This window comes from Enterobacter cloacae complex sp. IR5401, assembly GCF_049238425.1.
GTDB lineage: Bacteria > Pseudomonadota > Gammaproteobacteria > Enterobacterales > Enterobacteriaceae > Enterobacter > Enterobacter hormaechei_C.
Window position 1 is genome coordinate 1 of sequence record NZ_JBMKHN010000005.1, and the last position, 57671, is coordinate 57671.

The 57671-nt window shown below is 55.0% G+C and carries 51 protein-coding genes (1 of these 51 running past the window's edge); 16 read left to right on the forward strand and 35 right to left on the reverse strand.

The window, feature by feature from the left end:
* Window positions 1–237: 237 nt before the first annotated feature.
* Entirely contained in the window at window positions 238–804 is a 567-nt protein-coding gene (gmhB, locus tag ACOTX1_RS09075; protein ID WP_017383733.1) for a D-glycero-beta-D-manno-heptose 1,7-bisphosphate 7-phosphatase, read from the reverse strand.
* A 188-nt stretch (window positions 805–992) separates the two neighbouring features.
* On the opposite strand from gmhB, the gene metN reads away from it, so the two are divergent.
* The 6 genes from metN to proS all read left to right on the forward strand — a co-directional run bounded on the left by metN (window position 993) and on the right by proS (window position 6571).
* Window positions 993–2024 carry a methionine ABC transporter ATP-binding protein MetN gene (gene metN / locus ACOTX1_RS09080; RefSeq protein ID WP_003856124.1) on the forward strand — a complete coding sequence of 344 codons (1032 nt, stop codon included), beginning with the start codon at window positions 993–995 and terminating at the stop codon, window positions 2022–2024.
* Window positions 2017–2670 (forward strand): methionine ABC transporter permease MetI, encoded by a 654-nt coding sequence (locus ACOTX1_RS09085; protein WP_003856130.1) that lies wholly within the window; start codon window positions 2017–2019, stop codon window positions 2668–2670. The genes metN and ACOTX1_RS09085 overlap by 8 nt, the downstream gene beginning before the upstream one ends.
* Window positions 2671–2710: 40 nt before the next feature.
* Window positions 2711–3526 (forward strand): methionine ABC transporter substrate-binding lipoprotein MetQ, encoded by an 816-nt coding sequence (gene metQ, locus ACOTX1_RS09090; protein WP_003856132.1) that lies wholly within the window; start codon window positions 2711–2713, stop codon window positions 3524–3526.
* A gap of 106 nt (window positions 3527–3632) precedes the next feature.
* Window positions 3633–4037, forward strand: a complete 405-nt coding sequence (rcsF, locus tag ACOTX1_RS09095) for an Rcs stress response system protein RcsF (RefSeq protein ID WP_003856133.1) — start codon at window positions 3633–3635, stop codon at window positions 4035–4037.
* The gene (gene tsaA, locus ACOTX1_RS09100; protein WP_003856135.1) at window positions 4034–4741 is read left to right on the forward strand and encodes a tRNA (N6-threonylcarbamoyladenosine(37)-N6)-methyltransferase TrmO; all 708 of its coding nucleotides are present in this window, start codon (window positions 4034–4036) and stop codon (window positions 4739–4741) included. The genes rcsF and tsaA overlap by 4 nt, the downstream gene beginning before the upstream one ends.
* A 111-nt stretch (window positions 4742–4852) precedes the next feature.
* Complete coding sequence (gene proS / locus ACOTX1_RS09105) at window positions 4853–6571, forward strand: proline--tRNA ligase (protein ID WP_003856138.1); 1719 nt, start codon at window positions 4853–4855, stop codon at window positions 6569–6571.
* Window positions 6572–6616: 45 nt separating this feature from the next.
* Here proS and nlpE read toward each other — a convergent pair whose 3' ends face one another.
* Genes nlpE through ACOTX1_RS09120 form a run of 3 tightly spaced genes read right to left on the reverse strand, consistent with a single transcriptional unit; the run spans window position 6617 to window position 8313 of the window.
* Window positions 6617–7315 carry an envelope stress response activation lipoprotein NlpE gene (gene nlpE / locus ACOTX1_RS09110; RefSeq protein ID WP_023315435.1) on the reverse strand — a complete coding sequence of 233 codons (699 nt, stop codon included), beginning with the start codon at window positions 7313–7315 and terminating at the stop codon, window positions 6617–6619.
* Window positions 7316–7354: 39 nt separating this feature from the next.
* Window positions 7355–7771, reverse strand: coding sequence for an alternative ribosome rescue aminoacyl-tRNA hydrolase ArfB (gene arfB / locus ACOTX1_RS09115; protein WP_003856142.1), 417 nt, complete (start codon window positions 7769–7771; stop codon window positions 7355–7357).
* On the reverse strand, window positions 7768–8313 hold the full coding sequence (locus ACOTX1_RS09120) for a YaeQ family protein (protein ID WP_003856144.1): 546 nt from the start codon (window positions 8311–8313) through the stop codon (window positions 7768–7770). The genes arfB and ACOTX1_RS09120 overlap by 4 nt, the downstream gene beginning before the upstream one ends.
* 195 nt (window positions 8314–8508) lie before the next feature.
* Between ACOTX1_RS09120 and ACOTX1_RS09125 the strand changes: the two genes are divergently transcribed.
* Together ACOTX1_RS09125 and rof are read left to right on the forward strand one after the other, a co-directional pair.
* Entirely contained in the window at window positions 8509–8709 is a 201-nt protein-coding gene (locus tag ACOTX1_RS09125) for a YaeP family protein (RefSeq protein WP_003856146.1), read from the forward strand.
* Window positions 8696–8956 carry a Rho-binding antiterminator gene (rof, locus tag ACOTX1_RS09130; RefSeq protein ID WP_003856148.1) on the forward strand — a complete coding sequence of 87 codons (261 nt, stop codon included), beginning with the start codon at window positions 8696–8698 and terminating at the stop codon, window positions 8954–8956. Before ACOTX1_RS09125 ends, rof begins: the two co-directional genes overlap by 14 nt.
* A 26-nt stretch (window positions 8957–8982) precedes the next feature.
* Here the strand turns inward: rof and tilS are convergent, their stop codons facing one another.
* The 20 genes from tilS to rpsB all read right to left on the reverse strand — a co-directional run bounded on the left by tilS (window position 8983) and on the right by rpsB (window position 32463).
* A complete protein-coding gene (gene tilS, locus ACOTX1_RS09135) occupies window positions 8983–10269 on the reverse strand; it encodes a tRNA lysidine(34) synthetase TilS (protein ID WP_023315434.1) in 1287 nt (428 codons plus the stop codon).
* A 58-nt stretch (window positions 10270–10327) separates the two neighbouring features.
* The gene (locus ACOTX1_RS09140; protein ID WP_003856151.1) at window positions 10328–10717 is read right to left on the reverse strand and encodes a VOC family protein; all 390 of its coding nucleotides are present in this window, start codon (window positions 10715–10717) and stop codon (window positions 10328–10330) included.
* Between the two features lie 66 nt (window positions 10718–10783).
* On the reverse strand, window positions 10784–12916 hold the full coding sequence (locus tag ACOTX1_RS09145) for a lysine decarboxylase LdcC (RefSeq protein ID WP_263522097.1): 2133 nt from the start codon (window positions 12914–12916) through the stop codon (window positions 10784–10786).
* Window positions 12917–13016: 100 nt separating this feature from the next.
* Entirely contained in the window at window positions 13017–13976 is a 960-nt protein-coding gene (accA, locus tag ACOTX1_RS09150; protein ID WP_003856154.1) for an acetyl-CoA carboxylase carboxyl transferase subunit alpha, read from the reverse strand.
* A 12-nt stretch (window positions 13977–13988) separates the two neighbouring features.
* Window positions 13989–17471, reverse strand: a complete 3483-nt coding sequence (dnaE, locus tag ACOTX1_RS09155) for a DNA polymerase III subunit alpha (protein WP_003856156.1) — start codon at window positions 17469–17471, stop codon at window positions 13989–13991.
* Between the two features lie 38 nt (window positions 17472–17509).
* Complete coding sequence (gene rnhB / locus ACOTX1_RS09160) at window positions 17510–18106, reverse strand: ribonuclease HII (protein WP_003856158.1); 597 nt, start codon at window positions 18104–18106, stop codon at window positions 17510–17512.
* Window positions 18103–19251: a lipid-A-disaccharide synthase gene (gene lpxB / locus ACOTX1_RS09165; RefSeq protein WP_003856161.1), complete on the reverse strand. Its 1149-nt coding sequence runs from the start codon at window positions 19249–19251 to the stop codon at window positions 18103–18105. Before lpxB ends, rnhB begins: the two co-directional genes overlap by 4 nt.
* Window positions 19251–20039, reverse strand: a complete 789-nt coding sequence (gene lpxA / locus ACOTX1_RS09170) for an acyl-ACP--UDP-N-acetylglucosamine O-acyltransferase (protein WP_003856164.1) — start codon at window positions 20037–20039, stop codon at window positions 19251–19253. Before lpxA ends, lpxB begins: the two co-directional genes overlap by 1 nt.
* Before the next feature lie 3 nt (window positions 20040–20042).
* A complete protein-coding gene (fabZ, locus tag ACOTX1_RS09175; RefSeq protein WP_003856165.1) occupies window positions 20043–20498 on the reverse strand; it encodes a 3-hydroxyacyl-ACP dehydratase FabZ in 456 nt (151 codons plus the stop codon).
* A gap of 104 nt (window positions 20499–20602) precedes the next feature.
* Window positions 20603–21628 (reverse strand): UDP-3-O-(3-hydroxymyristoyl)glucosamine N-acyltransferase, encoded by a 1026-nt coding sequence (gene lpxD, locus ACOTX1_RS09180; protein WP_003856168.1) that lies wholly within the window; start codon window positions 21626–21628, stop codon window positions 20603–20605.
* Window positions 21629–21631: 3 nt separating this feature from the next.
* The gene (gene skp, locus ACOTX1_RS09185; RefSeq protein WP_003856169.1) at window positions 21632–22126 is read right to left on the reverse strand and encodes a molecular chaperone Skp; all 495 of its coding nucleotides are present in this window, start codon (window positions 22124–22126) and stop codon (window positions 21632–21634) included.
* Window positions 22127–22249: 123 nt separating this feature from the next.
* Complete coding sequence (gene bamA / locus ACOTX1_RS09190; protein WP_003856172.1) at window positions 22250–24667, reverse strand: outer membrane protein assembly factor BamA; 2418 nt, start codon at window positions 24665–24667, stop codon at window positions 22250–22252.
* A gap of 31 nt (window positions 24668–24698) precedes the next feature.
* The gene (gene rseP / locus ACOTX1_RS09195; RefSeq protein ID WP_003856174.1) at window positions 24699–26051 is read right to left on the reverse strand and encodes a sigma E protease regulator RseP; all 1353 of its coding nucleotides are present in this window, start codon (window positions 26049–26051) and stop codon (window positions 24699–24701) included.
* Window positions 26052–26062: 11 nt separating this feature from the next.
* Window positions 26063–26920, reverse strand: a complete 858-nt coding sequence (gene cdsA / locus ACOTX1_RS09200) for a phosphatidate cytidylyltransferase (protein ID WP_003856175.1) — start codon at window positions 26918–26920, stop codon at window positions 26063–26065.
* Between the two features lie 12 nt (window positions 26921–26932).
* Window positions 26933–27691 carry a (2E,6E)-farnesyl-diphosphate-specific ditrans,polycis-undecaprenyl-diphosphate synthase gene (ispU, locus tag ACOTX1_RS09205; RefSeq protein ID WP_003856176.1) on the reverse strand — a complete coding sequence of 253 codons (759 nt, stop codon included), beginning with the start codon at window positions 27689–27691 and terminating at the stop codon, window positions 26933–26935.
* A 185-nt stretch (window positions 27692–27876) separates the two neighbouring features.
* Window positions 27877–29076, reverse strand: a complete 1200-nt coding sequence (gene ispC, locus ACOTX1_RS09210) for a 1-deoxy-D-xylulose-5-phosphate reductoisomerase (protein WP_023315432.1) — start codon at window positions 29074–29076, stop codon at window positions 27877–27879.
* Between the two features lie 92 nt (window positions 29077–29168).
* The gene (frr, locus tag ACOTX1_RS09215; RefSeq protein ID WP_003856180.1) at window positions 29169–29726 is read right to left on the reverse strand and encodes a ribosome recycling factor; all 558 of its coding nucleotides are present in this window, start codon (window positions 29724–29726) and stop codon (window positions 29169–29171) included.
* A 167-nt stretch (window positions 29727–29893) separates the two neighbouring features.
* Complete coding sequence (pyrH, locus tag ACOTX1_RS09220; protein ID WP_003856194.1) at window positions 29894–30619, reverse strand: UMP kinase; 726 nt, start codon at window positions 30617–30619, stop codon at window positions 29894–29896.
* 149 nt (window positions 30620–30768) lie between these two features.
* Window positions 30769–31620, reverse strand: coding sequence for a translation elongation factor Ts (gene tsf / locus ACOTX1_RS09225; protein ID WP_003856196.1), 852 nt, complete (start codon window positions 31618–31620; stop codon window positions 30769–30771).
* Window positions 31621–31737: 117 nt separating this feature from the next.
* Entirely contained in the window at window positions 31738–32463 is a 726-nt protein-coding gene (rpsB, locus tag ACOTX1_RS09230) for a 30S ribosomal protein S2 (RefSeq protein ID WP_003856207.1), read from the reverse strand.
* Window positions 32464–32784: 321 nt separating this feature from the next.
* Here rpsB and map point away from each other — a divergent pair, with 321 nt between their 5' ends.
* From map to ACOTX1_RS09250, 4 genes are all read left to right on the forward strand, one after another.
* Window positions 32785–33579, forward strand: coding sequence for a type I methionyl aminopeptidase (gene map / locus ACOTX1_RS09235; protein ID WP_003856208.1), 795 nt, complete (start codon window positions 32785–32787; stop codon window positions 33577–33579).
* A gap of 62 nt (window positions 33580–33641) precedes the next feature.
* A complete protein-coding gene (gene glnD, locus ACOTX1_RS09240) occupies window positions 33642–36317 on the forward strand; it encodes a bifunctional uridylyltransferase/uridylyl-removing protein GlnD (protein ID WP_003856210.1) in 2676 nt (891 codons plus the stop codon).
* A gap of 32 nt (window positions 36318–36349) precedes the next feature.
* Window positions 36350–37174, forward strand: a complete 825-nt coding sequence (gene dapD, locus ACOTX1_RS09245; protein WP_003856214.1) for a 2,3,4,5-tetrahydropyridine-2,6-dicarboxylate N-succinyltransferase — start codon at window positions 36350–36352, stop codon at window positions 37172–37174.
* A 111-nt stretch (window positions 37175–37285) separates the two neighbouring features.
* A complete protein-coding gene (locus tag ACOTX1_RS09250) occupies window positions 37286–37672 on the forward strand; it encodes a DUF3461 family protein (RefSeq protein ID WP_003856216.1) in 387 nt (128 codons plus the stop codon).
* A gap of 92 nt (window positions 37673–37764) precedes the next feature.
* Here the strand turns inward: ACOTX1_RS09250 and ACOTX1_RS09255 are convergent, their stop codons facing one another.
* From ACOTX1_RS09255 to dgt, 3 genes are all read right to left on the reverse strand, one after another.
* Window positions 37765–38922 carry a CdaR family transcriptional regulator gene (locus ACOTX1_RS09255; RefSeq protein ID WP_003856217.1) on the reverse strand — a complete coding sequence of 386 codons (1158 nt, stop codon included), beginning with the start codon at window positions 38920–38922 and terminating at the stop codon, window positions 37765–37767.
* Window positions 38923–39068: 146 nt separating this feature from the next.
* Window positions 39069–40502, reverse strand: coding sequence for a serine endoprotease DegP (gene degP, locus ACOTX1_RS09260; RefSeq protein ID WP_003856219.1), 1434 nt, complete (start codon window positions 40500–40502; stop codon window positions 39069–39071).
* A 132-nt stretch (window positions 40503–40634) separates the two neighbouring features.
* Complete coding sequence (gene dgt / locus ACOTX1_RS09265) at window positions 40635–42149, reverse strand: dGTPase (protein ID WP_023315431.1); 1515 nt, start codon at window positions 42147–42149, stop codon at window positions 40635–40637.
* Between the two features lie 82 nt (window positions 42150–42231).
* Here dgt and mtnN point away from each other — a divergent pair, with 82 nt between their 5' ends.
* From mtnN to ACOTX1_RS09280, 3 genes are read left to right on the forward strand one after another with little or no spacing between them, the layout of a single operon-like run.
* The gene (mtnN, locus tag ACOTX1_RS09270) at window positions 42232–42930 is read left to right on the forward strand and encodes a 5'-methylthioadenosine/S-adenosylhomocysteine nucleosidase (RefSeq protein ID WP_003856223.1); all 699 of its coding nucleotides are present in this window, start codon (window positions 42232–42234) and stop codon (window positions 42928–42930) included.
* Window positions 42923–43732 (forward strand): vitamin B12 ABC transporter substrate-binding protein BtuF, encoded by an 810-nt coding sequence (gene btuF / locus ACOTX1_RS09275; RefSeq protein ID WP_023315430.1) that lies wholly within the window; start codon window positions 42923–42925, stop codon window positions 43730–43732. The genes mtnN and btuF overlap by 8 nt, the downstream gene beginning before the upstream one ends.
* Before the next feature lie 23 nt (window positions 43733–43755).
* On the forward strand, window positions 43756–44379 hold the full coding sequence (locus tag ACOTX1_RS09280; RefSeq protein WP_003856227.1) for a TRIC cation channel family protein: 624 nt from the start codon (window positions 43756–43758) through the stop codon (window positions 44377–44379).
* Between the two features lie 58 nt (window positions 44380–44437).
* On the opposite strand, the gene erpA is transcribed toward ACOTX1_RS09280, so the two are convergent.
* Together erpA and clcA are read right to left on the reverse strand one after the other, a co-directional pair.
* Window positions 44438–44782, reverse strand: a complete 345-nt coding sequence (gene erpA / locus ACOTX1_RS09285; protein ID WP_003856230.1) for an iron-sulfur cluster insertion protein ErpA — start codon at window positions 44780–44782, stop codon at window positions 44438–44440.
* 85 nt (window positions 44783–44867) lie between these two features.
* The gene (gene clcA, locus ACOTX1_RS09290) at window positions 44868–46268 is read right to left on the reverse strand and encodes a H(+)/Cl(-) exchange transporter ClcA (protein WP_126497742.1); all 1401 of its coding nucleotides are present in this window, start codon (window positions 46266–46268) and stop codon (window positions 44868–44870) included.
* A gap of 177 nt (window positions 46269–46445) precedes the next feature.
* Here clcA and hemL point away from each other — a divergent pair, with 177 nt between their 5' ends.
* Window positions 46446–47726 (forward strand): glutamate-1-semialdehyde 2,1-aminomutase, encoded by a 1281-nt coding sequence (hemL, locus tag ACOTX1_RS09295; protein ID WP_003856235.1) that lies wholly within the window; start codon window positions 46446–46448, stop codon window positions 47724–47726.
* Window positions 47727–47819: 93 nt separating this feature from the next.
* Here hemL and fhuB read toward each other — a convergent pair whose 3' ends face one another.
* The 6 genes from fhuB to hrpB all read right to left on the reverse strand — a co-directional run.
* Window positions 47820–49802: a Fe(3+)-hydroxamate ABC transporter permease FhuB gene (gene fhuB / locus ACOTX1_RS09300; RefSeq protein ID WP_023315428.1), complete on the reverse strand. Its 1983-nt coding sequence runs from the start codon at window positions 49800–49802 to the stop codon at window positions 47820–47822.
* Window positions 49799–50689, reverse strand: coding sequence for a Fe(3+)-hydroxamate ABC transporter substrate-binding protein FhuD (fhuD, locus tag ACOTX1_RS09305; protein WP_003856240.1), 891 nt, complete (start codon window positions 50687–50689; stop codon window positions 49799–49801). The genes fhuB and fhuD overlap by 4 nt, the downstream gene beginning before the upstream one ends.
* The gene (gene fhuC, locus ACOTX1_RS09310; protein WP_003856242.1) at window positions 50689–51486 is read right to left on the reverse strand and encodes a Fe3+-hydroxamate ABC transporter ATP-binding protein FhuC; all 798 of its coding nucleotides are present in this window, start codon (window positions 51484–51486) and stop codon (window positions 50689–50691) included. Before fhuC ends, fhuD begins: the two co-directional genes overlap by 1 nt.
* 50 nt (window positions 51487–51536) lie before the next feature.
* Window positions 51537–53747 (reverse strand): ferrichrome porin FhuA, encoded by a 2211-nt coding sequence (fhuA, locus tag ACOTX1_RS09315; protein ID WP_023299357.1) that lies wholly within the window; start codon window positions 53745–53747, stop codon window positions 51537–51539.
* 237 nt (window positions 53748–53984) lie between these two features.
* Window positions 53985–56510 (reverse strand): bifunctional glycosyl transferase/transpeptidase, encoded by a 2526-nt coding sequence (gene mrcB / locus ACOTX1_RS09320; RefSeq protein ID WP_003856245.1) that lies wholly within the window; start codon window positions 56508–56510, stop codon window positions 53985–53987.
* A gap of 144 nt (window positions 56511–56654) precedes the next feature.
* Window positions 56655–57671: the 3' end of an ATP-dependent helicase HrpB gene (hrpB, locus tag ACOTX1_RS09325; RefSeq protein ID WP_023315427.1), read on the reverse strand. Its footprint extends 1413 nt past the window's final position; the window shows 1017 of its 2430 coding nt (coding positions 1414–2430); the start codon falls outside the window, past its right edge; it ends in the stop codon at window positions 56655–56657.

Consider the following 57671-nt stretch of genomic DNA (forward strand, 5'->3'; position numbering starts at 1 on the left):
TTGTTAAAGAGCAGTTGCGACGCGCTTCAGCGCTCTGTCGCGAGGTGGCGTATATTACGCTTTCCTCTTTCAGAGTCAACCCTGATTTTCAGGATTTTTTCTCTTCAGCCGACCGGGTGGTTTGTGAAGTGATTCACATCCGCCGTGTCGATGGAGGCGCATTATAGGGAGCCGCCGAGGAATGACAAGCGGAAAAATGCATTTTTATTTCAACCGCTCACCTTTTCGCCAAAACGCCTATTTTTGGTGCTTTTTAATCTCTTTTGGCAGTTCTGCCAGACTAGTTATCACCCAGTCGGCTGCATTTTCTGCTTCTGGGGTGACCGGTTTACCGGTACGCACTAATACTTTGGTACCTACACCTGCCGCTGCTGCTGCCTGCATATCTTCCAGTTTATCGCCCACCATATAAGATGCGGCCATATCAATGTGCAGGAATTCCTGTGCAGAGATAAACATGCCCGGGTGTGGCTTACGGCAATCGCAGGTCTGACGATACGCCTCTACACTTCCCTGCGGGTGATGCGGACAATAATAGATGCCATCAAGATCGACGCCGCGATCGGCCAGAGACCAGTCCATCCATTCCGTCAGCGTCTCGAACTGCGCTTCGGTAAATTTACCCCGGGCGATACCGGACTGGTTAGTTACCACCACCAGCGCATAGCCCATCTCTTTCAACTGGCGCATGGCATCTATTACGCCCTCGATAAATTCGAACTCATCAATCTCATGGACGTAACCGTGATCCACATTAATAGTGCCGTCACGATCGAGAAAAATTGCGGGTACAGATTTTGCCACCGGTTTGCTCCTGAAAAAGGCTTGTTCAGCTAGTATCTCATGAATCGCAGCGCAATAAAGTGCTCATCGCAAAGAGGTGGATTGATTTAGACGTCTGGATGCCTTAACATCCATTTTGTTTACGGTCATTCCCCGTATCTGGCAGAAGAAAATGCCACGGCTAACTTACTTACGATAAAAATAATCTAATGATTAAACTTTCCAATATCACCAAAGTGTTCCAGCAGGGGAACCGAACCATTCAGGCGCTGAACAACGTCAGCCTGCATGTGCCTGCTGGTCAGATTTATGGCGTCATTGGCGCATCGGGTGCAGGTAAAAGTACGCTGATCCGTTGTGTTAACCTGCTTGAGCGCCCAACCCAGGGCAGCGTAGAAGTTGGCGGCCAGGAGCTTACCGCTCTCTCAGAAAAAGAACTCACCAAAGCGCGTCGCCAGATTGGCATGATTTTCCAGCACTTTAACCTGCTGGCCTCACGCACCGTTTTCGGTAACGTTGCGTTACCCCTGGAGCTGGATAACACACCAAAAGAAGAAATTACGCGTCGCGTCACCGAACTGCTCGATCTGGTTGGTCTGGGTGATAAACATGACAGCTACCCGGCAAATTTGTCCGGCGGGCAAAAACAGCGAGTAGCAATCGCTCGCGCGCTGGCAAGCAACCCAAAAGTGCTGCTGTGCGATGAAGCCACCAGCGCATTAGATCCGGCTACCACGCGCTCTATTCTGGAACTGTTAAAAGACATTAACCGTCGTCTGGGCCTGACTATCCTCCTTATTACGCATGAAATGGATGTAGTGAAACGTATCTGCGACTGTGTAGCAGTCATCAGCAACGGTGAGCTGATTGAGCAGGACACGGTGAGCGAAGTCTTCTCGCACCCGAAAACGCCGCTGGCTCAGCAGTTCATTCAGTCCACACTGCATCTTGATATTCCGGAAGATTATCTGGAACGACTGAAAACAGAAGCCGTTGCAGACAGCGTTCCAATGCTGCGCATGGAGTTTACGGGTCAGTCCGTTGACGCACCGCTGCTTTCCGAAACCGCGCGTCGCTTTAACGTTAATAACAACATTATTAGCGCGCAGATGGATTACGCCGGTGGCGTGAAGTTCGGCATTATGCTGACGGAAATGCACGGCACACAGGAAGAAACCCAGGCGGCAATTGCCTGGCTGCAAGAACATCACGTAAAAGTAGAGGTACTGGGTTATGTCTGAGCCGATGATGTGGCTACTGGTTCGCGGCGTTTGGGAAACGCTGGCAATGACCTTCGTATCGGGCTTCTTTGGTTTTGTGATTGGGCTGCCGGTCGGCGTGTTGCTGTACGTCACGCGCCCGGGTCAAATTATTGAAAACGCGAAGCTGTATCGCACGCTCTCTGCGCTGGTGAACATTTTCCGGTCTATTCCGTTCATTATTCTGCTGGTGTGGATGATTCCGTTTACTCGCGTGATCGTCGGGACGTCGATTGGTTTGCAGGCGGCAATTGTCCCGCTGACAGTAGGCGCGGCACCGTTTATCGCCCGTATGGTGGAAAACGCCCTGCTGGAAATCCCAACAGGCCTGATTGAAGCTTCCCGCGCGATGGGTGCAACACCAATGCAGATCGTTCGCAAAGTTCTGCTGCCAGAGGCGCTGCCTGGGCTGGTGAACGCAGCAACCATCACGCTTATCACGCTGGTCGGTTATTCCGCAATGGGCGGCGCCGTAGGTGCTGGCGGTTTAGGCCAGATTGGATATCAGTACGGCTATATTGGCTATAACGCTACCGTAATGAATACCGTTCTGGTATTGCTGGTTGTGCTGGTTTACTTAATTCAATTCTCTGGCGATCGTATCGTCCGGGCTGTTACGCATAAATAACGTTACAAACAACACAAACTCGACGAGTTAAGGATATAACATGGCGTTTAAATTTAAGACCTTCGCAGCAGTAGGCGCACTGATTGGCTCGCTGGCACTGGTGGGTTGCGGTCAGGACGAAAAAGATCCAAACCACATCAAAGTAGGCGTTATCGTCGGTGCAGAACAGCAGGTTGCTGAGGCCGCGCAGAAAATCGCTAAAGAGAAATATGGCCTGGACGTTGAACTGGTGACCTTCAACGATTACGTTCTGCCGAACGAAGCGCTGAGCAAAGGCGACATTGACGCTAACGCCTTCCAGCATAAACCGTACCTGGATCAGCAGATCAAAGATCGCGGCTACAAACTGGTTGCTGTCGGTAACACCTTCGTTTACCCGATTGCCGGCTACTCCAAGAAAATTAAATCTCTGGATGAACTCCAGCCGGGTTCACAGGTTGCCGTCCCTAACGACCCAACCAACCTTGGCCGTTCCCTGCTTCTGCTACAGAAAGTGGGCCTGATTAAACTGAAAGAAGGCGTTGGCCTGTTACCGACCGTTCTGGACGTAACCGAAAACCCGAAAAATCTGAAAATTGTTGAGCTGGAAGCACCACAGCTGCCACGTTCTCTGGACGATGCGCAGATCGCCCTGGCCGTGATCAACACCACTTACGCCAGCCAGATCGGCCTGACCCCAGCGAAAGATGGCATCTTCGTTGAAGATAAAGATTCCCCGTACGTCAACCTGATCGTGACTCGCGAAGACAACAAAGACGCGGAGAATGTGAAGAAATTCATACAGGCATATCAGTCTGAAGAAGTGTACCAGGAAGCCAATAAGGTGTTTAACGGCGGCGCGGTTAAAGGCTGGTAATCTCCCGGCAGTGTAATATCATCAAGACGGGCATTTGCCCGTCTTGTCATTTGTGCGGTCAACTGCTTCAATATCTGACGTTTTGATTATCCACTGAGGAATTATTATGCGTGCTTTACCGATCTGTCTTTTAGCACTGATGCTGAGCGGCTGTTCTATGCTAAGCAGATCTCCTGTTGAACCTGTTCAAAGCACTGCAACCCCGCCAAAAGCGGAGCCAGCAAAACCGAAAGCGCCTCGCGCTGCGCCGGTACGTATTATTACCAAAGCCGACGAGCTGGTCGGTAAGCCATTCCGTGAACTGGGCGAAGTGAGCGGCGAATCCTGCCAGGCAACGAATCAGGACTCTCCACCCAATATTCCGACAGCCCGCAAGCGTATGCAAATCAACGCGTCGAAAATGAAAGCCAACGCGGTGTTGCTGCACAGCTGTGAAGTCACCAGCGGCACACCAGGTTGCTATCGTCAGGCGGTATGTATCGGTTCTGCGCTTAACATTACGGCGAAATGAGTTCATTTCAGTTCGAGCAGATAGGCGTTATCCGCTCCCCTTATAAAGAAAAGTTCGCCGTGCCGCGTCAGCCGGGTCTGGTTATTCACGGCGGCGGCGAGCTTCATCTTGTCGCGCCGTATAACCAGGCCGATGCAGTGCGCGGGCTTGAGGCGTTCAGCCATTTATGGGTGGTCTTTGTGTTTCACCAGACCATGGAAGGCGGCTGGCGTCCCACTGTGCGTCCTCCTCGTCTGGGCGGAAATGCCAGAATGGGGGTCTTTGCCACCCGCTCAACCTTTCGTCCCAACCCCATCGGAATGTCGCTGGTCGAGCTGAAAGGCATACGTTGTCAGAGAGATCAGGTGATCCTGGAGTTAGGTAGCCTTGACCTGGTTGATGGCACACCGGTCATAGATATTAAGCCTTACCTGCCCTTCGCCGAAGCGCTGCCGGATGCCCGGGCAAGCTATGCTCAGGACGCACCGCAGGCAGATATGCCGGTTCACTTCACGTCTGAAATAACGACGCAAATCAGCGAGCTGGAAAAGCGTTATCCACGTCTGCGTGACTTTATCGTTGAAGTGCTGGCGCAGGACCCCCGTCCCGCCTACCGCAAAGAAGAGGAAGCCGGGAAAACGTACGCCGTCTGGCTGCTGGACTTTAACGTGCGCTGGCGCGTGACTGCGGCGGGTTTTGAAGTGTTTGCCCTGGAACCCAGGTAATTTTGTTCTCCTCTCTTTTGGCATCTTTGCCACACTGGTAAACTAAACCACTTTTTTGTGTCAGGCTGGTGTTTCAGCCTGTTCCAATCGTCGAAATGGAACCGTAACAACATGCGTACTAGCCAATATCTGCTCTCCACTCTGAAGGAGACACCTGCCGACGCCGAGGTGATCAGCCACCAGCTGATGCTGCGCGCCGGGATGATCCGCAAGCTGGCCTCCGGGTTATACACCTGGCTGCCGACCGGCGTGCGCGTCCTGAAAAAAGTCGAAAACATCGTGCGTGAAGAGATGAACAACGCCGGTGCTATCGAGGTGTTAATGCCGGTCGTTCAGCCCTCTGAACTGTGGCAGGAGAGCGGTCGCTGGGAGCAGTACGGTCCTGAACTGCTGCGTATTGCCGATCGTGGCGATCGTCCATTCGTCCTCGGCCCAACGCATGAAGAAGTGATCACCGATCTGATCCGTAACGAGCTGAGCTCTTACAAACAGCTGCCGCTGAACTTCTTCCAGATCCAGACCAAGTTCCGTGACGAAGTGCGTCCACGCTTTGGCGTCATGCGTTCTCGCGAGTTCCTGATGAAAGATGCTTACTCTTTCCATACTTCTCAGGAATCGCTGCAAGAGACCTACGACAAAATGTACGCGGCCTACAGTAAAATCTTCTCCCGCATGGGGCTGGATTTCCGTGCTGTACAGGCTGATACCGGTTCAATCGGCGGTAGCGCCTCCCATGAATTCCAGGTTCTGGCGCAGAGCGGCGAAGACGATGTGATCTTCTCTGACTCCTCTGATTACGCCGCGAACATCGAATTTGCAGAAGCGCTGGCACCAAAAGAACCACGCGGCGCGGCAACGCAAGAGATGACGCTGGTTGATACGCCAAACGCGAAAACCATCGCCGAGCTGGTTGAGCAGTTTACTCTGCCGATCGAAAAAACCGTGAAAACCCTGCTGGTGAAATCGGCTGAAGGTAGCGCTTATCCACTGGTTGCCCTGCTGGTACGAGGCGATCACGAGCTGAACGAAGTGAAAGCCGAGAAGCTACCGCAGGTTGCCAGCCCGCTGACCTTCGCAACGGAAGCGGAGATCCGCGCCGTGGTGAATGCAGGTCCTGGTTCTCTGGGCCCGGTGAACATGCCTGTTCCGGTGGTCATTGACCGCACCGTTGCGGCGATGAGCGACTTCGCTGCGGGCGCAAACATCGACGGTAAACACTACTTCGGCATCAACTGGGATCGGGACGTGGCGACGCCGGAAGTGGCTGACATCCGTAACGTGGTCGCAGGCGATCCAAGCCCGGACGGTAAGGGTACCCTGATGATCAAACGCGGTATCGAAGTAGGCCACATCTTCCAGCTGGGCGATAAGTACTCACGCGCAATGAACGCTGCCGTTCAGGGCGAAGATGGTCGTAACCAGGTTCTGACCATGGGCTGCTACGGCATTGGCGTAACGCGCGTTGTTGCTGCCGCTATCGAACAGAACTATGACGAACGCGGAATCGTCTGGCCGGATAACATCGCGCCTTTCCAGGTAGCGATCCTGCCAATGAACATGCACAAGTCTTACCGTGTGCAGGAGCTGGCTGAGAAACTCTACGCTGAGCTGAGCGCGAAAGGTATCGACGTGCTAATGGATGACCGTAAAGAGCGTCCTGGCGTGATGTTTGCTGACATGGAACTGATCGGTATTCCACACACCATCGTCATTGGCGACCGTAACCTCGACAGCGACGAGATTGAATACAAGTACCGTCGCAACGGCGAAAAACAGATGATCAAGACGGGCGATATTCTTGATTACCTGGTGAAAGCCATCAAAGGTTAAGAAACAAAAAACCCCGCCAGTGCGGGGTTTTTTAATGGCTATATCTTATTTACTGTCGCAGTCTTTCCCCGCAGCAAACTTCGCGTCTTTATCTGCCACTAGCGTTTTCACCAGCTCGCCGCTATCCGGGTTTGGCTCCAGCGTAAAATGCCCTTCAACCGTCAGCAACACTGGCTTACTGTCGTTGCCGCGCACAACGGCATAGTCTCGCTCCAGCTGGGCATTGTTCGCCACGCTGACTTTCTTCCCGGTTGCACAGTCAGTGAAGATCGCCGCATCCGCCATGTAGAAATACATTCCTCGCATCGCCATTGGGGTGGCTGGCAGGGTCGCTTTCACCGGGGCCAACGTGTAGTTGAACTGGGATTCAATCGGATTGCCTTCGCGATCGAGCATCTCCATCCCCTCGCCTTTGGCGCGGAAGAAGGTTTTATCGCCCGTGGTATCCGTCAATACCAGCTTCTCAGCCGTACGCGCCCATGTTCCGTAAGATGCAAAAGAAGACGGTTCTTTCGCCCCCTGGTAACGCTGGTTCATGACCCAGGTGCCATCTTTTTGCAGGAACAGAGAGGTTTCGATGCCCTCGCAATCTGCGCACGGTAATACGCCGCGCCAGCTTTGCTGCATCGGCTTTAATTCTTCATTTTGCGTTGGCTGTAGTACCTGCGTTTCCGAACGGTTATTACAGCCAAAAAGCGCAAACAGGCTTGTCACGGCCAGCGCTGATAATAATGCTTTTTTCACAATACTTTCCTTATGAAAAAGGGTATCCCTTTCGTCACATTATGGGTGACGGACTTTGCCACGCAGTGATTTTACGGTGGATTTCTGCGCCTTCGATGACAACCGACGTTCTTTCGATGCCCGCGTTGGACGTGTTGCCCGGCGACTTTTTTGTACAGCCGTCAGCTCTTTGATGACCGCGACCAGCCGGGCAATTGCCGCTTCCCGGTTAAGCTCCTGGCTGCGATACTCCTGCGCTTTAATCACTATCACACCCTCGCTGGTGATCAGGTGATGGCTGGCGGCAAGCAGGCTTTCTTTATAATACTCTGGCAGGCTGGAGGCCCGAATGTCAAAGCGCAAATGGATAGCCGTTGAGGCCTTGTTAACGTGCTGCCCCCCTGCGCCCTGGGCCCGGATAGCGGTGATCTCCAGCTCGTTATCAGGGATGCTGACATTTCGGGACAATACAATCATGATGCGGGCTGCCAGGCCGTGAGATGAATTTCCAGATTATTCTGAGAATCGGAAAGCCAGATGGCACCGTCCTGAATTGTTGCCTGTAGCGCCATCGTCCGGCTGGCGAACGCACTCAGCTGCGCCAGCTGTTCATCATCCAGATACCAGACGGTAAGATTTTTGAACTGCGCACATTTATTTTTATTTTGTTGCCACCAGATCTCCGCCGCGCGCTGGTTGTAGGCAAACAACGCCACTTCAGCAGACTGGGTGCAGGCCTTTTTGATCCGGCGTTCATCCGGCAGGCCAAGCTCAATCCATAAATCGATACCCAGATGATCGTTGCGCAGCCAGGCTTCCGGTTCATCTTCCGCGCTTAAACCACGGGTAAATTGCAGACGCTCGTCGGCATACTTAATCCACGCCAGCAGGCGCAGCATCATGCGCTCCTGGGTTTCAGAAGGGTGACGCGCAAGCGTCAATGACGCATCCAGAAACTGGTTACGGTCAAGATCCGCCACATTGACCACAGCTTTATAAATAGTCGCTTTCAGCGCCATGAGAGAACTCCTTTTGAATCAGGCGTACATTGTAGCGAAAACCGCGGCAAAAGGCTGTTACGAGGTGGTGGCTCACTCTTATCAAGGCGCTGATATTGCTTAAATGAGTATGGTATAGTCACCTTGCTAAACCGAGTTTAACTTCGTAGGCTTAATGATATCTCACAGTAAGTCAGTACGCTGGCAGGAGGTGATGTGAATAATTATTGTGAGTTGATTCGCAGACGGTATGCGGAGATCGCCAGCGGAGATCTGGGGTACATTCCGGATGCGTTGGGCTGTGTATTGAACGTGCTAAATGAAGTGGCCTCTGATGAGAGCCTTTCTGAATCGGTCAGGGAAAAAGCAGCGTATGCTGCGGCGAATTTACTGGTGAGCGATTATGTCGATGAATGATACTTATCAACCCATCAATTGTGATGACTATGACAACCTCGAACTCGCCTGCCAGCATCATTTAATACTGACGCTGGAGCTAAAAGATGGCGAAGTGCTAAAGGCAAAGGCCAGCGATCTGGTTTCCCGTAAAAATGTGGAATACCTGGTTGTGGAAGATGCAGGTGCAACGCGTGAGCTACGCCTCGACAAAATTGCCAGTTTCAGCCATCCGGAAATCGGCACCGTCGTGGTGAGCGAATCCTGATAACCAACGGGCAGCCAGGCTGCCCGTTACGCTTTCCATTCAAAATTAACACCCGCTTCAGCCCACCCCTCTTCAGTGATGAACACCCCTGCCGCCGCGATGAGCGTGTCGCCGTAAAACAGAAGCGGCGTGGTATTACGTCGCCAGGGCGGAACGTTCTGTTCCTGCCAGATTTTCTTCAGCTTACGCCCGCCGTTACGACCGACGATATGCAGCATGCCGCTGGCCCTGAAGCGTATGGTAACGTTCTCGTCCGGCTGAGGTAGACGCACATTGCCCGAATGACTTAACGCAACGACACCGGCATTCATCGGTAGCGTTAATGCTTTTTCCGGCGACGGCCAGTCGAGCACAACGTCAGCCAGCGACGGCACAGATTTTACCCACCAGAGTTGCCCTTTATAACGCCTGACGTCATAACCATTCAGGTGTATACACGGTGCGGCATCTTCCCTCGCCTGTGCAACTTCCTCCCAGATACGGTTGAGCATCGCCCGGGACGGCATAACCGCACGGTGGTAAGCCAGCCAGCGGCGAATCAGAGCAGCCCGACGCACGGGGCTCATCACCTTCAACGGCGCAACGTTCAGGGCACCGTCAGCGGTAATCAGTGTATTCAGCTCCCCGCTCAGCAACTCATCCAGCAAGCTTTCCTGTTCAGCACACAGCATGGCGCTTCTGGCCGCCGCTTCGGAAAAATGCGCCCAGCGCTCACTCAGCAGCGGTAAGACGCGCAGGCGCAGGAAGTTACGGTCGTAACTGTCGTCCTGATTGCTGTCGTCTTCAATCCAGCACAGATGATGCTGCTGCGCCCATGCTTCCAGTGATGCGCGCGTCTCACCCAGTAGCGGGCGGATGAGCTCTGTTTCAGCAAAATCAGCGCGCTCAGGCATGGCGGATAAACCCGCAGGCCCGCTGCCCCGCTTGAGCGCCAGTAAAAACGTCTCGCACTGGTCGTCCAGATGCTGCGCGGTGACCAACGCTTCTCCAGGCTCTAATGCGCCAGAAAACGCGGCGTAGCGGGCTTTCCGCGCCTGCGCCTCAATACCCAGCCCCTCATCCTCAAGCGTGACGCGTTCAACGATCAGCGGGATCTCCCACCCTGAGCACACCGCTTCGCAGTGCGCCACCCAGTCGTCGGCATGGGGGCTTAAGCCGTGATGGATATGCATCGCCCGCAGCTGGACGTCAGGCTCACGGTCGCGCCAGAGCTTAAGGCGGTGCAGCAAAACGGTGGAATCCAGGCCACCGCTGAACCCCACCAGCAGCTGGCGGTAGGGTGAAACGGCGTGCGCGATAGCGGGTAAGGTCATAGGAAATTACACATAAAAAATGCCCGAACTGAACGGGCATTATCACACATGACGGCGATTACTGCTGATAAAGCTCCAGCGGCAGGCCGTCCGGATCGTTGAAAAAAGTGAAACGTTTATCGGTAAAGGGATCGACACGAATCGCTTCGCAGGCCACGCCGTGGGCTTCCAGATGTTTTACCGCGCTGTCCAGGTCATCGACGCTGAAGGCCAGGTGGCGCAGGCCGCAGGCTTCCGGGCGTGAAGGACGCGCTGGCGGGAAAGGAAAAGAGAACAGCTCAATCACATATTGACCGTTTAACGCCAGATCGCCTTTCCAGGAGTCGCGCTCCTCACGGTAGGCCTCGCTCAACAGCGTAAAGCCGAGAACGTCGCAGTAGAATGCCTTACTTTTCGCATAATCGGTGGCAATGATCGCAATATGATGAACCGCTTTTAAACCCAGCATAGTTTCTCCTTTTTATGATGTCCTGAACGTTACAACCGACAACCCGCCCCTGGCAAGCGGCCCCTTTTATTTTAGGACTCTCACCCAGTACACGCCGTTATCGTCGCGTTTCGCGCCATGAATATCCGTTTCAAAGCCGGGATAGTGGCGCCCCACCGAACAGAGCATCAGCAGGAAATCGAGCACCGCCCGGCTCTCCTCAGTGATCATTTCACCCGGCATCAGCAGCGGCACGCCCGGCGGATAAGGCAGGATCATGTTGGCCGATACCCGCCCGACCAGGTTCTCCAGCTCAACGGTTTCAACCTCCCCTTTCACCTGGCGCTGCCACGCCCTGTGCGGCGTCAGCTTCATTTCAGGCAGAACATCAAATGCCTGCAACATCAGGCGCGGCAGATCGTGCTGGCGGATCAGCCTGTGAATCCCCTGGGCCAGATCCTGAATACGCATATTGCGGTAGAAGTCAGGATCTTCCGCGTAGAGATCCGGCAGCATGTTCTTCACCCGCAGGTTCAGATCGTATGCGCGCTTAAACTCCATCAGTCCCCTGAGCAGCCCCATCGCGCGGGTTTTATCGATCCCGATGCTGAACAGGAACAGCAGATTATAGGGGCCGGTTTTCTCCACCACCACGCCGCGCTCATCAAGGAACTTCGCCACCAGCGCTGCCGGGAGCCCTTCCTCACCCATCACACCCTGCTCATCCATGCCCGGCGTCAGGATTGTCACCTTAACCGGATCGAGGAACATGTGGTCCGCATCAGCATCCCGAAAACCGTGCCAGCTCTCCCCCGGCGCGACGGGCCAGCATTCTGCCTCATCAATCTCTTCCGGCTGCCAGATATCAAAGAACCAGCCGTCCGCTTCATCTTTAAGTCGCTGAACCTCTTTTCGGAAATGCAACGCCCGCTCCACCGAACGATTGATCAGGCGTTTACCCGGATTACCGCGCAGCATCGCCGCCGCCGTTTCGATGGACGCCACCAGCGGGTAGCTTGGCGACGTGGTCGTGTGCATCATGAAAGCTTCGTTGAAGGTGTCCTCGTCGTACTCACCCTTGATGTGAATGAGAGACGCCTGGGAAAACGCGGCCAGCATTTTGTGCGTCGACTGCGTTTCGAAGAACACCTTGCCCGGCACCCGCTCGCCGCTCATCCCACTTTTACCCGAGTAAATCGGGTGGAAATTAGTGTAAGGCACCCACGCGGAGTCAAAGTGAATCGACGGCACGTCCAGCGTCTGCTTGATCCAGTTCGTGTTGTAAAGCAGCCCGTCATAGGTGGAGTTGGTGATCATCGCATGCACAGGCCAGCTTGCCTCGGGGATAGCCGCGATCTTATTTTCAATGGCTTCATGCGCGAACTCACGGCGAGGAATGCCGCCGAGAATACCCAGCGCATTACGCGTAGGCGACAGCCAGAGCGGCACCACATCGCTCATCATCAGCAAATGCGCCAGTGATTTATGGCAGTTTCGGTCAATCAACAGCGTACTGCCGGCAGGCGCGGCATACATCCCGACGATTTTGTTCGAGGTTGAGGTACCGTTGGTCACCATGTAGCTTTGCTCGGCGCCAAAGGTCCGGGCGATGTATTCTTCAGCTTCCAGATGCGGGCCGGTATGATCCAGCAGAGAGCCTAACTCGGTGACCGAAATCGACACGTCCGCCTTCAGCGTGTTACCGCCGAAGAAATCGTAGAACAGGCATCCCACCGGGCTTTTTTGATAGGCCGTTCCCGCCATATGGCCTGGCGTACAGAAGGTGTACTTCCCTTCTTTCACATAGGTGAACAATGCGCGCGTAAACGGCGGTGTGATGTTATCGAGGTATTCACCGGTGTACTGCTGAATGCGGGTCACAATGTCCTCGGCAACGCCGAGTGAGTATTCGAAGAACCACAGCGCCATACGCATATCGTGCGCACTCACGTCCATGGTCGAGTGAGTGTTGATAAACGCGTACAGCGGAAGATATTCGTTGAGCTTATTGATATCGCTGCACAACTCCATGTCGTATTCGTCCCAGTCGAATATCACGCCACAAATGCGCGGATTGTGTTCGATAAATTTCAGCAGGTCGGCGCTGTTTTGCGGCCAGATCAGCTGGTATCCGCGTGCTTTAAGGGCTTGCTCCAGCTCCTTGATGGGTTCGTCTTTATAAAAGACGCCGTGTGGCCCCATGATGGCAATGATGTTCATGGTTTACCTCCTTGAAAAACATCAGATAAGCATAGTTAAGGTAAACGGCAGGTATAAAAAAAGCCGCAACAATGTGCGGCTTTTAGGATAATTGTGAGGCTTACGCGTAACCGTAGGTCATCAGACGCTGATAACGACGGTTGAGCAGATCTTCTGTGCTCAGCACGTCCAGGTCCGCCAGGTCTGCCAGCAGCTGCGCTTTCAGGGAAGCAGCCATCACTTCCGGCTTACGATGCGCGCCACCCAGCGGTTCAGGGATAACGGTGTCGATCAGCTTCAGCTCTTTCAGACGTGGGGCAATGATGCCCATCGCTTCAGCAGCCAGCGGCGCTTTATCGGCACTTTTCCACAGGATGGAGGCACAGCCTTCCGGAGAGATAACGGAATAGGTACTGTACTGTAGCATATTCACTTTATCGCCCACGCCAATTGCCAGCGCACCGCCGGACCCACCTTCACCGATAACGGTACAGATAACCGGCACTTTCAGGCGAGACATCTCACGCAGGTTGCGTGCGATGGCTTCAGACTGACCGCGCTCTTCAGCGCCAACACCCGGGTAAGCACCCGGCGTGTCGATGAAGGTGATGATAGGCATATTGAAACGCTCAGCCATCTCCATCAGACGCAGGGCCTTACGGTAGCCTTCTGGTGCTGGCATACCGAAGTTACGACGGATTTTCTCTTTGGTTTCACGGCCTTTCTGATGACCAATGATCATCACCGGACGTCCATCCAGACGCGCGATACCGCCGACGATAGCTTTATCGTCAGCGTATGCGCGGTCGCCTGCCAGTTCGTCAAATTCGTCAAACGCCAGGCGGACATAATCCAGGGTGTACGGACGCTGTGGATGTCGCGCCAGCTGGGCGATCTGCCATGCGCCGAGATCGGCAAAGATTTTGCGCGTCAGTTCTACGCTTTTTTCGCGCAGACGATGCACTTCTTCGTCGATGTTAATATCCAGTTTTTCATCCTGACGGCTCACGGCTGTCAGAGAATCGATTTTCGCTTCCAGCTCTGCAATCGGCTGTTCGAAATCAAGGAAATTCAGACTCATAGTATTCCTGTATTAGTCAAACTCCAGTTCCACCTGCTCCGAACCAATGAGGCCACGGAGATCGTTCAGTAAACGATCGCTCGGAGAGACACGCCACGTTGCACCAAAGCGCAACCGCGCGCGTGCATCCGCCCTCTGATAGTAGAGATGTACTGGAATGGTCCCCGAGCGGTGGGGTTCCAGAGACTGACGGAGTCGGTTTAAAAGCTGGTCATCAATTTGCCTGTCCGTCAGCGAGATAGCAAGCCCGCGAGCATATTTTTCCCGGGCTTCGTCAATGTCCATCACTTCGCGGGCGGTCATTTTAAGCCCCCCGCTGAAGTCATCAAAGCTGACCTGTCCGCTGACGATAAGTATGCGGTCTTTTTCCAGCAATTGCTGGTATTTATCCAGCGCGTCGGTGAACAACATCACCTCCAGACGCCCGGAACGGTCATCCAGGGTACAGATGCCGATACGATTGCCGCGCTTGGTGACCATTACCCTTGCAGCAATCACGAGCCCCGCAGCCGTGGTGATTTTACCACGTTCTGTCGGATGCATGTCTTTAAGCCTGTGGCCGCCGACATAGCGCTCAATTTCTTTAAGATACTGGTTGATCGGGTGCCCCGTCAGGTACAGACCTAACGTTTCCCGCTCTCCATCCAGCACTACCTGTTCTGGCCACGGCTGGCAGTTGGAATAGGACTGCTCGATCTGCTCTGGCTCTTCCGCCAGCACGCCGAACATATCCGCCTGGCCAATGGCTTCCGCTTTCGCATGCTGATCGGCCGCCTTCAGCGCATCGCCGAGCGAGTTCATCAGCGCGGCGCGGTGTGGCCCCAGACGGTCAAACGCGCCGGACATGATCAGTTTTTCCAGCACGCGGCGGTTCAGTTTTTTGGTATCGGTACGGGCGCACAGATCGAACAGCTCACGGAAGTAGCCGCCGTTGTTACGCGCTTCAATGATCGCCTCGATCGGCCCCTCACCCACGCCCTTGATCGCGCCGATCCCATAGACGATTTCCCCGTCATCGTTAACGTGAAAATGATACAGGCCCGAGTTAATATCCGGCGGCAGGATCTTCAGCCCCATGCGCCAGCACTCGTCCACCAGGCCAACCACCTTCTCGGTGTTGTCCATATCGGCAGTCATTACCGCTGCCATAAACTCAGCGGGATAGTGAGCTTTCAGCCACAGCGTCTGATACGAAACCAAAGCATAGGCGGCGGAGTGAGATTTGTTAAATCCGTACCCGGCGAATTTCTCCACCAGGTCGAAGATTTTCATCGCCAGTTCGCCATCGATGCCGTTTTTCTTCGCTCCATCTTCAAAGATGGAGCGCTGCTTGGCCATCTCTTCCGGCTTTTTCTTACCCATCGCACGACGCAGCATGTCTGCGCCGCCAAGGGTATAACCCGAAAGTACCTGGGCGATCTGCATCACCTGTTCCTGATACAGGATGATGCCATAGGTTGGCTCCAGTACCGGTTTCAGGCTTTCATGCTGCCACTGCACGTCCGGGTAGGAAATCTCTTCGCGCCCGTGCTTACGGTCGATAAAGTTATCCACCATCCCCGACTGCAACGGCCCCGGACGGAACAGGGCCACCAGCGCGATCATATCTTCGAAGCAGTCTGGTTGCAGACGCTTAATCAAATCTTTCATGCCGCGGGATTCAAGCTGGAAGACGGCTGTCGTCTCCGAGCGTTGCAGCATGTCGAAACTTTTCTTGTCATCAAGCGGGATAGCCGCGATATCCAGCGGCGGTTCGCCGTTCTTCTCGCGACGGGCGTTGATCATCTCCAGCGCCCAGTTGATGATGGTCAGCGTACGCAGGCCGAGGAAGTCAAACTTCACCAGCCCGGCGTATTCCACGTCGTTCTTGTCGAACTGGGTGACCGGATGCTGGCCCGCTTCATCGCAGTACAGCGGCGCGAAGTCGGTGATTTTGGTCGGGGCGATAACCACGCCCCCCGCATGCTTACCGGCGTTACGCGTGACGCCTTCCAGCTTGCGCGCCATGTCGATCAGCGCTTTCACCTCTTCGTCGGCTTCGTAGATTTCCGGCAGCTGAGGTTCGGCTTCAAAGGCTTTCGCCAGGGTCATGCCCGGATCGGGCGGGACCAGCTTAGAGATACGATCGACAAAACCGTACGGGTGGCCCAGAACGCGGCCCACGTCGCGGATAACCGCTTTCGCCGCCATCGTCCCGAAGGTAATGATCTGTGAAACCGCATCACGACCGTACATATCGGCCACGTGCTCAATCACCTGGTCGCGTTTTTCCATGCAGAAGTCGACGTCAAAGTCGGGCATGGAGACACGTTCCGGGTTGAGGAAACGTTCGAACAGCAGGTCGAATTCCAGCGGATCGAGGTCGGTGATTTTCAGTGCGTACGCCACCAGCGAGCCGGCACCGGAACCACGGCCCGGGCCTACCGGCACGCCGTTATCCTTCGACCACTGGATGAACTCCATCACGATCAGGAAGTAGCCAGGGAACCCCATCTGGTTGATCACCTGGAGTTCAATATCCAGGCGCTCGTCATATTCAGGACGCTTCTCTTTACGGACCGCTTCATCCGGGAAAAGGAATTCCAGACGCTCTTCCAGACCCTCTTTCGATTTCATGACCAGGAAATCTTCGGTGGTCATGTCGCCCGTCGGGAACTGCGGCAGGAAGTATTCGCCGAGACGCACGGTGACGTTACAGCGCTTGGCAATCTCTACGCTGTTTTCCAGCGCTTCCGGGATGTCCGAGAAAAGCTCACACATCTCCTCTTCGCTGCGCATGTACTGCTGCGATGAGTAGTTGCGCGGGCGTTTCGGATCGTCGAGGGTGAAGCCGTCGTGGATAGCGACGCGAATTTCATGCGCGTCAAAATCGCCCGCCTCAAGGAAGCGCACATCGTTGGTGGCCACTACAGGCAGGCCACGCGCTTCCGCCAGGGCGACGGCCGCATGCAGATAGCTCTCTTCGTCCGCACGCCCGGTACGGATCAGCTCCAGGTAATAGCGATCCGGGAAATACTCTTCGTAGAACGAGACGCACTGATCCACTAGCGCGTTGTTACCGCGCAGCAGACATTTGCCGACATCCCCCATACGACCACCGGAGATCAGCAGCAAACCTTCGTTCAGCTCTGCCAGCCAGTCGCGGTCAATCCATGGGCCCAGTGCGCCGTAGCCGCGCTGGTAGGCTTTTGAGATCAGCAGAGTGAGGTTCTGATAGCCCGTGTTATTCATGGCTAACACGGAAATTTGCGTCATCTCATCGCCGAGCAGGTCGCTCTGCACATGAAAATCCGCACCGACGATGGGCTTTAATCCTGCGCCATGCGCCGTTCCGTAGAACTTCACCAGGCCACACAGGTTGGTAAAATCGGTGATCGCCAGCGCAGGCATGCCAAGCGAGGCCGCCTTTTTTACCAGCGGCCCGGTCTTTGCCAGCCCATCGATCATGGAGTAGTCGCTATGCACCCGCAGGTGTACGAAACGTGGTTCAGCCATCTTCAAATCCCGCGTTACTTAATTGCTTGCGTCTTGATTCAGGACACCAGTCCCAGCGCGCGTTTCACCGGGCCAAAGCTGCGCCGATGATGTTCAGTTGCGCCATGTTCAGCCAGCTTTTCCAGATGGAAAGCCGTTGGATATCCCTTGTGTTGGGCGAAACCATACGCGGGATAAGTGAGGTCCAGCGCGGCCATTTCAGCATCGCGCGTCACTTTGGCAATGATTGACGCCGCACTGATTTCTGCGACGCGGCTATCGCCTTTAACAACAGCCATGGAAGGCATCGGCAGCGCCGGGCAACGGTTACCGTCGATCAGTACATACTCAGGCACAATCTTCAGGCCCGCAACGGCACGCTGCATCGCCAGCATGGTAGCGTGCAGAATGTTTAGATCGTCAATCTCATGCGGTTCTGCGCGCCCGAGACTCCAGGCCAGCGCTTTCTCTTTAATTTCATCGAACAGCGCTAAACGACGCTTTTCGCTCAGTTTTTTCGAGTCGTTCAGGCCAACGATCGGGCGGGCTGGATCGAGGATCACCGCCGCGGTCACAACGGCACCCACTAACGGGCCACGACCGACTTCATCCACACCGGCAACGAGGTGGGTATGGGGATAAATAAATTCCATCATTGTGCTAACTCCAGCACCGCATCGGCCGCCTGCTCATCAGCATTACAGCGGATCAGTTGATGCAGTTCACGGAAGGTATCATGCATCTGGTGGCTGGTTTTACCGTTGGCCAGCAGCGGCAGCAGCGCATCTGCCAGCGCCTGCGGCTGACATTCATCCTGCAAGAGCTCTTTCACCAGCTCGCGACCCGCAAGCAGGTTTGGCAGAGATACGTAATCTGTTTTTACCAGACGTTTTGCCAGCCAGAAGGTAAACGGCTTCATGCGATAACCGACCACCATTGGGCATTTTGCCAGCATACACTCCAGCGCAGCCGTGCCGGAAGCCAGCAGTGCGGCATCGCTCGCAAACATGGCTTGCCGCCCTTTTCCGTCCAGCAGGCGGACGTGAAGATCCGGGGCGACGTCGGCTTTGATACGCTCAAACTGCTCGCGGCGTTTGGCATTCACCAGCGGCACGACCACTTCAAGATCGGGGTAAGTCTTGCGAAGAATTTGCGCCGTTTTCAGGAAATCGGCACTGAGCATTTCAACTTCCGCACCCCGGCTTCCTGGCAGCAGCGCCAGACAATGCACATCATGCGGGATGCCCAGTTCGTCACGCGCCGCGTTTTTATCCGGATCCAGTGGCATGGCATCCGCCATGGTATGACCGATAAAACGGCACGGGACATTAAATCTGTCGTAAAACGCTTTTTCGAAAGGCAGAAAAGCCAGCACCAGATTGGTGGACCGTCCGATTTTGAAAACGCGTTTCTGTCGCCACGCCCACACGGATGGGCTGACGTAATGGATCGTTTTGATCCCCTGCTTTTTCAGGTTCCCTTCAAGGGTAATATTGAAATCAGGCGCATCAATGCCGACAAATACATCGGGCTTGAGGTCGGTAAAGCGGCGGGTAAGGTCGGCGCGGATATGCAGCAGGCGACGCAAGCGGCCCAGCACCTCGACGATGCCCATCACAGCCAGCTCTTCCATTTCATACCAGGCTTCGCAGCCTTCGGCCTGCATTAGCGGCCCAGCCACGCCCACAAAGCGGGCATTGGGTACACGGGCTTTAAGCGCGCGGATAAGACCTGCACCAAGAATATCGCCGGAGGTTTCTCCGGCGACCAGGGCGATGGTAAGCGGACGACTGTCGACCATTAACGAATCAGACCACGGGTTGAACGTTCAAAGAATTCCATGAACGTTTTCACTTCAGGGTGCTTATTCGCCAGCTCGGCAATTTCCGGCTTAGCCTCTTCCAGCGTTTTACCGCTACGGTACAGCAATTTGTACGCGTTGCGGATCGCGGTAATCGCTTCGCGGCTGAAGCCACGACGCTTGAGACCTTCAATGTTCACGCCAAACGGCGTGGCATGGTTGCCCTGCGCAATCACAAACGGTGGGACGTCCTGCGCCACACCGGAGCATCCGCCGACCATCACGTGTGCACCAATGATGCAGAACTGATGGACTGCGGTCATGCCGCCAATAATGGCGAAATCATCGACCGATACGTGTCCCGCCAGCGTTGCGTTGTTGGCGAGAATACAGCGGCTCCCCACGGTACAGTCGTGCGCAATGTGCGCATTAACCATAAACAGGTTGTCGCTGCCCACCTTCGTCAATCCACCGCCTTGCGTTGTACCACGATGAATGGTGACGCTTTCGCGAATGCGGTTACGATCGCCGATTTCCACGCGGGTCGGTTCGCCAGCATACTTGAGATCCTGGTTAACTTCGCCGATGGAGGCGAACTGATAGATCTCATTGTTGCAGCCAATGGTGGTATGACCATTCACGACAACGTGAGATTTCAGTACTGTACCCTCACCAATTTCGACATGGGGTCCAACAATACAAAACGGGCCGATGTGGACATTGGCACCAATGATGGCACCCGTTTCCACAATGGCGGTAGGATGAATAAAGGCGGATTTATCAATCACGTATCAGGCCTCCCGGCTACGCGCACACATCATTGTCGCTTCGCAAACAACTTTGCCGTCAACCATAGCTACGCCTTTGAAGCGAGTCAGGCCGCGACGCGTTTTTTCAAAAGTGACTTCCATGATCATTTGATCACCAGGCACGACCGGACGCTTGAAGCGCGCTTCATCGATACCCGCGAAGTAATAGAGTTCACCCGGTTCCAGTTTACCTACGCTTTTAAACGCCAGAATACCGGTAGCCTGTGCCATCGCTTCCAGGATCAATACCCCCGGGAAGATAGGCTTACCAGGGAAGTGCCCCTGGAAGAACGGCTCGTTAACGGAGACATTTTTCACTGCGCGCAGAAAACGACCTTCTTCAAAATCCAGCACACGGTCTACCAGTAAAAACGGATAGCGGTGCGGCAGAAGTTCTAAAATCTCTTCAATATGCAGAGTATGAGTGTCAGTAGTCAAAATACTCTTCCTGTCAAATGTACTAAGTAGCAATAATAACACGGCCTGCCGGTTTATAAACAAAGCCGACAGGCCGGGAAATTTAGCGTTAAACGGATGAACGCTTAGTCTTGTTGATCGATTTTGCGCTCAATCGCTTTGAGTCGCTTGCTCATATCATCAATATTCATCACCAGTGCAGCTGTTTTACGCCAGACCTTGTTCGGTTGCAGCGGAATACCGGAGGAATAAACGCCAGGCTCAGTGATTGGACGCATCACCATGCCCATCCCCGTCACCGTGACTTTGTCGCATATTTCCATATGGCCATTGATCACGCTGGCACCGCCAATCATGCAGTAACGGCCAATTTTCAGGCTGCCTGCCATGATAACACCACCCGCCACTGCGGTATTGTCGCCAATCACAACGTTATGTGCAATCTGGCACTGGTTGTCTATGATAACACCGTTACCAATAATGGTGTCGTCAAGCGCACCGCGGTCGATGGTGGTGCAAGCGCCGATCTCCACACGATCGCCGATAATCACGCGACCCAGCTGAGGGATCTTAACCCAGTTACCCCGATCGTTAGCGTAACCAAATCCGTCAGAACCAATCACCGTGCTGGACTGTACGAGACAATTCTCGCCAATCTCAACCTCATGGTAGACAGAGACATTGGCCCACAGACGAGTCCCTGCGCCAATTTTCGTATTTTTTCCAACAAAGCAGCCTGGGCCAATCACCACGTTATCACCCAGCACGACGCCGGATTCGATAACGGCGTTTGCGCCGACTGATACGTTGTTACCCAGCTGAGCCGTCGGATCAATCGCAGCACTGGCTGCAATGTTCTGTGCCGGCTGCGGCGTGGTATCAAGAATTTGGGCCATGCGCGCATAGGTCAGGTAGGGATTTTTCACTACCAGTGCAGCGCTAGTGGCAAACGGAAGATCGTCCTGCGTCAGAACAACGGCAGACGCCTGGCACTGGGCCAGGTGTTCACGGTACTTAGGGCTTACCATGAAGGTAATAGTGCCTGCTTTAGCAGATTGCATGGACGCAACAGCGGTGATGACGATATCGCCATCACCGTGTAATTCTGCATCCAACTGCTGAGCTAAATCAGCCAGTCGAATTGAAGGCATTACTTATTTAACCTGTTTCAGAACATCAGCGGTGATGTCTTTAACATCGCTGCTGTTGAATGCAACGGCGTTCGAATCAACAACCAGATCGATGCTCTGATCGGCTGCGACTGCTTTAACGGCAGACTGAATACGCGTCACCAGTTTGCCACGCTCTTCGTTAGAACGACGCTGACGATCCTGCTCGAAAGCCTGCGCTTTCTGAGAGAAGGTCTGGCGCTGAGACATGACGTCTTTTTCCAGTTTGCTGCGCTCGCTCGCTTTCATGGTAGAACCATCACGCTGAAGACGCTGCATCTTGGACTGAAGATCACCTTCCATACGTTGCAGTTCGCTCGCACGGCCTTTGAATTCGTTTTCCAGCGTTGCAGAAACACCGGTTTTCTGTGCAACCTGCTGGAACAAATTACCCATGTTGACGATTGCAATTTTATCCGCTGCCTGAGCAGAAGTTGCCATCGCTAAACCGAGACCTGCAGCTAATAACCACTTTTTCACAATTAACTCCTTACCATCCCATTGGCACCCGAGGGGTACCGTTCTTTGCGTGGCAAGGCGATCGTTTTACCGATCGCCGGTTGTCAGCGCTACACTGCCAACGCATTCCATTGCAGCGGATTATTACCAGGTTTTACCAATGTTAAACTGGAACTGCTCCGCTTTGTCTCCATCGTATTTCTTAAACGGCTGGGCGTAAGAGAAGACCAACGGCCCCAGCGGTGACATCCATTGTAATGCGATACCTGCGGACATGCGAATGTTGCTCGGATCGCTGTAGTCCGGAACCCCCGCCGCACGCATCTGGGCGGTGTTCTCCCAGTTGGTGTCCCACACTGTACCTGCATCCATAAAGAAGGAGGTGCGGACAGAGTTTGCGTACTTGTCGCTGATAAACGGCGTAGGCGTGATGAACTCGAGGCTCGCCACGGCCATAGCGTTACCACCTACTGCGTCATCAGAGCTACATACTTGCTTAGGATCACGGCTTGCGCAGTTATCTTCGTCATTACCGCCGTAATAAACCGCTTTCGGACCAATGTTATTGGACTGGAAGCCACGCACGGTGCTTGAACCACCGGCGTAGAAGTTTTCATAGAACGGCAGTTCTTTGCTTCCAATACCGTCACCATAACCCCAACGGGTACGACCCAGAACAACCCACTTGTGATCTTCATCAATTGGGAAGTAGGACGCCGTATCCAGCGTGACCTTGTAGAACTCGTTATCCGAGCCCGGGATAGTCACTTTACCGTTCAGGTTGACACGTGAACCTTCCGTCGGGAAGTAGCCACGGTCAAGACGGTTGTAGGTCCAACCGTAGTTGAAGGTGAAGTCATCCGCGGCGAAACCGTTGTCATCGCTGGACGTACTCGCCGACTGACCGATGGAGTCCAGGTAACGCCACATCGCCACCTGCGGTTGCATGTTGGACAGGTCGTTATGCACGTACCCTAAACCTGCGCGCAGGGTGTTGTATTCGTTAACCGGGAAGCCGAGCGTACCATCCAGACCGTAACTCTTGTTGGTATACGAGGAGAGGTCCGCGTCATCCGCTTTAAAGTCGTTATAGAAGATACGACCGCCCAGGCTTACACCGTCAACGGTGAAGTATGGGTTGGTAACAGAGAACTCAGAGTAGGTCTGGTAGTCGTTTTTCGTCCCGTTGATACCGACAGAGTAGCCCGTACCCAGCCAGTTATCCTGCTGAACACCGACCTGGAAGCTCACGCCACTTTCAGTACCGTAACCAATACCAAAGTTGAAGCTACCGGTATTACGTTCTTTAACTTTATAAACAACATCAACCTGATCCGGACGACCTGGTACACGCTGAGTATCGGTATCGACCGTTTCGAAATAGCCCAGACGGTTCAGACGCTCTTTACCCTGGTCTACCAGATCGCTTCCCAGCCATGCCCCTTCCATCTGGCGCATTTCACGGCGCAGAACGGAGTCTTTAGAGGTATCGTTACCTTCGAAGCGGATCTTACGCACATAGAAACGGTTGCCCGCATCAACGTTAACGTGCAGCTTAACGGTTTTATCCGTGTCGTTAATTTCCGGCTGCGTTTGCACACGCGGATACGCATAACCATAACGGCCGAGCAGCTTCTTAATGCTGTCTTCCATTTTGGTGACTTTAGATCCGCTGTACAGATCGCCCGGCTGAATTTTGGTCAGAGATTCAATTTCAGCTGAATGTCCTGCCAGGTTGCCGCTGACTTCAACACCTGAAAGCGTGTACTTATCGCCTTCAGTGATGTTAACGGTAATGTAGATACCTTTCTTGTCCGGAGTCAGACTCACCTGAGTTGAATCGATGTTGAAACGGGCGTAACCGCGATCCAGATAGTAGCTGCGCAGGGTTTCAAGGTCACCCGCCAGTTTCTGTTTCTGGTATTTACGATCGCCCACCACGTTCCACCACGGCACTTCGTCACGCAGCTGGAAGTTGGAGATCAGTTCGTCGGTGCTGAACGCGTGGTTACCCACGATGTTGATCTGCTGGATCTTCGCAGAAACACCTTCCTGGAAGACCAGTTTCAGGTCGACACGGTTACGTGGCAGCGGTGTAACAACCGCTTTAACGCTCGCGCTGTATTTACCGACGCTGTAATAGAAATCTTCCAGACCTTTTTCAATGTCTGCAAGGGTTGTGCGGTCCAGAGATTCCCCCACACGAACACCCGATGCCTCAAGGTTCTGCTTGAGCATGTCATCTTTCACCGACTTGTTGCCGGAGAAAGTGATGCTGGCAATCGTTGGACGTTCTTTTACCTGAACCACCAGCGTATCACCATCGCGCAGGACGCGGACGTCCTCAAAGTTGCCAGTGGCAAACAGAGCACGGATGGTGTTACTGATATCTTCATCATTAACCGTATCGCCGGGGCGCACAGGCATACTGAGGAGGGCCGCACCAACGGCGACACGCTGAAGGCCTTCGAAATGAATATCTTTCACTACGAACCCGTCAGCACCGTATACGGTCGCGCTGCTAAACAGCAGCGACGCTATGAGCAACTTTTTCATCGCCATCGTTATTATGCGTTCTTCCTAACTAACTCTCTTACAACCGAGAGAAATCATTGAAAAGTGCAAGCCCCATTAACAGCACCAGCAAAATCGAGCCAATGCGATAACTAAAGTCTTGAACTCGCTCGGATACCGGTCCGCCTTTTAGCTTTTCAATCGCTAAAAACAGCAAATGGCCCCCATCTAGTACGGGAAGCGGGAACAGGTTGATTATCCCCAGGTTCACGCTAATCAGCGCAAGGAACATGAGATAGTAAATCACCCCGAACTCCGCTGACATCCCAGCCCCCTGAGCAATCGAAATTGGCCCACTGAGGTTGTTCAGTTTCACATCACCGGTTATCAATTTCCCCAACATGTTGACCGTAAGCTTCATCAGCTGCCATGTTTTATCCGTGGCCTCAACGATGGCGCTAAACGGCCCATACTGGCGTATTGTCTTGTACTCATCTGGCAGTGGGATCACTTTCGGCACAACGCCGGCAAACCCTTCCGCCTTACCGCCGCCCGATTTGGTATCCGGGGTGAGAGTCAGTGAGAGCGAACTCCCCTGCCTTTCCACTTCCAGCGCGAGCGGCTTGCCTGGATTATCGCGCACCAGAGTAACAAAGGTCATCCATTGTGTTAATGGCTGACCATCGACTTTAACGATCCTGTCACCCGCTTGTAAACCTGCTTTACTCGCTGCCGATTTGGCCTGTACTTCGGCTAATACCGGCTCGATCTGCGCGCCGCGCGGTCGAATCCCGAGTGCGGCGACAGGGTCCTCTTTGTCTGGCTCAAAGCGCCAGTGGCGTAAATCCAGCACTTTTTCCTGCCGCTGGTCGGAACCAAATGGCGATACGCTGACGGTTGTCTGCTCATCACCGATTTTGGCAACCAGTTGTAACCTCACGGCATCCCAATCAGGGGTTTCGATACCATCAATCGCTTTAAGTTCCATTCCCGGTGTAATTTGCGCCGTTGCCGCAATAGAACCCGTGGTGATTTCGCCCACGACCGGGCGCACGCCAGGCACGCCGATGATAAACACCAGCCAGTAGGCGAAGATAGCGAAGATGAAATTGGCTACCGGGCCGGCAGCGATGATGGCAGCACGTTGTCCAACAGTTTTATTGTTAAACGCGCGATGGCGAAGTTCCGGGGCGACAGGCTCAACGCGTTCGTCGAGCATTTTGACATAGCCGCCCAGGGGAATCAGAGCAATGACAAACTCGGTGCCATGCTTATCGGTACGCTTCCAGAGCGATTTGCCAAAGCCAATCGAGAATCGCTCCACCCGCACACCACAGCGCCGGGCAACCCAGAAATGGCCAAATTCATGCACGGTAATCAGTACACCCAGTGCAACAATGAACGCCGCCAGATTCCAGAGAATGCTCAGCATAAAACCTTCCGTTATATCGTCCCAAACACCAGTAAAAGCAGGCAAGCAAATACGGGAACAGCCGCGGTAAGGCTGTCAATGCGATCCAGTATTCCGCCATGTCCTGGAATCAGGTGACCACTGTCCTTAATCCCTGCTTCACGCTTAAACATACTCTCGGTTAAATCACCCAGCACCGATGCCAGCGCCGCGAAAATCGAACATACCAGCAGCGTGGAGGGGGCAACCTCAAGATTCGCCCAGACCCCATAGCCCCAGGAGATAATTGCTGCCGTAAACAGGCCGCCAATGAAGCCTTGCCAGGTTTTGCCCGGAGAAACCTTTGGCGCCAGTTTATGTTTGCCGAACAGTTTACCAAACATATAGGCCCCGGAGTCAGCCCCCCAGACGAGAATCATCACATAAAGCAGCCATATCGCGCCGCTGTAGTGGTTTTCGTCATAGTGCCAGGCGCGCAGCGCAACCATCCCCCAGAAAAAGGGAACAATCGTGAGCAGACCAAAAATAAGGCGCAACACTTTAGAGTTACGCCAGATCGCCGCAGAGCCTGGATAGAAAAGCACTAAAACAAGCGCAGCAATCCACCAGGCCAGCGATATCCATAAGGATCCGGCAACCAGCGGCTGGTGAACATCGTGATGATATTCAGGCAAGGTATACAGCATCAGGGCCAGTAAAAAACCACAGAGTACCGCCAGCCATACCCGCTGAGTGCGCGAGGTAAAGCCGCTAAGCTGCCCCCATTCCCACGCGGCGAGCATACACACCACCAGCGTAACAATAGCGAATCCCACCGGAGGCAGTAAAAACAGCGCTGCGATGACGACGGGTATTAATACAAAAGCGGAAATCAGGCGATACTTCAGCAAAAGCTACCCCCATCAGGCGTTATCGCCACCAGGCTCGGTGCCGCCGAAACGACGCTCTCGATTGGCAAAGGCATGCAGCGCACCTTCAAAGTCTTGTTCATCAAAATCTGGCCAAAGAACATCCGTAAAGTAAAGTTCGGCGTAGGCAATTTGCCACAGCAAAAAGTTACTAATGCGATGCTCCCCCCCTGTCCTTATAACCAAATCCACGGGTGCCAGTTCATTCATGCAGATTTGCTGACTCAGCGCCTCTTCATCAATCTGGTCGGGTCTTAACAGCCCTTCCTGAACCTGCTCAGCCAGATGCCGAACCCCCTGGATAATATCCCAGCGTCCGCCGTAATTCGCCGCGATATTGAGCGTCAGGCCGGTATTATTTTCCGTCAGCGCTTCTGCTTTGCGAATCCGTTCCTGCAAACGTGAGTTAAAACGACTGGTTTCGCCAATAATACGCAAGCGGACGTTGTGGCGGTGCAGGCTTTTTACTTCGCTATCGAGCGCCCACACGAACAGTTCCATCAACGCAGTCACTTCCTGCGCAGGTCGATTCCAGTTCTCACTGCTAAAAGCATAGAGCGTTAACGCATCAATGCCGTTATTGGCGGCAAAAGAAACGGCGCGGCGAACAGATTTCGCCCCAGCTTTATGCCCAAAGGCTCGTATCTTCCCTTGTCTTTTCGCCCAGCGGCCATTGCCATCCATGATGATTGCAACATGGCGACAGCCATGTGCTGGCAAGTTTTCGCTTATTGGTTGATTCGCAGACAACATAACGCGTTTTTAGTCCCTGAAAGGATTTAACGGTACACAGGAATACTGAAGCCTATACATAAAAAAGCCGTGTCAAACCACGGCTTACCTGACCACTTAAAGCCAAATACCTGCGATCAGGTGGCGCAGACTATATCACTGAAGCCCAACGCTAACAAATAGCACGACGACTAGTGCTTGCTTTATCACCAGCTTGCGAGACGTGTCACCTGTTTACGCGCAACAATGCGTGCCTGTTCATCCACGGCCAGCACCTCTTCCACGCTCTGCGGCTCACGCAAATCCATCATCTCCAGCACGGATAAATTCAACGCGGCGATATCAGTAAAGCGGATCTGCTGGTTCAGGAATGCTTCAACGGTCACTTCATTGGCTGCATTAAGCGCCGTTGTCGCCGCCTGCCCCTGATCGAAGGCCGTCATCGCCAGTTTCAGACAGGGATAACGGTCGTAATCAGGCTCGCTAAACGTCAGTGAACTCAGCTTGCAAAAATCGAGAGGCTTAACGCCCGATTTTACGCGGTTTGGCCACGCCATTGTATGAGCAATTGGCGTACGCATATCCGGTTCGCCCAGCTGGGCCAGCACGCTGCCGTCCTGATAGCGCACCATCGAGTGAATCACCGACTGCGGGTGGATCAGCACTTCCATCTGTTTCGCCGACGCATTGAACAGCCAGCGAGCTTCAATGTATTCCAGACCTTTGTTCATCATGGTGGCCGAATCGACGGAGATCTTACGCCCCATTGACCAGTTCGGATGACGACATGCCTGATCCGGCGTCATTGCGCTCAATTCAGACAGTGGCGTTTCACGGAACGGGCCACCAGACCCGGTAAGCAGAATCGACACAACGCCATTCTGCTCCAGGTCAGCGTACCCCAGGTTTTGTTGAAAAGGTTGGGGTAAACTCTGAAAAATGGCGTTGTGCTCGCTATCGACCGGCAAAAGACGTGCCCCACGCTGTTTTACCGCCTCCATAAAGAGGCGTCCGCAGGTGACCAGCGACTCTTTGTTCGCAAGCAGGACATCTTTCCCCGCATCGATCGCGGCAAGCGTCGGCAGAAGACCCGCCGCCCCGACGATTGCCGCCATAACCTGATCGACTTCATCAAGCGCGGCCATATCGCACGCCGCCTGTTGCCCGCTGAGCACCTCGGTACGGCAGCCCTTCTCCTGCAACAGCGCTTTTACCTGGCGGGCGCTCTCTTCATCATCCATCACCGCAAAACGGGGGGTAAACTCCAGGCACTGTTCGACCATTCGCTGCACGTTTTTTCCGGCCACAAGCGCGGCTACGGTGTAGCTGTCAGGATTATGACGTACAACGTCGAGAGTGCTGCAACCGATAGAGCCGGTCGAGCCGAGGAGAGTGAGATGCTTCATGAGATGCCCAAAAGTTAGACCAGATAAAAGCAAAACGCCGCCAGCAAGACTCAATGTCCTTCTGAACGGCGTTTATCAGTGTACAGCGAAAATCAGAACTGCATCAGTTCCGCTTCTTTTTCTGCCAGCGCCGCATCAATTTTCTTGATCGCCGCGTCGGTCATTTTCTGAATGTCGTCCTGAGAACGACGATCGTCGTCTTCGCTGATCTCTTTTTCTTTCAGCAGGGCTTTCACTTTATCGTTCGCATCGCGACGCACGTTACGTACGGAAACGCGACCCTGCTCAGCTTCACCGCGAACCACTTTGATCAGGTCTTTACGACGCTCTTCCGTCAGCGGAGGCAGTGGAACGCGAATATCCGCGCCCGCTGAGCTTGGGTTCAGACCCAGGTCAGATGCCATGATCGCTTTTTCAACGGCCGGGCTCATTGAGCGATCGAACACGTTGATTTTCAGGGTACGGGTATCTTCTACCGTCACGCTCGCCAGCTGACGCAGTGGCGTAGGCGTACCGTAGTATTCTACGATGATGCCATCCAGCAGGCTTGGGGAAGCTCGGCCAGTACGGATTTTGCTGATTTGGTTTTTGAACGCTTCTACGCATTTGTCCATGCGTACTTCAGCATCTTTTCTGATGTCGTTAATCACGTTACGGATCCTTGAAAACTTATCTCAGGCAGACTATCCGCCAGCACAGCGCTACAGGTGTGCTAAGTATAGTCGCGTTTAATTCATGACAACGCCAAAGGCGCGCCCGGGTAAGATACCACGTCGAAATAAAGCGGAATCTTACCTGTATTTATCGCCGACGGAAATTATTCCGTGATCAAAGTGCCTTCTTTTTCGCCCATAACAACGCGACGCAGCGCGCCAGGCTTGTTCATATTGAAGACACGGATCGGCAGTTTGTGGTCACGAGCCAGCGTAAAGGCGGCAAGATCCATCACTTTTAGCTCTTTTTCCAGCACTTCGCTGTAGCTCAGCTGATCGTACATGGTCGCTGAAGGATCTTTTGCCGGGTCGGCAGTAAACACGCCATCTACTTTGGTCGCTTTCAGCACCACATCGGCTTCGATTTCGATACCGCGCAGGCAGGCTGCGGAATCGGTGGTAAAGAACGGGTTACCCGTACCGGCGGAGAGGATCACCACGCGGTTGTTGCGCAGCAGGCTGATGGCCTCTGCCCAGCTGTAGTTATCGCATACGCCATTCAAAGGAATAGCGGACATCAGGCGAGCGTTCACATAGGCGCGATGAAGCGCATCACGCATCGCCAGGCCATTCATCACGGTTGCCAGCATACCCATGTGGTCGCCCACTACGCGGTTCATCCCCGCTTTCGCCAGACCAGCACCACGGAAAAGGTTGCCACCGCCAATGACCACGCCAACCTGAATACCCAGTTCGACCAGTTCTTTGATTTCCTGTGCCATGCGATCAAGGATGCTTGCGTCAATACCGAAGCCTTCCGATCCTTGCAGCGCTTCGCCACTCAGCTTAAGCAGAATGCGTTTGTACACGGGTTTTGCATTGGTAGCCATGTTTCTTTCCTGAGACTGTCAACGATTAAGATGGGGTTAATTCTGGCGACATGATATGTCGCAAATCAGCACAGCGATACTGGAGCCTGTCTGATTTCGTGAGACGGGTGACAAAAAGAAGCCGCCCTCAGGCGGCTCCTTTTCAATCATTAAGACTGCTTGGACATTGCAGCAACTTCTGCTGCGAAGTCAGTCTCAACTTTCTCGATGCCTTCGCCCACTTCGAAGCGGATGAAGCCAGTTACATCAGCGTTGTGCTCTTTCAGCAGCTGAGCAACAGACTTGCTTGGATCCATTACGAAAGGCTGGCCAGTCAGAGAAACTTCGCCGGTGAATTTCTTCATGCGGCCTTCAACCATTTTCTCTGCGATTTCTTTTGGCTTACCAGACTGCATCGCGATGTCCAGCTGAACCTGGTACTCTTTCTCTACCACTTCAGCAGACACGTCTTCTGGCTTAACGAATTCTGGTTTGCTTGCAGCGATGTGCATTGCCAGCTGTTTAACCAGCTCTTCGTCAGCGCCTTTAGCCGCAACCAGAACACCGATACGCGCGCCGTGCTGGTAAGAGCCCAGAACGTCACCTTCCAGGGAAGCAACGCGACGGATGTTGATGTTCTCACCGATTTTAGCAACCAGCGCAACACGCTCTTCTTCGAACTGTGCTTTCAGAACTTCAACGTCAGTGATTTTGCCTGCAACCGCTGCGTCCAGAACTTTGTTAGCAAATGCCTGGAAACCAGCATCTTTAGCAACGAAGTCAGTCTGGCAGTTAACTTCCAGAATGATGCCGTAGTTGCCGTCGATTTTGGTGATGATCACGCCGTCAGCAGCAACGTTGCCTGCTTTCTTAGCTGCTTTGATCGCACCGGATTTACGCATGTTTTCGATTGCCAGCTCGATGTCGCCGTTCGCTTCGGTCAGCGCTTTTTTGCAATCCATCATGCCTGCGCCAGTACGCTCACGCAGCTCTTTTACCAGGGATGCGGTAATTTCAGCCATTCTTAAATCCTCGGGAGATGTGAACTGCCCGGCCGGGAGCCAAACAGTATAAATTGAAAAAAGGGGCCGATAATGGGCCCCTATTCATACACGGTACTAATAAGGGGTAAAACCTTATTATTCAGCTTCTACGAAGCTTTCTTCCGCCTGAGAAGCCAGATCCTGGGAACGGCCTTCACGAACGGTAGCAGCTACAGCGCTCAGGTACAGGCTAACAGCACGGATTGCGTCGTCGTTACCCGGGATAACGAAGTCAACACCGTCCGGATCGGAGTTGGTATCAACGATAGCGAATACCGGGATACCCAGGTTGTTAGCTTCTTTGATTGCGATGTGCTCGTGGTCTGCATCGATTACGAACAGCGCGTCTGGCAGGCCGCCCATATCTTTGATACCGCCCAGGCTGTTTTCCAGCTTGTCCAGTTCACGAGTGCGCATCAGCGCTTCTTTCTTAGTCAGCTTATCGAAAGTACCGTCCTGAGACTGGGTTTCCAGATCTTTCAGGCGCTTGATGGACTGACGAACAGTTTTCCAGTTGGTCAGCATGCCGCCCAACCAGCGATGGTTCACGAAGAACTGGTCGCAGCTGTTAGCAGCATCTTTCACAGCTTCGCTTGCAGCGCGCTTAGTACCAACGAACAGAATCTTACCTTTACGGGAAGAGATCTTGTTCAGCTCAGCCAGGGCTTCGTTGAACATTGGTACAGTCTTCTCAAGGTTGATGATGTGAACTTTGTTACGTGCGCCGAAGATGAAAGGCTTCATTTTCGGGTTCCAGTAACGGGTCTGGTGACCGAAGTGAACACCAGCCTTGAGCATGTCGCGCATGGAAACAGTTGCCATGTTTAAAACCTCTATATTGAAAGTTGGGGTTATGCCTCCACGTATCCCATATTACCGACCCCGAAGGGCACCCCGGAATATGTGCCGATACGTGTGTGTTGTTACACAAAGTGAGATTTGTCGCTCCCGTCCAGCCTGTGTATCTGAGATGGATCGGAAGTCCGGCGCGCTTTATATCACAAAACACGGCCAGAAACCAATAATTGTTGGCGGAGTGTGCTGTTAATGATTCTCAATTTGGCACGGGGTGCGCCTGACTGATACCATTGACAACACTTACACTAGTATTGTCGAAAAAATCGACACCGATGGACAGATTACATGGCTATCTCTATTAAGACACCTGAAGAAATTGAAAAGATGCGCGTCGCCGGTCGTCTGGCCGCGGACGTGCTGGAAATGATTGAGCCGTTTGTGAAACCGGGCGTCAGCACTGGCGAACTGGATCGCATCTGTAACGACTATATCGTCAACGAACAGCACGCGGTCTCCGCCTGCCTTGGCTATCACGGTTTCCCGAAATCCGTCTGCATCTCTATTAATGAAGTGGTTTGCCACGGCATTCCGGATGACGAGAAGCTGCTGAAAGATGGCGACATCGTCAACATCGACGTGACCGTCATCAAAGACGACTACCACGGCGACACCTCTAAGATGTTCATCGTTGGCAAGCCAACGATTCTGGGCGAGCGTCTGTGCAAAGTAACGCAAGAGAGCCTCTACCTGGCGCTGAAAATGGTGAAGCCGGGCATCCGCCTACGCACCATCGGCGCCGCAATCCAGAAATTTGTGGAAGCGGAAGGTTTCTCCGTGGTGCGCGAATATTGCGGTCACGGTATTGGTCGTGTGTTCCATGAAGAACCGCAGGTTCTGCACTACGATGCAGACGACGGCGGCGTAGTGCTGCAAAAGGGCATGACCTTCACGATCGAGCCAATGGTCAACGCGGGTGATTACCGCATCCGTACCATGAAAGATGGCTGGACGGTAAAAACCAAAGACAGAAGCTTGTCTGCCCAGTACGAGCATACTATTGTGGTTACAGACAACGGCTGCGAAATTATGACGTTGCGCAAGGATGACACCATCCCGGCGATACTGACGAACATTGAGTGATAAGAAGCCGGCGAATGCCGGCTTTTTTAATGGCGATAGCTTTTTCTTATGGGTGGCGCACGATGAGTAATCTCTTACCCGAACAGTATGCTAACACAGCACTTCCCACCCTCCCCGACCAGCCTGATAACCCGGGCGTCTGGCCACCGCATGAACTGACCTGCGCGCATATCAAAGCCCACATGGAGGTTTTCCATCGCTGGCTGGGAAGCGCATTTGACGCAGGCGTTTCGGCCGAGCAGCTCATTGAAGCGCGCACCGAATTTATCGACCAGCTCCTGCAACGTCTCTGGATCGACTACGGTTTCGGACAGGTGAGCGACGTCGCGCTGGTTGCTGTTGGCGGCTATGGCCGGGGTGAACTGCATCCGCTCTCTGATATCGACCTGCTGATCTTAAGCCGTAAAAAACTGCCGGACGATCGGGCGCAGAAAATCGGTGAACTGTTGACCCTGCTCTGGGACGTAAAGCTGGAAGTGGGCCACAGCGTACGCACGCTGGAAGAGTGTCTGCTGGAAGGGTTATCTGACCTGACCGTCGCCACCAACCTGATTGAAACCCGCCTCCTGATTGGCGACGTGGCGCTGTTCCTCGAACTGCAAAAGCACATCTTTAGCGACGGCTTCTGGCCTTCGGAAAAATTCTTCGCTGCGAAAGTCGAAGAACAAAACCAGCGCCACCAGCGCTATCACGGTACCAGCTATAATCTCGAACCGGATATTAAAAGCAGCCCCGGTGGCCTGCGCGATATCCACACGCTGCAATGGGTCGCCCGTCGCCATTTTGGGGCAACATCGCTGGACGAAATGGTCGGGTTTGGTTTTCTGACCGAAGCCGAACGTAACGAACTCAATGAGTGTCTGCATCTGCTGTGGCGCATCCGTTTTGCCCTGCACCTGGAAGTCACCCGCTACGATAACCGCCTGCTGTTTGACCGACAGCTCAGCGTGGCGCAGCGCCTGAATTACCAGGGCGAGGGCAACGAGCCGGTCGAGCAAATGATGAAGGATTTCTTCCGCGTCACCCGCCGCGTCTCTGAGCTGAACCAGATGCTGTTACAGCTGTTCGATGAGGCGATCCTCGCGCTGACGGCAGACGAAAAACCGCGTCCGATTGATGACGAATTTCAGCTGCGCGGCACGCTGATCGATCTGCGCGACGAAACGCTGTTCATTCGCGAACCGGAAGCGATCCTGCGAATGTTCTATACCATGGTGCGCAACAGCACGATCACCGGGATCTACTCCACTACCCTGCGTCATCTGCGCCATGCACGGCGTCATCTGAAGCAGCCGCTGTGTTACATCCCGGAGGCGCGCTCGTTGTTCCTGAGCATGCTTCGTCATCCGGGCGCCGTCAGCCGCGGACTGCTGCCAATGCACCGTCACAGCGTGCTGTGGGCCTATATGCCTCAGTGGTCGCATATTGTCGGGCAGATGCAGTTCGACCTGTTTCACGCCTATACGGTGGATGAGCACACGATCCGCGTCATGCTGAAGCTGGAAAGTTTCGCTAAAGAAGAGACGCGATCCCGCCATCCGCTGTGCGTTGATCTGTGGCCACGTCTGGCACACCCGGAGCTGATCCTGATCGCTGCTCTGTTCCATGATATCGCCAAAGGTCGCGGCGGCGACCACTCCGTACTCGGTGCCCAGGACGTGCTGAAATTTGCCGAGCTGCACGGCCTGAACTCGCGTGAAACGCAGCTTATCGCCTGGCTGGTTCGCCATCATCTGCTGATGTCGGTTACCGCTCAGCGTCGTGATATTCAGGATCCGGAAGTAATCAAGCAGTTCGCCGAGGAAGTGCAAACGGAGAACCGCCTGCGCTACCTGGTCTGCCTGACGGTAGCCGATATCTGCGCCACCAACGAAACCCTGTGGAACAGCTGGAAGCAGAGCCTGCTGCGCGAGCTGTATTTCGCTACCGAAAAACAGCTGCGTCGCGGGATGCAGAATACCCCGGACATGCGCGAGCGTGTGCGCCACCATCAGTTGCAGGCGCTGGCCCTGCTGCGCATGGATAACATCAACGAAGAGGCGCTGCATCAGATTTGGGCGCGCTGTCGCGCCAACTACTTTGTGCGCCACAGCCCAAACCAGCTTGCCTGGCACGCCCGGCATCTGCTGAAGCACGACCTGACGAAACCGATGATTCTGCTTAGCCCGCAGGCCACGCGCGGCGGGACGGAGATCTTTATCTGGAGCCCGGACCGGCCTTATTTGTTTGCAGCGGTCTGTGCCGAGCTGGACAGGCGTAACCTGAGCGTTCACGACGCGCAGATTTTTACCACCCGCGACGGCATGGCGATGGACACCTTTATTGTGCTGGAGCCGGACGGCAGCCCGCTATCGTCGGACAGGCATGAGGGGATACGCTTTGGCCTTGAGCAGGCGATTACGCAGCGCAGCTGGCAACCTCCGCAGCCGCGCCGTCAGGCGGCAAAACTGCGCCACTTTACCGTCGATACCGAGGTCAATTTCCTGCCGACCCATACCGACCGTAAATCGTTCCTTGAGCTGATTGCGCTCGACCAGCCAGGGCTACTCGCCCGCGTCGGCCAGGTTTTTGCCGATCTGGGAATTTCGCTTCACGGCGCCCGAATTACAACGATTGGCGAACGAGTAGAAGATTTATTTATAATCGCGACGGCCGACCGGCGTGCCCTTAATAATGACCTGCAACTTGAAGTGCAACAACGGTTGACAGCAGCCCTCAATCCAAACGATAAAGGGTGACGTGTTTTTTAGTGAAATGGAAAGAGTAAACAATGCAGCAGTTACAGAACGTTATTGAGTCCGCTTTTGAGCGTCGCGCCGACATCACTCCGGCAAATGTGGATACCGTGACCCGTGAAGCGGTAAACCAGGTTATTTCCCTGCTGGATTCCGGCGCGCTGCGCGTGGCAGAAAAAATCGACGGTCAGTGGGTTACTCATCAATGGCTGAAGAAAGCTGTGCTGCTCTCTTTCCGCATCAACGATAACCAGGTTATCGACGGAGCAGAAAGCCGCTACTTCGATAAAGTGCCAATGAAATTTGCGGATTACGACGAAGCGCGCTTCCAGAAAGAGGGCTTCCGCGTAGTACCACCGGCAGCCGTTCGTCAGGGGGCATTCATCGCACGCAACACCGTGCTGATGCCATCCTACGTGAACATCGGCGCCTACGTTGACGAAGGCACCATGGTGGACACCTGGGCTACCGTCGGCTCCTGCGCGCAGATCGGTAAAAACGTTCACCTGTCCGGCGGCGTGGGCATCGGTGGCGTTCTTGAGCCACTTCAGGCTAACCCAACCATCATCGAAGACAACTGCTTCATCGGCGCACGTTCCGAAGTGGTTGAGGGCGTGATCGTCGAAGAAGGTTCTGTGATCTCCATGGGCGTGTACATTGGCCAGAGCACCCGTATTTACGATCGCGAAACCGGTGAAATTCACTACGGCCGCGTTCCAGCCGGTTCCGTTGTGGTTTCCGGCAACCTGCCGTCTAAAGATGGCAAATACAGCCTGTATTGCGCGGTCATCGTGAAAAAAGTGGACGCGAAAACGCGCGGTAAAGTAGGCATCAATGAACTGCTGCGCACCATCGATTAATCGGGTATAACAAAAAGCGGGGGCAACCCCGCTTTTTTTATATCCGAAGGTGGCGAAAATAGATTTTTTCGTTAATTATTCATAGGTTATGTTGAGATCAAGGGTACCGCTATGTACGATAATCTGAAAAGTCTGGGCATTACCAATCCTGATGAAATTGATCGTTATAGTCTTCGCCAGGAAGCCAATAACGATATTTTGAAAATCTATTTTCACAAGGACAAAGGAGAGTTCTTCGCCAAAAGCGTGAAGTTTAAATACCCTCGCCAGCGTAAGACCGTTGTCGCTGACGGTATCGGTCAGGGATATAAAGAAGTACAGGAAATCAGCCCTAACCTGCGCTACGTGATCGACGAACTCGATCAAATCTGCCAGCGCGATCGCAGCGAAGTCGATCTGAAACGTAAGATCCTTGACGACCTGCGTCACCTGGAAAGCGTAGTCACCAATAAGATCAGCGAGATTGAAGCGGATCTTGAGAAATTGACGCGGAAATAAAAGCAAAACGGCAATCCTTGATTGCCGTTTTTAATGTTTGCGCCCTCTCCCTTTGGGAGAGGGATGGGGTGAGGGCACCAGACCGCACTCAGCTATCTCTGCTCATCCAGCTGCAACGCCACATACAGCAGTAGCCGGTCGTCAAAATTCCCTAAATCCAGCCCCGTCAGTTCCGAGATCCGGTTAAGCCGATACTCCAGCGTATTACGGTGAATAAACAGCGCTTTTGACGTTGCCAGCGGCTGCACGTTATGCCGGAACCACGCCTGCAACGTGCGGCGCAGCAGCCCGTTGTTGTCCATCGCTTTCAGACGCACCAGCGGGCGCGCCAGCTCGTTGGCCTGCCAGCCACCGCGCAGGCTGTCGAGCAGGACCGGCAGCATCAGATCCTGATAGAAATAACTGCGGCTCTCCGGCATGCGCTGTTTACCCACCATCATGGTGGTGCGCGCCGTTCGCCATGAACGGGCGATACTCCCCGGCCCGGTAAAGTAATTTCCCAGCGCGACGCGAAAACGGAGCTGTCCGTTCTCCTTCATGCGCTCGATGAGCAGCTCAACGCGGCGACGATGATCTTCCGCGTCCCAGCGGCCAAACTGATTAAGCGCAGGCTTGAGCACCACCATTTCCGTTAAAGAGACGATTGCCACCAGGTTGTTACGCTCCGGCGTCGCCAGCATGTTTTGCAGCTGCTGTAGTTCCACCATGGCGCTGTCCACGCCAAGCTGGCCGCTATCCACCTCAATAACGGCAACCACGCGCGGCTGATTCAGGTCGATACCCAGACGCTGCGCCCACTCGCTCAGGGCAGGCGTATGCTCCTCCGCCTGAATCAAATTCATCACCAGCTCTTCGCGCAGGCGGCTGTCCTGGGCGAGCAGGTGCATCAGACGCGACTGCTCCAGCATCATCTCCGCCGTCATGCAGACCAGCTCACCGTATTTACGCAGCGATTCAGGATCGCCGGTCAGACCGATAACGCCAACAATCTCTCCTTCCAGACGCAGCGGCAGGTTGATCCCCTGACGAACCCCGTGCAGATGTTTCGCCACGGCGTCATCGATGTCGACCACGCGCCCCTGAGAGAGCACCAGCAACGCCCCTTCGTGCAATTCCCCAATACGCTCACGATCGCCGCTGCCGATAATGCGCCCACGGGCATCCATTACGTTGATATTGGTATCAATGATGCGCATGGTTCGCGCCACGATATCCTGCGCCATTTTGGTATCAAGATGCCAGCCAGCCATAAAACCCTCCCGTGAGCAGAGCTCAAGCATAGGGAAGTTCAGCTAAGGCTGCATTGTGCAGATGCCCAAAGGCAGAGAGAGATGTATGGAGTTGTGGGAAAGGTCACAGAAACGAGAAAGCCCCTGCGAACAGGGGCTTAAGATGATTACTGCATCAGGAGATAAATAGAAGTATCACCACGCTGAATATTCAGTGCCAGCACGGACGGCTTGCTGTCGAGAATTTTGCGCAGTTCAGCGATGTTTTTCACCGGCTGCTGGTTAGCGCCCATGATCACATCACCTTTTTTCAGGCCGATACGGGCAGCAGGTGAGTTCGCTTTCACGTTGTTCACCACCACGCCTTTATCTGCCCCTTTGTTGCTCATCTCAGCACCTTCAATACCGCTGAAGATGGTGCTAGAATCCACCTGATTCTGACTGCTCTGTTGCAGTTCCAGGCTCACGTTAACCGGCTTACCTTCACGCAGCAGGCCGAGGGTCACTTTACTGCCGATTGGCATAGAACCCACTTCCGCACGCAGGGCGGCAAAGCTGCTGATCGGTTTACCGTTCAGAGAGGTGATCACGTCACCCGCTTTAATGCCGGCTTTCGCCGCCGAGGAGTTCGGCATGACCTGGCTTACGAATGCGCCGCGCTGAGCGTCTACTTTCATCGCTTTCGCCAGCTCGGAGTTCAGCTCGGTACCCATGATACCCAGCTCACCGCGTTTCACCTGTCCATATTGCACCATCTGCGCAGTCAGGTTTTTCACCATGTTGCTCGGGATAGCAAAGCCGATACCGATGTTGCCACCGTCCGGTGCCAGGATAGCGGTGTTGATACCGATCAGTTCACCATTCAGGTTAACCAGCGCACCGCCGGAATTACCACGGTTAATGGCCGCATCCGTCTGGATGAAGTTTTCATAGTTTTCCGCATTCAGGCCGCTACGTCCCAGCGCCGAGACGATACCCGAGGTCACGGTTTCGCCCAGACCAAACGGGTTACCGATGGCGACGGTGTAGTCACCCACGCGCAGCGCGTCAGAGTCGGCAAGCTTAATCGCCGTCAGGTTCTTCGGATCCTGGATTTGAATCAGCGCGATATCGGAGCGCGGGTCTTTACCGACCACTTTGGCATCGAATTTACGGCCATCGCTCATCTGCACCTTAATGGTGTTAGCATTATCCACCACGTGGTTATTGGTCACCACGTAGCCTTTGGCTGCATCAATAATCACGCCCGAGCCGAGTGCCATGAATTTCTGCTGCTGGCCGCCGCCCATGCCGTCATCCCCTGCACCGCCGCCCTGACAGAACGGGGAGCTCTGGAATGGCGAACCGTCCTGGCAGAATGGCGAATTGTCGCCGAAGAACTGCTGGAAATTACGCGGCATACGCGGCGTATTGACGGTTGTGCTGCCCTCAACGTTAATACTCACCACCGATGGCATCACTTTTTCGAGCATCGGGGCCAGGCTTGGCATCTGCTGCGCAGTCGCTGCCGAGGAAGCTGTCTCGGCCGCCGTCGCCAGAGGGGACAGCGCTAAACCTAAACTCAGAGCCAGTGCACTCATTGCTAATGTGGTTTTTTTCATGTTTCTCAATCTCGATTTACCAGATAACGCAAAATTGCTGTGTAACTCAGATTCGTTTTATACCGCTTAGTTCCGGGATTAAGTTTATGGAAAAAGTAAAAATTTATTGGTCGTCTTTACAAAACTCATGGCTTATTCAACGGCCATAAGCTTGCGGTATTCATCCCAGGCATACAAATCTGTCATCCCGCTGATATAGTCCTGGATAAGACGACAGCGATAATAATATTCCATGACTGGCCATTGGGAAGAATGACGATCTATTTTACTGACGGCTTCAATGTATGCCAGCCGGTGGCGCGTTGAAAGCTTCTGATAGAGACGAGATTCAATCGGCAGGCGGCGAACACGTTCATTTTCGACCAGCTCGCTAAACTCATCGACCGTCAGCTGGAGCAGCGGGCCATAAATTTCCAGCAACCCGCTGATAACCCGGTATCCTTGCAGCTCCAGCTGTTCGACATCCGGGTGGCTGAAAACATGGCGGACAGCCACGTTTTTATATAATTCAAGAAGCTGGCTAAAACTGCTCTCATCTTCCAGCAGGGCGTGATTAAATTCCCCGCTAAATATCATCGGCAAATTATCAATGAAACGGGCGGCTGCATACGGCACCAGTTTATTCAGCGTGTTTACTCGCAAATACATAAAGAACTGATCTTCGGTACTGCGGCTCAGCGAATTTGAACGCGATTTATCCCAGGCATTCTCGACGACCTGCGCAAACAGAGAACCTTTTTCATGCTCTCCCCAGGCATCATGAAGATGCTGATACAGCTCCTCGACGCTGAATATTCTTTTTTCCACCGCGTCTTCCAGATCGGCCACGCAATAAGAAATGTCATCAGCCGCTTCCATAATCCATGTCAATGGAAAACGGCCATTGGGGGTCAGAGACAGTTCTTTACGCAACCGCGCGATATATGCTTCTTCCGATAAGTAATAGCCCGGTTTTTTCATCAGGTAGCTATGCGTGGCGGGCGTTTCTCCAGTCCACCACGCGGGACGCGTGTATTTAAGAATACAGCCCACCTGGGCCCAGGTCAGATTCATCCGCATCAGGGAGTGCACCAAACGGATCCCCTGCGCGTTACCTTCGAAATGACACAGATCCTGGCGCACCTTACGGCGCAGATCGTTCAGGCTATCTTCACCTTCACGCAGGCGTAAATCGCGTACCACACAGCGGTCATCGCTGAGCGGCTGGCTTATGGCATCAGAGGGAAAAAGCCGCTGTTTAAACCAGTCATTGATGGCGGCCTCGCCGAAATGACCAAAGGGAGGATTGCCGATATCGTGCATCAGGCAGGCCATCTCAACGATGCTTTCGAACGGGCCGGTCAGTTCATCCAGTCCGTAGGTTTCCAGCAGACGTTGCTCTTTAAGGCGGCTGAGGATCTCTTTCGCAATGTAGCGCCCCACCTGCTGCACTTCCATGGAGTGCGTTAACCGCGTACGCACCGCGGCGTTACGCTCCAGCGGGAACACCTGGGTTTTTTGCTGTAACCGGCGGATGGCGGGCGAATTGATGATGCGTCCGCGATCGCTTTCAAAAATGCGCAGGATCTCATGTTCGCTCTTATCGCCCTGTGGCGAACGGAAACGTCGGTGCCAGTTAATTTTGGTGCGAAAATCGATTGGTGCCATGTGCTCCCCCGCGTGAGAATGCGTTTCCCCTTAACCGCATGATAGACTATGCATCTTAACAAGGCACATCGCGAGTAAATCTATGAAAATCGGCATTATTGGTGCAATGGAAGAAGAAGTTACGCTGCTGCGTGACAAAATTGAGAACCGTCAGACCCTCTCCCTCGGTGGCTGTGAGATCTACACCGGCCAGCTGAACGGTGTTGACGTGGCTCTGCTGAAATCAGGCATCGGTAAAGTTGCAGCGGCACTGGGCGCGACCCTGCTGCTTGAGCGCTGCAAGCCTGACGTTATCATTAATACAGGTTCTGCGGGCGGCCTGGCGCCGACGCTGAAAGTGGGCGATATCGTGGTTTCCGACGAAGCGCGTTACCACGATGCAGACGTCACCGCATTCGGCTACGAATATGGTCAGCTTCCAGGCTGCCCGGCCGGGTTTAAAGCGGATGATAAGCTGATTGCCGCCGCTGAAAGCTGCATCAACGAGCTGAACCTCAATGCGGTGCGTGGCCTGATCGTCAGCGGCGATGCCTTTATCAACGGCTCTGTTGGTCTGGCGAAAATCCGTCATAACTTCCCGCAGGCTGTGGCCGTTGAGATGGAAGCCACGGCCATTGCGCACGTGTGCCATAACTTCAGCGTGCCGTTCGTGGTCGTTCGCGCGATCTCTGACGTAGCGGACCAGCAGTCCCACATCAGCTTCGACGAGTTCCTGGCCGTTGCGGCCAAGCAGTCCACCGTGATGGTGGAAACCCTGGTGCAGAAACTGGCGCGTGGGTAAGGTGTCATTCAGGGCGCTGGTCGCCCTGCTTCTGTTCGCTCCGGCCTGGCTCATCGCCGCGCCGCGGGTGATCACACTCTCCCCTGCCAATACGGAACTGGCTTTTGCCGCCGGGATCACGCCCGTTGCGGTGAGCAGCTTTTCCGATTATCCACCGCAGGCCGCCCAAATCGAACAGGTTGCCACCTGGCAGGGAATGAATCTGGAACGCATCGTGGCGCTAAAGCCTGATCTGGTACTCGCCTGGCGCGGCGGTAATGCCGAACGGCAGGTAAACCAGCTCTCTTCGCTGGGAATAACGGTTAAATGGGTGGACGCGGTGAGCATCGAACAGGTGTCGCAAACCCTCCGTGACCTCGCGCCCTTCAGCCCTACCCCCCAACGCGCCGGACAGGCTGCACAGCAGATGCTCAACGACTATGCCGCGCTAAAAGCCCGATACGGCACGCAACCGAAACAACGCGTTTTTCTGCAATTTGGCAGCCAGCCGCTGTTCACTACCGGGAAAGGTTCGATCCAGAACCAGGTGCTTGAAACCTGTGGAGGTGAAAATATCTTTGCCGAAAGCCGGGTCCCCTGGCCCCAGGTCAGTCGTGAGCAGGTTCTGGCGCGACAACCGCAGGCCATTGTGGTGGTCGGAAATGCGAGCGAGATTCCTAAAATAGAACAATTCTGGCATCGGCAGCTTAAAATTCCGGTCATCGCACTCAACAGCGACTGGTTTGAACGCGCCAGCCCGCGTATTATCCTCGCCGCAAAACAACTCTGCGCCGAACTGGCAGAGAGTCACTCAAACAGATAAATACCCCCTTCGAGGATTTAACGATGCTCGTGTATTGGCTGGATATTCTTGGCACAGCCGTTTTTGCTATCTCCGGCGTTTTGCTTGCCGGAAAACTACGCATGGATCCTTTTGGCGTACTGGTGCTCGGCGTCGTTACGGCGGTGGGAGGCGGAACGATCCGCGATATGGCGCTGGCAAATGGCCCGGTATTTTGGGTAAAAGATCCCACGGATCTGGTGGTGGCGATGGTCACCTGCCTGTTAACCATCGTGCTGGTTCGTCAGCCTCGCAGACTGCCAAAATGGATATTGCCGGTGCTGGATGCCGTCGGTCTGGCGGTCTTTGTGGGAATAGGCGTGAATAAAGCCTTTATTGCCGGGACTGGCCCGCTGGTGGCGATCTGTATGGGCGTGTTAACCGGCGTGGGCGGAGGGATTATTCGCGACATACTGGCGCGAGAAGTCCCGATGATCCTGCGAACGGAAATCTACGCGACGGCCTGTATCATCGGGGGGATCGTTCACGCCACGGCGTATTACACCTTTGCTGTCCCGCTGGAGAATGCGGCGATGCTGGGGATGGTGGTCACGCTGGTGATCCGTTTAGCGGCGATACGCTGGCACCTGAAGCTGCCGACCTTTGCGCTGGATGAAAATTCAAGATAGGTGTCGTTTATAAGCCCGGTAGCGCTTCGCTTACCGGGCCTACAATCTGCGTCCAGGCTTAAATACTGAACGAAGAACCACACCCGCAGGTGCTGGTCGCATTCGGGTTAGTCACCACAAAGCGCGAACCTTCCAGACCTTCAGTGTAGTCCACTGAACCGCCCACCAGATATTGCAGGCTCATCGGATCAACCACCAGCGCGACGCCCTGTTTCTCGATAGTCATATCACCATCGTTAACCTGGTCGTCAAAGGTAAAACCATACTGGAAGCCACTACAGCCGCCGCCGGTAATATAAACACGCAGTTTCAGATCCGGATTGTCCTCGTCGGCAATCAGGGTTTTCACTTTTTTCGCTGCTGCTTCGGTAAATTCCAGCGGCAACGCTACGTCATCACTCATCTTATGCTCCCATGAATACTGCGACTGCTATTGGGCAAAAATCACCCAATTCTTTTTGTCATTATCTAATACCCTGGTAATTCATTCAAGTATTCTGCTTCAGGGCCTGTTCAGCTTCCTGTTTCGCCAGGGTACGGGCAAGAATGGTGGAGTATAGCGGTTTTCCACCCAGGAATTGGGCTAATAGTGTCGCGCCGAGACAGGTAATGATCATTGGCAAAATGAGCTGGTAATTGTCGGTCATTTCCAGCACCAGTACGATCCCGGTAAGCGGCGCGCGCAGGGAGGCCGCCAGCAGCGCCCCCATTCCCGCCACCGCAAACGTCCCCGCGTCCAGATGATAGGCCGGGAAGCCAACCGCTGCCGCCATGCCAAACGCCGTGCCCAGCAGCGTTCCCAGCGCCAGCATCGGGGCAAATATGCCGCCCGGTGCGCCGGAGGAGAAGCACAGCACGGTCGTAATTACCCGCGAGATAAACATAAACAGCAGCAGGCCGACGCTAAAATTGCCCGCCGCCGCAACGGGTATCAGCCCAAATCCGCCGCCTGCCGCGTTCGGTTCGATAAAGCCGAGGATCCCGCACACGCCGCCAAGCAGGCCCCCCACCAGCACCCATTTCGTGGTATTTCCGCCATGGATGCGCTGAAACATATCCTGAGCCCGTAAAATCAGGGTGTTAAAAAGCGGGCCAACGACGCCAAAAATCATCCCAAGAACCAGATACAGCCACAAAGTATTGACCGACGCATTGATTAGCTTGCCAACTTCAATCACCGCCCCTTCGCCATTAAAGACGCGAAAGACAATGCTCGACATAATCACGCCGGTAAACACCGCTTTAATGGAGATCAGGTTGTAGCGGAACTGGGCGCGCATCTCTTCAATGATAAACAGGATACCCGCCAGCGGCGCGTTAAACGCCGCAGACAGCCCCGCCGCCGCCCCCGTCGCCAGCAACGTATGCCGTGCTTCGGCGCTGCGCATACGGAACAGATCGCCGACCATGCGCCCGACGTTACCGCCCAGCTGTACCGTTGGCCCTTCCCGACCGAGCACCATGCCCGCCCCGAGCGTTCCCATCCCGCCGATAAATTTCACAGGAAGTACCCGCCACCAGCGAACCGGGCGTAGCTCCTCCAGCGCCCCTTCAATTTCCGGGATCCCCGAGCCGCCCGCTTCGGGTGCGAATTTACGTACCAGGAAATAGCCCACCATGGCAAACAGGGCCGAAAGGCCAAAGGCCCACACCCAGACCAGCCATTCCCGATCCGCAAAGCTGGCGACGGTGCCTATGCGCCAGTTGAGCACCGCATTGACCGCTTTCTCGAATGCGACCCCCACCAGCCCGGCCAGCGTACCGACCACGGCGGCTGCCAGCAGAATGGCTAACGGGGTTTTGTCACGGTTGAGCAACCGCCGGATACTGACCCGGTGCTTCGCGCGCGTAAACTGTTGTTGTTCAAAAGAAGGCGTGTTCTCGTTCATTACCTGTTCTGTTTCGTCATACAAAAGGCCGCATGGATTCTACCAGAGACAATCCCCTCGTCCCCTGAAAAATACTTAACAATTGTTAAGCCTTCTGAGGGGCAAAAATTTTATAACCTCTTCCGAATCACTTAGAATAGTTGCCTTAACTTATTTCTACGAACCAGGAACGACGCCATGAGCAAGTCTGAAAACCTCTACAGCGCAGCCCGCGAGCTTATCCCAGGCGGCGTAAACTCACCCGTGCGCGCCTTTACCGGCGTGGGTGGCACCCCGCTGTTTATCGAACGTGCGGATGGCGCATATCTGTATGATGTGGATGGTAAAGCCTATGTCGATTACGTCGGCTCCTGGGGCCCGATGGTACTGGGCCACAACCACCCGGCGATCCGCAACGCGGTGATTGAAGCCGCTCAGCGCGGCCTGAGCTTCGGCGCGCCAACCGAGATGGAAGTCAAAATGGCGGAGCTGGTCACCGAGCTGGTGCCGACAATGGACATGGTACGTATGGTGAACTCCGGTACGGAAGCGACCATGAGCGCCATCCGTCTGGCGCGCGGCTTTACCGGCCGTGACAAGATTATCAAGTTCGAAGGCTGTTACCATGGCCACGCCGACTGCCTGCTGGTAAAAGCCGGTTCCGGCGCGCTGACGCTCGGTCAGCCTAACTCTCCGGGCGTGCCGGCTGACTTCGCAAAACACACCCTCACCTGCACCTATAACGATCTGGACACCGTTCGCGCGGCGTTCGAGCAGTATCCGCAGGAGATCGCCTGCATTATCGTTGAGCCAGTTGCGGGCAACATGAACTGTATCCCACCGCAGCCGGATTTCCTGCCGGGCCTGCGCGCGCTGTGCGATGAGTTCGGCGCGCTGCTGATCATCGACGAAGTGATGACCGGTTTCCGCGTCGCACTGGCGGGGGCGCAGTCATACTACGGCGTCGAGCCGGATCTGACCTGCCTCGGCAAGATCATTGGCGGCGGCATGCCTGTCGGCGCGTTTGGCGGCCGTAAGGACGTAATGGACGCGCTGGCGCCAACCGGTCCGGTTTACCAGGCGGGTACGCTCTCCGGTAACCCGATTGCGATGGCGGCGGGCTTTGCCTGTCTGACCGAAGTGGCGCAGCCGGGCATCCACCAAACCCTGACGGACCGGACGACGCAGCTGGCAAACGGTCTGCTGGAAGCCGCAGAAGACGCGGGTATTCCGCTGGTGGTAAACCACGTCGGCGGGATGTTCGGGATTTTCTTCACCGAGGCGAAAACCGTGACCTGCTATCAGGACGTGGTGAAATGCGACGTGGAACGCTTCAAACGCTTCTTCCACCTGATGCTGGAAGAAGGCGTGTATCTGGCCCCGTCAGCGTTTGAAGCGGGCTTTATGTCCGTGGCACACAGCGAAGAAGATATCAATAACACCATCGACGCAGCGCGTAAGGTGTTTGCGAAGCTGTAAAATGTGCGGCTTGATGCCCTCACCCCAGCCCTCTCCCACAGGGAGAGGGAGCAAACGCTAAAACGGCAATCTAAGGATTGCCGTTTACTTTTATTACCGACTCTGCTTTCTCAACAGATATATAAAGTACGGCGCGCCGATAAAGGTCGACAGCAGGCCCGCCGGGATCTGATACGGGAACAGCACCATCCTTCCGCACCAGTCAGCAAAGACCAGGATCGCCCCGCCCGTCAGCGCAGAGATCACGATATGTGGCAAAGTCCTGCGGAAGCCCATCATACGGGCGATATGCGGCGCCATTAATCCGACAAAACTGAGCGGGCCGATAGTCATGGTGGCCGTCGCCGTCAGGCACGCGGCCAGCAGCAACAGGGCGATGCGCGTTGGCGTCAGCGCCAGCCCAACCGCGCGCGCGGTGTCCCCGCCCAGCGGCAGAATGGTCATCCAGCGGCGGCACAGCGGCACTATCGCCAGCAGTACGATCATCACGATCCCGGTATGTACCACCTGGCTGCCGGTGGCGTTGTACGTCGAGCCGGAGATCCAGGTCAGGATCTGCGCCATGCGCGGATCGCCGCTCGCCTGCAACATCATCAGCAGCATGGTAAACGCGGTGCTCAGCGCCATCCCGGCCAGCAGCATGCGGTGAGGCGAGAAACCGCCGCGCCCGGAGGCGATCAGGATAATCATCAGCGTCGCCGCCGCACCGATACTCCCGGCAGGCATCAGCCAGCCGAATGCATTTCCCGGCACGAGGAACAACATCAACACTACGCCAAACGCGGCCCCGGAGCTGATCCCTAATACTTCCGGGCTTGCCATCGGGTTGCCGGTGAGACGCTGGATAATACAGCCCGCCACCGCCAGCATGACGCCCGCAATCAGCGCGGAGAAGATCCGCGGCCAGCGCCACTGCATGAGTTCATGCAACAAATCCCCCGTCGCCCAGTGCCAGCCCGTGGCGTCGCGTCCCAGCGAGAGTGCGGCAAACGAGGCGATAACCAGCACTGCCAGTCCGGCAAGGCTGAACCACACCACCGACTGACGCTCAGCATGTACTTTATCGCCGGCATCCATTGCCGGGGCGCTAATGCTGCGCAGGCGCGGCAAGAGCCACAGCAGCAGCGGCGCGCCGATCAGGGCCGTCACCGAGCCCGTGGAAACTTCCATCCAGACGCGCGCCAGCCAGAGAATGAGCTGATCGGAAAGCCAGAGGATCAGCGCACCAATCAGCGGCGCCAGCATCAGGCGCGCCAGCAGACGGCGTGCGCCGAGCATTTTTGCCAGCAGCGGCGCAAACAGGCCGATAAAGCCGATGATGCCGACGGCGTTAACCAGTAACGCGCTGAGCACAATCGCCAGGGTCAGGGCCGCCAGACGCGCCAGCGACAGCGCCAGCCCGAGATTGCGCGCCACGCCGTCGTCCAGGCCCATCAGCGTGAGCGGACGCAGCAGCAGCAGTGTCAGCACCACGCCGCCAAACAGCTGCGGCCACAGGCGCTGGACGATACTCCAGTCGGTCTGGGTGAGCGTGCCGGTACTCCACATAAACATGCTTTGCAACTGGTCGTGGTGAAACAGCACCAGCAGCTGGTTGATCGCCCCAGAGTAGAGGCTGACGACCAGCCCCGCGAGGATCAGCGTGACCGGCGAGAGACGTTTTCCCCAGGCCACGCCAAAGACCAGCGCACCGACCACGCATGCGCCTGCCAGCGCGGCAAACTGCGAGGTTAACGCTCCCGGCAGGGTCCAGAGAGTGGTGATGGTGATCCCCAACTGAGCCCCCGTCGCCACGCCCAGCGTGGTCGGCTCCGCCAGCGGGTTACGTAGCACCTGCTGAAACAGTACGCCCACCAGTCCCAGTCCCGCCCCGACCAGCAGGGAGATAGCCAGACGCGGCAGCAGGCTGTAGTGGAACAGCATTTGCTGAATATTATCGATATCCGGTGCGGCAAACGCGGCTGCCCACTGATCGCGCGGCAACGCCGTGGTCAGGTTAAAGCCGGTTAACGCCAGGGCAGCCAGAAAAATGATTGCTAACAGTAACATCGGGAAACGGGCCATACGCGTGCTCATGCCTTGCCTCCCAGTGCATTGTCCAGCACGCGGGCAAAATGCATGGCCGACAGCGTCGCGCCGTAGAACCATACCGCTGGCGCGCGCAGGAAGCGCTGCTCGCGGACGAACGGCATTGCCTGCCAGAGCGGAGTCGCCATCAGGGTTTGCATCTCGCGCTCATTGCCGTGGTCAAAGCACAGCACGTCCACATCACGAAACGCCGCCAGACGGTCAATCCCCACGGCGGTACTGCCCCAGAACGTCATCTCGCCTTCCCAGGCATTGCGAATGCCAAAGCTGTCGAGCACTTCCTGGAACAGACAGTTATTTCCAAAGACCAGCATATGGCGGGCATCCAGCAGGGTCACCATCAGCAAAGGCCGATCGCCACGGTGGGCAAAGCGCGGCTTAAGGGAATCAATCAGCGCATCAAATTCATCGAGATGTTTTTTCGCCTGAGCCTCACGGTTGAGGAACTGCGCCATCTCGTGGATGGAATTTTTTGCCATGGTCAGCGGCTTTTTACCGTCGCTAAAGGAAAAGCCCCGTCCGGGCGCAATCTTCGCCATGGTCTCTTCCGACGGACCATACCCCGCAGACCAGAATAAATAAGACGGTTTCATCTGGGTGAGAAGCTCAAGGTTCGGCTCCGTACGCAGACCGATGTCGATGACGGAGTCCGGCAGTTTTGGCTCATTCACCCACAGGGTGTAGTTGGGAATATCGGCCACACCGTAAGGCGTCACGCCCAGCGCCATCATCAGTTCAACGGGCAACCACTCCAGCGCCACGATGCGGTGCGGATCGATAGCGGCAGCGCGGGCCGGGCCCATCTTTAACAGCAGCGGTGAGAGCGCCATGGCCGTCAGCAGGCGACGGCGGCTAATGAAAGTTGAATCCAGCATCAGTAGACAAAGCTCACGGGTGCAGCCCCGGCCGGGTGAGGCAGGATGCCCATAGGAATACCGTAGATATGTTCCAGCGTTTCGCTACGCATCAGTTCGGCAGGCGTACCCTGAGCGATCATTTCACCGCCGCGCAGCGCTACCAGATAGTCGCAATAGCGTGCCGCCATGTTGATATCATGCAGAACGGCTATCACCGTCAGGCCGCGCTGCTGACTTAAGCGATGCACCAGCGCCAGGACGTCAACCTGATGAGCAATATCCAGCGCCGACGTGGGTTCGTCGAGCAGCAGGCAGCGGCTGTCCTGCGCCACCAGCATTGCGATCCATGCGCGCTGACGCTCGCCACCGGACAGGCTATCCACCAGACGGTGCGCCAGCGGTTTTAATCCCACCAGCGCGATCGCCTCTTCCACTTTCTCTCTGTCAGCAACGCCAAAACGCCCGAGCGCACCGTGCCACGGATAACGTCCAATCGCCACCAGCTCGCGCACCGTCATCCCCTCCGCCTGCGGCAACTGCTGCGGCAGATAGGCCACCTTGCGGGCAAAGGCCTTACTGCTCCAGCTCGCCAGCGGCTGGTCATCCAGCAAAATGTCGCCCTCGGACGGTGGCTGATGACGGCCCAGCATCTTCAGCAGCGTCGATTTACCGGAACCATTGTGCCCGATTAAACCGGTCACTTTACCTGCGGGAAACGTCAAAGAGAGCGGATGCAGCAAGGTGCGCCCGGGTACGCGAAAGGAGAGATTATTGAGCGTGAAGGTGGAGTCGGATTGCGTTTTGTTATCCTGCATGTCAGCCAACTTAAATAAAAAGGGCACGGCGAACCGTGCCCATAAAGAGGTTAGAAGCGGAAGGTCGCCGTGGCAACAACCTGGCGTCCTGCTCCCCAGTAGCATGCATACTCGCTGTAGCAGCTGGAGACGTATTCACGGTCAAAGATGTTGTTCACGTTGACGCCGACGGAAGAGCCCGGCAGACCGAAGCGCGCCAGATCGTATTTCACGGTCGCATCCGCCAGGGCATAACCCGCGACGTTAAAGGACTCATAGGCTTTAGGCGACGCTGAGGAGTAGTACGTCACCGTGTTACCGATGTAACGCGCGCCTGCACCGACGGTCAGGCCACTCAGCGCCGTCTCGTGGAAGGTGTAATCCGCCCACAGGGATGCCATGTTGCGCGGTACTTCTGCCGGACGACGACCTTCATACCAGGTATCGTGGGTATATTCCGCATCGGTGTAGCTGTAGGCCGCCGTCACGTTCACATTAGCCGACACCGCCGCTTTCGCTTCCAGCTCAAAGCCACGGGAGCGGATTTCACCGCCCTGCACGCTGAAGCCGCTGGTCGGGTTCGCCGGATCGGCGGTCAGGTTATTGTTCTTGGTCAGCTGGTATACCGCTGCCGTCACCACAACAGGCAGATCTTTTGGAACATACTTCACGCCCGCTTCATATTGCTTGCCGCGTGCCGGATCGAACGGTTTACCACCCTGAGTAGTGCCAGAGAGCGGTTCGAAAGATTCACTGTAGCTGAAGTATGGTGTAATCCCGTTATCGAACAGGTAGTTAATCCCCCCGCGCCAGGTAAATGCCTGATCGTTAATTTCCGCGGTGGTTCCGTTATTACGGTTGAAGGCAGACGTTTTCGCAAAGTCATAGCGGCCACCCAAGGTGAGTACCCACTTATCCCATTCCGCCTGATCCTGCGCATAGAGCCCGGTCTGCTCCTGGCGATTGAGCATGGCATACGGGAAGTTCACATTAACGTTCGCATTGCCGTGCTGCGGATTGTTCATACTGATCGGATCGGCGGTACCGTAGTCAGCATCAATGTCATTGCGCATACGAAGGTAATCCACACCTGTCAGCAGGGTATGGTCAACGGCGCCGGTCGCGAATTTCGACTGGAGCTGTGTATCAACCGTGAACGAGTTGAGGTCTTCATCTGAGCGCACGTACGCGCGGCTGATCTGGGCCGGGGCGATATAGCCGTTACCGTAAACTGAACGGTAAAGCGTGTTGATTTTGGTATAACGCAGGTTCTGACGCACGGTGAAGGTGTCGTTGAATTCATGCGCGAAGCTGTAACCCACCATTTTCTGACGACGGGAGATTTTATTGTCTTCATCGCCTTCGTTGAAGTCGGTCGGCAGTTTGTGCGCTTTTCCGTTAGCATCATAGTAAGGCACAACGGTACCTTCACGCGGCAGCCAGCCGTAGTAACCCGCATCCGGATCGCTCTGGAAGTTGCTCAGGAAAGTGAAATCGGTTTTATCATCAGGGCGCCAGCTGAAAGACGGCGCAATCGCGTAACGAGTAGACTTCACCATTTCCTGCTGCGCATTTTCACTGCGCCCCAGACCGGTCAGACGGTAGGACCACACGCCGTCATCGTCAATCGCGTCGCTGAAATCAAAACCGGTCTGCCAGAGGTTATCCGTCCCCATTTTGAACTGAATTTCTTTCAACGGTTCCGTGGTTGGACGCTTGCTGACCATACTCACTACGCCGCCCGGATGGCTTTTGCCATACAGTACAGACGTCGGGCCACGCAGCAGCTCTACGCGCTCAAGGAAGTACGGATCCATGGACGCTTCAGAGTAGTTGTCTCCCTGCAACTTCATACCATCCAGATACTGGTTGGTATTCACGGTGCTGGAGGTCGTGAAACCACGAATCGAAACCACATCGTAAGTTGTTGATGCGCCGCGCGTTGCGAAAACACTTGGGGTATAGGCCAGCGCCTGTTTAACCGTTCCCGGCTGTTTCATGTCCATCTCTTCACGTGTAACCACGGAAATAGACTGCGGGGTTTTCTCGATCGGTGTATCGGTTTTCGTCGCCGTTGCAGTGCGCTTTGCTGCAATCGTCGGTGCAGGACCCCAGGCACTTTCCTGTGCAGCCGGTGCGGCAGTCACGGTGATGGTTTCTTCTTTCTTGGGGGTTTCAGCGGCCTGTGCGTAAGCAGACATGCCGGCAACCGCTGTGGCTACGACGGCTGCGATTTTACGCAGCGACGTGTTAATTGGCTGAGCAGTATTGGAAAGCGCCATGATGGATCTCTGATGAAAAAGGTGAATGATAACGTAAACGAGAATTATTATTATGACCGCAGAATAATATGCGAAACGCTGACGGCATAGCAAGCGATATGCGGCCCTACAAGAATTGAGGGTTTAAGAAATAATCAACGGAAAATGGGTCGTTAATAAGGATTGTAAACAGGGTTAAGGAAATGAGTTGCTGAGGTGAAAAAATACCCCCTTCCTGAGAAGGGGGTATCAGTAGGGTTAGTTCCCGCCGAACATATCCTTGATCCAGCCGGCGACGCCGTCACTGTCTTTCTTCTCTTCCTGCTGCTGCGGCTGTTGCTGCTGCGGCTGCTGAGGTTGAGAAGACTGATCGAACGGGTTACCTGTCGGTTCTTCTGGCTGGCTTTGCTGGCACAGCGCATCCGGGTTGGTCGTCCAGACCGGCAGCGTACGCACGCCACCGCCGCAAATGAAGTTACCCGAGCTGTCCACGCCCATATCGACGATATCTTCCGGAGCAACGAGGTTCAGCGGCACCGGAGACTGATTCGCGAGGTAGCGCTGGTAAATCGACATAGCACCGCTCGCGCCATACAGTTTGGTCGGCTGGTTGTTATCGCGCCCCACCCAGGTGATGACCACTTCACGACCATCAATACCGGCGAACCAGGTATCGACATTGTTGTTGGTGGTCCCGGTTTTACCCGCCAGATGCAGACCAGGATACTTCGCCCCCAGCTGACGACCGGTACCGCGCTGAACCACCTGCTGCATGGTCCACAGCGTCATATAGGCCGCCTGTGCCGGAACAGCGCGCTCCGCCTGCGGGAAGCTCTGATACAGCACGGAGCCATCTTCGGCAATCACCGAACGCAGAGCGGAGAGCGGCGCTCGGTTACCGCCGCTGGCGATGGTCTGGAACGCCTGCGCCACTTCGATTGGCGTCAGGTTAAGCGCCCCCAGGATCATCGCTGGCACAGGGTGCAGCTGATCTTTCGGTACGCCCAGTTTCTGCCAGGTGTCGGTGATGGCTGGCAGGCCCAGCGCCATCCCGAGGTTAACCGTTGGCACGTTCATCGAGCGGGTTAACGCATCCACCAGCATCACCTGACCGCTGAACTGTCTGTCATCGTTCTGCGGTGACCATACCTGGCCGTTAGGCTGGCGCAGGGAGATTGGCGCATCGGCAATCCAGGTGTTCAGTCGATAGAGGTTCGGCTGGCTCAGCGCGGTCAGATAAGTCGCCGGTTTTGCCAGTGAACCAATCGAACGACGCGCCTGCATTGCGCGGTTATAGCCCGCATACTGTGGCTCAGCACCGCCCACCATGGCACGAACTTCGCCGGTGTTACGGTCAACCACTACCATCGCGGTTTCCAGATCGCTCAGCTTACGCTGCTTTTTCAGCGCCGGAATACCTTCTACCGCCGCTTTTTCTGCCGCATCCTGCGCCACGGAATCAAAGGTGGTAAAGATCTTCACGCCTGAGAGATCTTTCACTTTATCTCCGAGCTTCGACTGCAACTCCTGACGCACCATCTGCATAAAGGCAGGCTGCGGAGAGATCACCCCACCGCGCGGCTGAACGCCCAGCGGACGTGCGCTCAGCATGTCGTACAGCTCCTGGTCAATCACCTGCTGTTGTTGCAGCAGACGCAGCACCAGGTTACGACGCTCCAGCGCCAGTTTCGGGTTACGCCACGGGTTGTAGATCGACGCGCCTTTCACCATGCCCACCAGCAGCGCCTGCTGGTCAAGGCTCAGCTCTTCTACCGGACGGCCAAAGTAGTACAGGCTCGCCAGCGGGAAGCCGCGGATCTCGTTATCGCCGCTCTGACCGAGGTACACCTCGTTCATGTACAGCTCAAGAATACGATCCTTGCTGTAGCGCGCATCCATCAGCACGGCCATGTACGCTTCGTTGGCTTTACGCCAGTAAGAGCGCTCGCTGGAGAGGAACAGGTTTTTCACCAGCTGCTGGGTCAGGGTACTCGCCCCCTGCACCGTACGCCCGGCGGTCAGGTTCGCCAGTACCGCACGACCAATGGAGTAAAGGCTGATACCGTCGTGCTCGTAGAAGTGGCGATCTTCGGTTGCCAGCAGGGTATCCACCAGCAAATCCGGGAAGCCGTTACGCGCCACGAACAGCCGCTGTTCGCCGTTTGCGGACGACAGCATGGTGATGAGACGCGGATCGAGACGGAAGAAACCGAACTGGCGATCGTTATCCATGTTCTCAATGGTTTCCAGACGATCGCCGTCAAAGGTCAGACGCGCGCGCACCTGCCCTTCTTTACTGTCCGGGAAGTCGAACGGACGGCGGATCATCTCAATACTTTTCGCCTGGACGGTAAATTCGCCTGGACGGGTCATTTTCGTGACCTGACGATACTGCGTGGCTTGCAGCAGCTTCACCATCTCGTTCTTGCTGATGGACATGTCCGGCTCAAGGTTCACCATGCGGCCGTATACTGCCGCAGGCAATTGCCAGACTTTCCCGTCAATACGGCTGCGGATCTTCTGATCCAGATAAACGCCGTAAATCGCGATCAGGACAACAAAAACAATGAACAGCTTCAGCAGCAGCCAGAACCAGCCGCGCTTACCACGAGGCTTACGCCCTTTGCCTTTCCCTTTACGCGGCATCGGTTCTTCATCCTCATAATCGTCTTCATAGTCATCGTCATACTCCTCATCTCTGAGGCGACGACGGCTTACCTTTTCTTTCGCCGGACGCGTCGGCTTTCCCTTACGTCCTATTGGCTCGCGGTCATTCCCCGCCATGCTTTTTCTCCGCAACATTCAGGCGCAAAGGCCAGATTTTCTTATCTTGCACAGGTCAGTGAAAGAAGAAATCTCTCAAAGTTTGTTTCTCCCTCTCCCTGTGGGAGAGGGCCGGGGTGAGGGCATCAGCCCGCACTTTCCCCATTACGAATATTTTTTCGTGCGCCGTGTCGGCGCGGTATTCGCCGGATCGTCCGGCCAGACGTGTTTGGGATATCGCCCTTTCATCTCTTTCTGCACTTCACGATAGCTCCCCGCCCAAAACGCCCCCAAGTCGCGGGTGATCTGCAAGGGACGATGCGCAGGCGAAAGCAGCTCAAGCACTAACGGCACACGGCCTTCAGCAATGGACGGCGTGGTGGCCTCACCAAACATCTCCTGCATCCGAACCGCCAGCGCCGGCGGATTATCCTCATGATAACGAATGGCAATCCGGCTCCCGGTTGGCACAGTGTAATGCCCAGGCAGTTCACTATCCAGACGTTGACGTAACGACCAGTCCAGTAAATTCTGTAACGCTGCCTTAACATCAAGCGCCTTCAGGGCGCGCAGGGAGTGTACGCCGCTCATCTGCGGCAACAGCCACTGTTCAAGCGTCGCGAGCAGCGTCTCATCATCCACCGCTGGCCACCCCTGTTCCGGCAGCCACTTCGCGGCGCAGTGCAGACGTATACGATATTGTTCAGCCTCCGGCGTCCAGTTCAGTACGCTCAGCCCTTTTTCCCGAATGCCATTCAGCATCGCCTGGTGTAACTCTTCCTCCGACGGCTTCGCCAGCGGTTTCGTCCCGAGCGTCAGTTTGCCAATCTGGCTACGACGGAACGCCTTCAGCGTGCCCTGGGTATCATCCCATTCCACGATGTCAGATTGCTGAAGCAGCTGCGGGCAGGCACGCGTCAGGAGGTCAATATCCACGGCAACCGCCTGTAAAATACGCGCGTCCGGGGAGTGGCTGCCCTGGAGTAAGAGCGGCGCGATCAGCCATTCATGACGCGTCAGGGCGTCATCGCTGTCCAGCATCGCGCCCATCCCATTTGCCAGCTGATAGCGACCATCCAGCCCGCGACGGCGCGCGATTCTGTCCGGGAAGGCCTGGGCCAGCAGAGGGATAACTTTATCGCTGTCAGGCGAACCGCCCCGGCAATTCAGGCGTTTACACAG

What these genes read in the sequence shown, in the direction of transcription:
- metN (WP_003856124.1), top strand. Translation starts at nt 993, where the DNA reads ATGATTAAACTTTCCAATATCACCAAAGTGTTCCAGCAGGGGAACCGA.
- ACOTX1_RS09085 (WP_003856130.1), top strand. Translation starts at nt 2,017, where the DNA reads ATGTCTGAGCCGATGATGTGGCTACTGGTTCGCGGCGTTTGGGAAACG.
- metQ (WP_003856132.1), top strand. Translation starts at nt 2,711, where the DNA reads ATGGCGTTTAAATTTAAGACCTTCGCAGCAGTAGGCGCACTGATTGGC.
- rcsF (WP_003856133.1), top strand. Translation starts at nt 3,633, where the DNA reads ATGCGTGCTTTACCGATCTGTCTTTTAGCACTGATGCTGAGCGGCTGT.
- tsaA (WP_003856135.1), top strand. Translation starts at nt 4,034, where the DNA reads ATGAGTTCATTTCAGTTCGAGCAGATAGGCGTTATCCGCTCCCCTTAT.
- proS (WP_003856138.1), top strand. Translation starts at nt 4,853, where the DNA reads ATGCGTACTAGCCAATATCTGCTCTCCACTCTGAAGGAGACACCTGCC.
- arfB (WP_003856142.1), bottom strand. Translation starts at nt 7,771, where the DNA reads ATGATTGTATTGTCCCGAAATGTCAGCATCCCTGATAACGAGCTGGAG.
- ACOTX1_RS09120 (WP_003856144.1), bottom strand. Translation starts at nt 8,313, where the DNA reads ATGGCGCTGAAAGCGACTATTTATAAAGCTGTGGTCAATGTGGCGGAT.
- rof (WP_003856148.1), top strand. Translation starts at nt 8,696, where the DNA reads ATGTCGATGAATGATACTTATCAACCCATCAATTGTGATGACTATGAC.
- tilS (WP_023315434.1), bottom strand. Translation starts at nt 10,269, where the DNA reads ATGACCTTACCCGCTATCGCGCACGCCGTTTCACCCTACCGCCAGCTG.
- ACOTX1_RS09140 (WP_003856151.1), bottom strand. Translation starts at nt 10,717, where the DNA reads ATGCTGGGTTTAAAAGCGGTTCATCATATTGCGATCATTGCCACCGAT.
- ACOTX1_RS09145 (WP_263522097.1), bottom strand. Translation starts at nt 12,916, where the DNA reads ATGAACATCATTGCCATCATGGGGCCACACGGCGTCTTTTATAAAGAC.
- accA (WP_003856154.1), bottom strand. Translation starts at nt 13,976, where the DNA reads ATGAGTCTGAATTTCCTTGATTTCGAACAGCCGATTGCAGAGCTGGAA.
- dnaE (WP_003856156.1), bottom strand. Translation starts at nt 17,471, where the DNA reads ATGGCTGAACCACGTTTCGTACACCTGCGGGTGCATAGCGACTACTCC.
- rnhB (WP_003856158.1), bottom strand. Translation starts at nt 18,106, where the DNA reads ATGATGGAATTTATTTATCCCCATACCCACCTCGTTGCCGGTGTGGAT.
- lpxB (WP_003856161.1), bottom strand. Translation starts at nt 19,251, where the DNA reads ATGGTCGACAGTCGTCCGCTTACCATCGCCCTGGTCGCCGGAGAAACC.
- lpxD (WP_003856168.1), bottom strand. Translation starts at nt 21,628, where the DNA reads ATGCCTTCAATTCGACTGGCTGATTTAGCTCAGCAGTTGGATGCAGAA.
- bamA (WP_003856172.1), bottom strand. Translation starts at nt 24,667, where the DNA reads ATGGCGATGAAAAAGTTGCTCATAGCGTCGCTGCTGTTTAGCAGCGCG.
- rseP (WP_003856174.1), bottom strand. Translation starts at nt 26,051, where the DNA reads ATGCTGAGCATTCTCTGGAATCTGGCGGCGTTCATTGTTGCACTGGGT.
- ispU (WP_003856176.1), bottom strand. Translation starts at nt 27,691, where the DNA reads ATGTTGTCTGCGAATCAACCAATAAGCGAAAACTTGCCAGCACATGGC.
- ispC (WP_023315432.1), bottom strand. Translation starts at nt 29,076, where the DNA reads ATGAAGCATCTCACTCTCCTCGGCTCGACCGGCTCTATCGGTTGCAGC.
- pyrH (WP_003856194.1), bottom strand. Translation starts at nt 30,619, where the DNA reads ATGGCTACCAATGCAAAACCCGTGTACAAACGCATTCTGCTTAAGCTG.
- tsf (WP_003856196.1), bottom strand. Translation starts at nt 31,620, where the DNA reads ATGGCTGAAATTACCGCATCCCTGGTAAAAGAGCTGCGTGAGCGTACT.
- rpsB (WP_003856207.1), bottom strand. Translation starts at nt 32,463, where the DNA reads ATGGCAACTGTTTCCATGCGCGACATGCTCAAGGCTGGTGTTCACTTC.
- map (WP_003856208.1), top strand. Translation starts at nt 32,785, where the DNA reads ATGGCTATCTCTATTAAGACACCTGAAGAAATTGAAAAGATGCGCGTC.
- glnD (WP_003856210.1), top strand. Translation starts at nt 33,642, where the DNA reads ATGAGTAATCTCTTACCCGAACAGTATGCTAACACAGCACTTCCCACC.
- dapD (WP_003856214.1), top strand. Translation starts at nt 36,350, where the DNA reads ATGCAGCAGTTACAGAACGTTATTGAGTCCGCTTTTGAGCGTCGCGCC.
- ACOTX1_RS09250 (WP_003856216.1), top strand. Translation starts at nt 37,286, where the DNA reads ATGTACGATAATCTGAAAAGTCTGGGCATTACCAATCCTGATGAAATT.
- ACOTX1_RS09255 (WP_003856217.1), bottom strand. Translation starts at nt 38,922, where the DNA reads ATGGCTGGCTGGCATCTTGATACCAAAATGGCGCAGGATATCGTGGCG.
- degP (WP_003856219.1), bottom strand. Translation starts at nt 40,502, where the DNA reads ATGAAAAAAACCACATTAGCAATGAGTGCACTGGCTCTGAGTTTAGGT.
- dgt (WP_023315431.1), bottom strand. Translation starts at nt 42,149, where the DNA reads ATGGCACCAATCGATTTTCGCACCAAAATTAACTGGCACCGACGTTTC.
- mtnN (WP_003856223.1), top strand. Translation starts at nt 42,232, where the DNA reads ATGAAAATCGGCATTATTGGTGCAATGGAAGAAGAAGTTACGCTGCTG.
- ACOTX1_RS09280 (WP_003856227.1), top strand. Translation starts at nt 43,756, where the DNA reads ATGCTCGTGTATTGGCTGGATATTCTTGGCACAGCCGTTTTTGCTATC.
- erpA (WP_003856230.1), bottom strand. Translation starts at nt 44,782, where the DNA reads ATGAGTGATGACGTAGCGTTGCCGCTGGAATTTACCGAAGCAGCAGCG.
- clcA (WP_126497742.1), bottom strand. Translation starts at nt 46,268, where the DNA reads ATGAACGAGAACACGCCTTCTTTTGAACAACAACAGTTTACGCGCGCG.
- hemL (WP_003856235.1), top strand. Translation starts at nt 46,446, where the DNA reads ATGAGCAAGTCTGAAAACCTCTACAGCGCAGCCCGCGAGCTTATCCCA.
- fhuB (WP_023315428.1), bottom strand. Translation starts at nt 49,802, where the DNA reads ATGAGCACGCGTATGGCCCGTTTCCCGATGTTACTGTTAGCAATCATT.
- fhuD (WP_003856240.1), bottom strand. Translation starts at nt 50,689, where the DNA reads ATGCTGGATTCAACTTTCATTAGCCGCCGTCGCCTGCTGACGGCCATG.
- fhuC (WP_003856242.1), bottom strand. Translation starts at nt 51,486, where the DNA reads ATGCAGGATAACAAAACGCAATCCGACTCCACCTTCACGCTCAATAAT.
- fhuA (WP_023299357.1), bottom strand. Translation starts at nt 53,747, where the DNA reads ATGGCGCTTTCCAATACTGCTCAGCCAATTAACACGTCGCTGCGTAAA.
- mrcB (WP_003856245.1), bottom strand. Translation starts at nt 56,510, where the DNA reads ATGGCGGGGAATGACCGCGAGCCAATAGGACGTAAGGGAAAGCCGACG.